The organism is Pseudomonas sichuanensis (genome assembly GCF_003231305.1).
Taxonomy (GTDB): Bacteria; Pseudomonadota; Gammaproteobacteria; order Pseudomonadales; family Pseudomonadaceae; genus Aquipseudomonas; species Aquipseudomonas sichuanensis.
Window position 1 is genome coordinate 1 of record NZ_QKVM01000002.1, and the last position, 57,671, is coordinate 57,671.

48 protein-coding genes and 1 other RNA gene (1 of these 49 running past the window's edge) are annotated in these 57,671 nt (G+C 62.7%); 22 read left to right on the top strand and 27 right to left on the bottom strand.

Annotated features, from left to right (window positions below):
* Positions 1-121: 121 nt before the first annotated feature.
* The 3 genes from hemN to DM373_RS01110 all read left to right on the top strand — a co-directional run bounded on the left by hemN (position 122) and on the right by DM373_RS01110 (position 3,029).
* Complete coding sequence (hemN, locus tag DM373_RS01100; RefSeq protein ID WP_110991793.1) at positions 122-1,504, top strand: oxygen-independent coproporphyrinogen III oxidase; 1,383 nt, start codon at positions 122-124, stop codon at positions 1,502-1,504.
* Between the two features lie 187 nt (positions 1,505-1,691).
* On the top strand, positions 1,692-2,426 hold the full coding sequence (gene fnrA, locus DM373_RS01105) for a Crp/Fnr family transcriptional regulator FnrA (protein WP_110991794.1): 735 nt from the start codon (positions 1,692-1,694) through the stop codon (positions 2,424-2,426).
* 54 nt (positions 2,427-2,480) lie between these two features.
* On the top strand, positions 2,481-3,029 hold the full coding sequence (locus DM373_RS01110; RefSeq protein ID WP_028692867.1) for an adenine phosphoribosyltransferase: 549 nt from the start codon (positions 2,481-2,483) through the stop codon (positions 3,027-3,029).
* Between the two features lie 85 nt (positions 3,030-3,114).
* On the opposite strand, the gene recR is transcribed toward DM373_RS01110, so the two are convergent.
* The 3 genes from recR to dnaX form a co-directional block, all read right to left on the bottom strand.
* Entirely contained in the window at positions 3,115-3,717 is a 603-nt protein-coding gene (recR, locus tag DM373_RS01115; protein ID WP_110991795.1) for a recombination mediator RecR, read from the bottom strand.
* Between the two features lie 88 nt (positions 3,718-3,805).
* Positions 3,806-4,141, bottom strand: a complete 336-nt coding sequence (locus DM373_RS01120) for a YbaB/EbfC family nucleoid-associated protein (RefSeq protein WP_110991796.1) — start codon at positions 4,139-4,141, stop codon at positions 3,806-3,808.
* 64 nt (positions 4,142-4,205) lie between these two features.
* Positions 4,206-6,269 (bottom strand): DNA polymerase III subunit gamma/tau, encoded by a 2,064-nt coding sequence (dnaX, locus tag DM373_RS01125; RefSeq protein ID WP_110991797.1) that lies wholly within the window; start codon positions 6,267-6,269, stop codon positions 4,206-4,208.
* Between the two features lie 132 nt (positions 6,270-6,401).
* On the opposite strand from dnaX, the gene DM373_RS01130 reads away from it, so the two are divergent.
* Positions 6,402-7,169, top strand: a complete 768-nt coding sequence (locus DM373_RS01130) for a substrate-binding periplasmic protein (RefSeq protein ID WP_110991798.1) — start codon at positions 6,402-6,404, stop codon at positions 7,167-7,169.
* Here DM373_RS01130 and DM373_RS01135 read toward each other — a convergent pair.
* Positions 7,166-7,660, bottom strand: a complete 495-nt coding sequence (locus tag DM373_RS01135) for a DUF2938 family protein (protein ID WP_110991799.1) — start codon at positions 7,658-7,660, stop codon at positions 7,166-7,168. The genes DM373_RS01130 and DM373_RS01135 overlap by 4 nt on opposite strands.
* 85 nt (positions 7,661-7,745) lie before the next feature.
* On the opposite strand from DM373_RS01135, the gene DM373_RS01140 reads away from it, so the two are divergent.
* Positions 7,746-8,147, top strand: a complete 402-nt coding sequence (locus tag DM373_RS01140) for a helix-turn-helix domain-containing protein (protein WP_110991800.1) — start codon at positions 7,746-7,748, stop codon at positions 8,145-8,147.
* Between the two features lie 4 nt (positions 8,148-8,151).
* Here DM373_RS01140 and DM373_RS01145 read toward each other — a convergent pair whose 3' ends face one another.
* Together DM373_RS01145 and DM373_RS01150 are read right to left on the bottom strand one after the other, a co-directional pair.
* Entirely contained in the window at positions 8,152-10,101 is a 1,950-nt protein-coding gene (locus tag DM373_RS01145) for a hypothetical protein (protein ID WP_110991801.1), read from the bottom strand.
* 29 nt (positions 10,102-10,130) lie between these two features.
* Positions 10,131-10,526: a hypothetical protein gene (locus DM373_RS01150; protein WP_110991802.1), complete on the bottom strand. Its 396-nt coding sequence runs from the start codon at positions 10,524-10,526 to the stop codon at positions 10,131-10,133.
* 418 nt (positions 10,527-10,944) lie between these two features.
* Between DM373_RS01150 and DM373_RS01155 the strand changes: the two genes are divergently transcribed.
* Positions 10,945-12,237: a site-specific integrase gene (locus DM373_RS01155; RefSeq protein WP_110991803.1), complete on the top strand. Its 1,293-nt coding sequence runs from the start codon at positions 10,945-10,947 to the stop codon at positions 12,235-12,237.
* 378 nt (positions 12,238-12,615) lie between these two features.
* Positions 12,616-13,341, top strand: coding sequence for a replication/maintenance protein RepL (locus tag DM373_RS01160; RefSeq protein WP_244215021.1), 726 nt, complete (start codon positions 12,616-12,618; stop codon positions 13,339-13,341).
* Between the two features lie 527 nt (positions 13,342-13,868).
* Here DM373_RS01160 and DM373_RS01165 read toward each other — a convergent pair.
* A complete protein-coding gene (locus tag DM373_RS01165; RefSeq protein WP_110991804.1) occupies positions 13,869-14,177 on the bottom strand; it encodes a hypothetical protein in 309 nt (102 codons plus the stop codon).
* 140 nt (positions 14,178-14,317) lie between these two features.
* On the opposite strand from DM373_RS01165, the gene DM373_RS01170 reads away from it, so the two are divergent.
* The 3 genes from DM373_RS01170 (at position 14,318) to DM373_RS01180 (ending at position 15,616) form a co-directional block, all read left to right on the top strand.
* Positions 14,318-14,539, top strand: coding sequence for a helix-turn-helix domain-containing protein (locus DM373_RS01170; RefSeq protein ID WP_110991805.1), 222 nt, complete (start codon positions 14,318-14,320; stop codon positions 14,537-14,539).
* A 49-nt stretch (positions 14,540-14,588) separates the two neighbouring features.
* Positions 14,589-14,798, top strand: a complete 210-nt coding sequence (locus tag DM373_RS01175; protein WP_110991806.1) for a hypothetical protein — start codon at positions 14,589-14,591, stop codon at positions 14,796-14,798.
* Between the two features lie 107 nt (positions 14,799-14,905).
* On the top strand, positions 14,906-15,616 hold the full coding sequence (locus DM373_RS01180) for a recombinase family protein (protein ID WP_110991807.1): 711 nt from the start codon (positions 14,906-14,908) through the stop codon (positions 15,614-15,616).
* A 315-nt stretch (positions 15,617-15,931) separates the two neighbouring features.
* Here DM373_RS01180 and DM373_RS01185 read toward each other — a convergent pair whose 3' ends face one another.
* The 7 genes from DM373_RS01185 to DM373_RS01215 form a co-directional block, all read right to left on the bottom strand.
* Positions 15,932-17,665, bottom strand: a complete 1,734-nt coding sequence (locus tag DM373_RS01185) for a DNA-processing protein DprA (RefSeq protein ID WP_244215022.1) — start codon at positions 17,663-17,665, stop codon at positions 15,932-15,934.
* Positions 17,662-18,918 carry an HAD family hydrolase gene (locus DM373_RS01190; RefSeq protein WP_110991808.1) on the bottom strand — a complete coding sequence of 419 codons (1,257 nt, stop codon included), beginning with the start codon at positions 18,916-18,918 and terminating at the stop codon, positions 17,662-17,664. Before DM373_RS01190 ends, DM373_RS01185 begins: the two co-directional genes overlap by 4 nt.
* 248 nt (positions 18,919-19,166) lie before the next feature.
* Positions 19,167-19,263: signal recognition particle sRNA small type (gene ffs / locus DM373_RS01195), an RNA gene on the bottom strand.
* Positions 19,264-19,407: 144 nt separating this feature from the next.
* Positions 19,408-21,762 carry an NAD-dependent DNA ligase LigA gene (gene ligA, locus DM373_RS01200; RefSeq protein ID WP_110991809.1) on the bottom strand — a complete coding sequence of 785 codons (2,355 nt, stop codon included), beginning with the start codon at positions 21,760-21,762 and terminating at the stop codon, positions 19,408-19,410.
* Between the two features lie 102 nt (positions 21,763-21,864).
* A complete protein-coding gene (gene zipA / locus DM373_RS01205; protein ID WP_110991810.1) occupies positions 21,865-22,758 on the bottom strand; it encodes a cell division protein ZipA in 894 nt (297 codons plus the stop codon).
* 204 nt (positions 22,759-22,962) lie between these two features.
* Complete coding sequence (gene smc, locus DM373_RS01210) at positions 22,963-26,451, bottom strand: chromosome segregation protein SMC (RefSeq protein WP_110991811.1); 3,489 nt, start codon at positions 26,449-26,451, stop codon at positions 22,963-22,965.
* A gap of 3 nt (positions 26,452-26,454) precedes the next feature.
* A complete protein-coding gene (locus tag DM373_RS01215; RefSeq protein ID WP_110991812.1) occupies positions 26,455-27,114 on the bottom strand; it encodes a GntR family transcriptional regulator in 660 nt (219 codons plus the stop codon).
* 270 nt (positions 27,115-27,384) lie between these two features.
* Between DM373_RS01215 and xdhA the strand changes: the two genes are divergently transcribed.
* From xdhA to guaD, 4 genes are all read left to right on the top strand, one after another.
* A complete protein-coding gene (gene xdhA, locus DM373_RS01220) occupies positions 27,385-28,839 on the top strand; it encodes a xanthine dehydrogenase small subunit (protein WP_110991813.1) in 1,455 nt (484 codons plus the stop codon).
* Entirely contained in the window at positions 28,832-31,231 is a 2,400-nt protein-coding gene (gene xdhB / locus DM373_RS01225; RefSeq protein WP_110991814.1) for a xanthine dehydrogenase molybdopterin binding subunit, read from the top strand. The genes xdhA and xdhB overlap by 8 nt, the downstream gene beginning before the upstream one ends.
* Before the next feature lie 135 nt (positions 31,232-31,366).
* Positions 31,367-32,212 carry a xanthine dehydrogenase accessory protein XdhC gene (xdhC, locus tag DM373_RS01230; RefSeq protein WP_110991815.1) on the top strand — a complete coding sequence of 282 codons (846 nt, stop codon included), beginning with the start codon at positions 31,367-31,369 and terminating at the stop codon, positions 32,210-32,212.
* 11 nt (positions 32,213-32,223) lie between these two features.
* A complete protein-coding gene (guaD, locus tag DM373_RS01235) occupies positions 32,224-33,528 on the top strand; it encodes a guanine deaminase (RefSeq protein ID WP_110991816.1) in 1,305 nt (434 codons plus the stop codon).
* Positions 33,529-33,612: 84 nt separating this feature from the next.
* Here guaD and aqpZ read toward each other — a convergent pair whose 3' ends face one another.
* Both aqpZ and DM373_RS01245 read right to left on the bottom strand, forming a co-directional pair.
* Positions 33,613-34,311 (bottom strand): aquaporin Z, encoded by a 699-nt coding sequence (gene aqpZ / locus DM373_RS01240; RefSeq protein ID WP_110991817.1) that lies wholly within the window; start codon positions 34,309-34,311, stop codon positions 33,613-33,615.
* Between the two features lie 250 nt (positions 34,312-34,561).
* Positions 34,562-35,317: a GntR family transcriptional regulator gene (locus DM373_RS01245; RefSeq protein ID WP_110991818.1), complete on the bottom strand. Its 756-nt coding sequence runs from the start codon at positions 35,315-35,317 to the stop codon at positions 34,562-34,564.
* A gap of 355 nt (positions 35,318-35,672) precedes the next feature.
* Here DM373_RS01245 and DM373_RS01250 point away from each other — a divergent pair, with 355 nt between their 5' ends.
* Positions 35,673-37,022, top strand: a complete 1,350-nt coding sequence (locus DM373_RS01250; protein ID WP_110991819.1) for an NCS2 family permease — start codon at positions 35,673-35,675, stop codon at positions 37,020-37,022.
* A 161-nt stretch (positions 37,023-37,183) separates the two neighbouring features.
* The gene (locus DM373_RS01255; protein ID WP_244215023.1) at positions 37,184-38,047 is read left to right on the top strand and encodes an RHS repeat-associated core domain-containing protein; all 864 of its coding nucleotides are present in this window, start codon (positions 37,184-37,186) and stop codon (positions 38,045-38,047) included.
* Between the two features lie 106 nt (positions 38,048-38,153).
* On the opposite strand, the gene DM373_RS01260 is transcribed toward DM373_RS01255, so the two are convergent.
* Together DM373_RS01260 and rlmKL are read right to left on the bottom strand one after the other, a co-directional pair.
* Positions 38,154-40,550 carry a sensor domain-containing diguanylate cyclase gene (locus DM373_RS01260; protein ID WP_110991821.1) on the bottom strand — a complete coding sequence of 799 codons (2,397 nt, stop codon included), beginning with the start codon at positions 40,548-40,550 and terminating at the stop codon, positions 38,154-38,156.
* 95 nt (positions 40,551-40,645) lie between these two features.
* On the bottom strand, positions 40,646-42,838 hold the full coding sequence (gene rlmKL, locus DM373_RS01265) for a bifunctional 23S rRNA (guanine(2069)-N(7))-methyltransferase RlmK/23S rRNA (guanine(2445)-N(2))-methyltransferase RlmL (protein ID WP_110991822.1): 2,193 nt from the start codon (positions 42,836-42,838) through the stop codon (positions 40,646-40,648).
* 550 nt (positions 42,839-43,388) lie between these two features.
* On the opposite strand from rlmKL, the gene rmf reads away from it, so the two are divergent.
* Positions 43,389-43,604, top strand: coding sequence for a ribosome modulation factor (rmf, locus tag DM373_RS01270; protein WP_023533691.1), 216 nt, complete (start codon positions 43,389-43,391; stop codon positions 43,602-43,604).
* Between the two features lie 95 nt (positions 43,605-43,699).
* Here rmf and DM373_RS01275 read toward each other — a convergent pair whose 3' ends face one another.
* Positions 43,700-44,725, bottom strand: a complete 1,026-nt coding sequence (locus DM373_RS01275; RefSeq protein ID WP_110991823.1) for a quinone-dependent dihydroorotate dehydrogenase — start codon at positions 44,723-44,725, stop codon at positions 43,700-43,702.
* A 127-nt stretch (positions 44,726-44,852) separates the two neighbouring features.
* Here DM373_RS01275 and DM373_RS01280 point away from each other — a divergent pair, with 127 nt between their 5' ends.
* The 5 genes from DM373_RS01280 (at position 44,853) to cobA (ending at position 50,658) form a co-directional block, all read left to right on the top strand.
* Complete coding sequence (locus tag DM373_RS01280; protein WP_110991824.1) at positions 44,853-46,067, top strand: CmpA/NrtA family ABC transporter substrate-binding protein; 1,215 nt, start codon at positions 44,853-44,855, stop codon at positions 46,065-46,067.
* 10 nt (positions 46,068-46,077) lie between these two features.
* Entirely contained in the window at positions 46,078-46,653 is a 576-nt protein-coding gene (locus DM373_RS01285; RefSeq protein WP_110991825.1) for an ANTAR domain-containing response regulator, read from the top strand.
* A gap of 339 nt (positions 46,654-46,992) precedes the next feature.
* The gene (locus DM373_RS01295; protein WP_110991827.1) at positions 46,993-48,204 is read left to right on the top strand and encodes a nitrate/nitrite transporter; all 1,212 of its coding nucleotides are present in this window, start codon (positions 46,993-46,995) and stop codon (positions 48,202-48,204) included.
* Positions 48,205-48,213: 9 nt separating this feature from the next.
* Positions 48,214-49,884, top strand: coding sequence for a bifunctional protein-serine/threonine kinase/phosphatase (locus DM373_RS01300; protein ID WP_110991828.1), 1,671 nt, complete (start codon positions 48,214-48,216; stop codon positions 49,882-49,884).
* Between the two features lie 27 nt (positions 49,885-49,911).
* A complete protein-coding gene (gene cobA, locus DM373_RS01305; protein WP_110991829.1) occupies positions 49,912-50,658 on the top strand; it encodes a uroporphyrinogen-III C-methyltransferase in 747 nt (248 codons plus the stop codon).
* A 69-nt stretch (positions 50,659-50,727) separates the two neighbouring features.
* On the opposite strand, the gene DM373_RS01310 is transcribed toward cobA, so the two are convergent.
* The 8 genes from DM373_RS01310 to ppsA form a co-directional block, all read right to left on the bottom strand.
* On the bottom strand, positions 50,728-51,762 hold the full coding sequence (locus tag DM373_RS01310; RefSeq protein WP_110991830.1) for an OmpA family protein: 1,035 nt from the start codon (positions 51,760-51,762) through the stop codon (positions 50,728-50,730).
* 110 nt (positions 51,763-51,872) lie between these two features.
* The gene (gene sigX / locus DM373_RS01315) at positions 51,873-52,439 is read right to left on the bottom strand and encodes an RNA polymerase sigma factor SigX (protein ID WP_110991831.1); all 567 of its coding nucleotides are present in this window, start codon (positions 52,437-52,439) and stop codon (positions 51,873-51,875) included.
* A 113-nt stretch (positions 52,440-52,552) separates the two neighbouring features.
* On the bottom strand, positions 52,553-53,377 hold the full coding sequence (locus DM373_RS01320; RefSeq protein ID WP_110991832.1) for a mechanosensitive ion channel family protein: 825 nt from the start codon (positions 53,375-53,377) through the stop codon (positions 52,553-52,555).
* A 2-nt stretch (positions 53,378-53,379) separates the two neighbouring features.
* Positions 53,380-53,643, bottom strand: a complete 264-nt coding sequence (locus DM373_RS01325) for a CrfX protein (protein WP_110991833.1) — start codon at positions 53,641-53,643, stop codon at positions 53,380-53,382.
* Positions 53,644-53,749: 106 nt separating this feature from the next.
* Positions 53,750-54,745, bottom strand: coding sequence for a zinc transporter ZntB (locus DM373_RS01330; RefSeq protein ID WP_110991834.1), 996 nt, complete (start codon positions 54,743-54,745; stop codon positions 53,750-53,752).
* A gap of 27 nt (positions 54,746-54,772) precedes the next feature.
* Positions 54,773-55,264, bottom strand: a complete 492-nt coding sequence (gene rraA / locus DM373_RS01335) for a ribonuclease E activity regulator RraA (RefSeq protein WP_110991835.1) — start codon at positions 55,262-55,264, stop codon at positions 54,773-54,775.
* Positions 55,265-55,458: 194 nt separating this feature from the next.
* Positions 55,459-56,451 (bottom strand): alpha/beta fold hydrolase, encoded by a 993-nt coding sequence (locus DM373_RS01340; RefSeq protein ID WP_110991836.1) that lies wholly within the window; start codon positions 56,449-56,451, stop codon positions 55,459-55,461.
* A gap of 156 nt (positions 56,452-56,607) precedes the next feature.
* Positions 56,608-57,671, bottom strand: partial view of a phosphoenolpyruvate synthase gene (ppsA, locus tag DM373_RS01345; protein ID WP_110991837.1) — the final stretch only. 1,312 nt of this gene lie beyond the right edge of the window; the window shows 1,064 of its 2,376 coding nt (coding positions 1,313-2,376); its start codon lies beyond the right edge, outside the window; the stop codon is at positions 56,608-56,610.

Consider the following 57,671-nt stretch of genomic DNA (forward strand, 5'->3'; position numbering starts at 1 on the left):
GCGAAAGGGCCGCGCAGCGGCCCCATGCGGTGACCGCAAGATCTGCTGATACAAATCAACACGACTTCTTGCTCACGTCCCTAGACTCCGGACACTGCTGCTCTATCCGGGGACTGCCCACATGCTCGACGACCTACGCTGGGACGCCGACCTGATCCGTCGTTACGATCTGGCCGGGCCACGCTACACCTCCTACCCTACCGCCGTGCAACTGCATGGCGAAGTGGGCTCGTTCGACCTGCTCCACGCCCTGCGCGAGAGCCGTCGGGCCACGCGCCCGCTGTCGCTGTACGTGCACGTACCGTTCTGCGCCAACATCTGCTACTACTGCGCCTGCAACAAGGTCATCACCAAGGACCGCGGCCGCGCCGCGCCCTACCTGCAGCGCCTGGAACAGGAAATCCAGCTGGTCGCCTGCCACCTGGACCCCAAGCAGCGCGTCGAGCAGCTGCACTTCGGCGGCGGCACCCCGACCTTCCTCAGCCACGTGGAACTGCGCCAGCTGATGGCGACCCTGCGCCAGCACTTCAACCTGCTGGACGATGACTCCGGTGATTACGGCATCGAGATCGATCCGCGCGAGGCCGACTGGTCGACCATGGGGCTGCTGCGCGAGCTGGGCTTCAACCGCGTCAGCCTCGGCGTGCAGGACCTCGACCCGGCGGTGCAGCGCGCGGTCAACCGCCTGCAGAGCCTGGAACAGACCCGCACCCTGATCGAAGCGGCGCGCACCCTGCAGTTCCGCTCGATCAACCTCGACCTGATCTACGGCCTGCCCAAGCAGACCCCGGAAGGTTTCGCCCGCACTGTCGAGGAAGTGATCCGCCTGCAACCCGATCGCCTGTCGGTGTTCAACTACGCCCACCTGCCCGAACGCTTCATGCCGCAGCGGCGCATCGACAGCAACGACCTGCCGGCCCCCGCGGCCAAACTGGAGATGCTGCACGCCACCATCGACCAGCTGACCGCCGCCGGCTATCGCTACATCGGCATGGACCATTTCGCCCTGCCCGACGACGAACTGGCCATCGCCCAGGAAGAAGGCACCCTGCAGCGCAACTTCCAGGGGTACACCACCCATGGCCATTGCGACCTGATCGGCCTGGGGGTCTCGGCCATCAGCCAGATCGGCGACCTGTACTGCCAGAACAGCAGCGACCTCAACACCTACCAGGACACCCTGTCCACCGCGCAACTGGCCACCCAGCGCGGCCTGCTGTGCAACCAGGACGACCGTCTGCGGCGGGCAGTGATCCAGCAACTGATCTGCCATTTCGAGCTGGACTTCGAGCAGATCGAACAGCAATTCACCATCGACTTTCGCGGCTACTTCAACGACATCTGGCCGCAATTGCACGCCATGCAGCGCGACGGCCTGATCAGCCTCGACAGCAAAGGCATCCGCATCCTGCCAGCCGGCCGCCTGCTGGCGCGCTCGGTGTGCATGGTCTTCGACGCTTACCTCGCGCAACAGAATCGTCAGCGCTTCTCGCGGGTGATCTGAGGCGATTGAGGCGTTTCACCGCATGGACAGCCCGCCTTCAGGGGCACACTATGGACAGTCGAAAGGTACCGGAAACATCCACTCCGGGCCGCCGCCAGCATGCACCAAACAAGTGCATGCTGGCCTCCAGCCTATGCCGTGGGTTACCCTTACGGCTTATGTGTGCTTTCCCACAAGGATCGAAGAAATGTCCGAGCCAGTAAAACTGCGCCCACACAACCAGGCCCACTGCAAGGATTGCAGCCTGGCCCCCCTGTGCCTGCCCCTGTCCCTCAACCTCGAGGACATGGATGCACTGGATGAAATCGTCAAACGCGGCCGCCCATTGAAAAAAGGCGAATTCCTGTTCCGCCAAGGTGACAATTTCGGCTCGGTTTACGCAGTCCGCTCCGGCGCCCTCAAGACCTTCAGCTTAAGCGACGCCGGCGAGGAACAGATCACCGGCTTCCACCTGCCCAGCGAGCTGGTCGGCCTGTCCGGCATGGACACCGAGGCCTATCCGGTGTCGGCCCAGGCTCAGGAAACCACCTCGGTGTGCGAGATCCCCTTCGAACGCCTGGATGAGCTTTCGGTACAACTGCCGCAATTGCGCCGCCAACTGATGCGGGTGATGAGCCGCGAGATCCGCGACGACCAGCAGATGATGCTGCTGCTGTCGAAGAAAACCGCCGACGAGCGCATCGCCACCTTCCTGGTCAACCTGTCCGCGCGCTTCCGCGCCCGTGGTTATTCGGCCAACCAGTTCCGCCTGAGCATGTCGCGCAACGAGATCGGCAACTACCTGGGCCTGGCCGTGGAAACCGTCTCGCGGGTGTTCACCCGCTTCCAGCAGAACGGCCTGCTCAAGGCCGAGGGCAAGGAAGTGCATATCCTCGACCCGATCCAGCTGTGCGCGCTGGCCGGTGGTGCAATGGAGGCCTGACAAAGGCCGGATGCGGGTATACTGGCGCCTTGGTTTTTCCAGGATACCCGCACCATGCACAGCGACACTTTCGACCTCAAAGCCCTGATTCGCCCGGTAGTGGACTTCCCCAAACCGGGGGTCATCTTCCGCGATATCACCCCGTTGTTCCAATCGCCGCGTGGGCTGCGCTACGTCGCTGACCAGTTCATCGAGCGCTATGTCGAGGCCGAGTTCAGCCATATCGGTGCCATGGATGCGCGGGGCTTCCTGATCGGCTCGATCATCGCCCACCAGTTGAACAAGCCGCTGATCCTGTTCCGCAAGCAAGGCAAGCTGCCGGCCGACGTGCTGTCGGAGGGCTACCAGACCGAGTACGGCGAAGCCTTCCTCGAAGTGCATGCCGACAGCCTGTGCGAAGGGGATTCGGTGCTGATCTTCGATGACCTGATCGCCACCGGCGGCACCCTGCTGGCGGCAGCCAACCTGGTGCGCCGCACCGGGGCACAGGTGTTCGAGGCCGCAGCGATCATCGATCTGCCGGAGCTGGAAGGCTCGCGCCGGCTGCAGGCGGCCGGGGTGCCGACCTTCTGCCTGACCGAGTTCTCGCTAAGCGAATACTGAGTCAAGGTTCAGAACGATCGCGGGGCAAGCCGGCTCTCACGTATACCCGTGGGAGCGGGCTTGCCCCGCGATGCTTTGCAAAGACTTACAGCGAAATCGGCCTGCGCCCGGCAAACGCATGGGCCAAGGTCCCGCCATCCACCAGCTCCAGCTCCCCACCCAACGGCACACCATGGGCGATGCGCGTGGCGCTCAAGCCCTTCTCGGCCAGCAGCTGGGCGATGTAGTGGGCCGTCGCCTCACCCTCCACCGTGGGGTTGGTCGCCAGGATCACTTCACTGAAGGTGCCCTGCTCTTCGATCCGCGCCATGAGCTGCGGAATACCGATCGCATCCGGCCCCAGGCCATCGAGCGGCGACAGGTGCCCCTTGAGCACGAAGTAACGGCCACGATAGCCGGCCTGCTCCACTGCAAACATGTCCATCGGCCCTTCGACCACGCACAGCTGGCTGTCATCACGGCGCGGGTCGGCGCACTGCGGGCACAGCTCCTGCTCGGTCAGGGTCCGGCACTGGCGGCAATGGCCAACGCCGTCCATGGCCTGGCTCAGGGCCTGGGCCAGGCGCGTGCCGCCACTGCGGTCGCGTTCGAGCAGTTGCAGGGCCATGCGCTGGGCGGTTTTCTGGCCGACGCCGGGCAGAATGCGCAGGGCGTCGATCAGTTGGCGGATCAGGGGGCTGAAGCTCATGTATGCGGGCCTGCCAGTTCAGGAAACAGAATGAACAAGGGAGCAACGACCGCCTGGCCGTTGCTCCCCCGGGGTAACGCGACGCCGATCAGAACGGCATCTTGAAGCCAGGCGGCAGCTGCATGCCGGCAGTCATGCCGCCCATCTTCTCCTGGCTACTCTGCTCGATCTTGCGCACGGCATCGTTGAGCGCGGCGGCGATCAGGTCTTCGAGCACTTCCTTGTCGTCGGCGTCAGCCGACATCAGGCTGTCATCGATGCTGACGCGCTTGACGTCGTGGCGACCGGTCATCACCACGCTGACCAGGCCACCGCCGGACTGGCCGGTGACTTCGGCGTTAGCCAGCTCTTCCTGCATCTTCTGCATCTTTTCCTGCATCTGCTGGGCCTGCTTCATCAGGCCGGCCATGCCACCTTTCATCATGGGGGTATACCTCGATTGGTTCATGTAATGCGGCCGCGCACAGGGCCGGCCGCATGGTTATCCGTTATTGGCCCTGGCTGGCCAGGGCATCCACAGGCTCAATAGTATCCTGGCGCACCGTTGCGCCGAACTGCTGGATCATCTGCTGGATCAATGGATCCTGCTCGATCGACAGCACCGCGTCATGCTGGCGTTCGGCGCGCTTGCGGGACGCGGCCTGGGCCGGGGTTTCCTGCTCCGGGCGAATCAGTTCGATCTTGAGCCGGATGTCGCGCCCCAGCTGCTGGTTGAGCGCATCGTTGAGGCGGCGCTGTTGCGTGCTGTTGAACAACGCGCCTTGGCCCGGGTCCAGGTGCAGCAGCCAGTCGTCGCCATCGGCGGCGATCAAGGTACAGTTCGCGGCGATGTTGCCTGTCATACCCGAGACAGGCAACTGTGGGAATAATTCCAGCCATTGCAGGGCCAGGCCCGTGGCGGGCCGAGCGGCCGGCAGAGGTTCGGGCGCCTTGGCGGGCTGGTCTTCCTGCACATGCTCGGCCAGCTCATCGAGGTAACTGAAGCCCGCCGGGTCGCTGTCCGCGACATAGTAGTCTTCGTCCGCCGGTGGCTCATCGTCGCGGTCCATGCCCGCCGGGTTGTACGCAGACGGATCGAAGGGCGGCTCGTCGTAGCCCGGCTGGCTGCTGGCGGGCTCGACAACGGCAGCCTCGACCACCACGGGCTCGGGCTGTGGCACGGCGGCGACTGGCACAGGCGGTGCAGAGGGCTCTTCCCAGGGCAGGTCTATCACTGCCTCGACGACAGGTTCAGGCTCAGGCATGGGCGCCGGGGCTGGCTCTGGCTCTGGCTGCGCGACAGGCGCTTCAGCCACGGCCTCGGCGACGACAGGCGCCTCCACCGGGGCCTGAACGGCGACTGGCGCGACAACAGGCTCAACGGGCGCTGCGACGGCAACTGCCGCAGCTGCCACCGGTGGGGCCGGATCAGCTGTGGCCTGGCTGATCCCCACCGGCTTTAGTACCGGCTTCGGTGCATCGTCGCTGTCGGCCGGGCGGAACGCCAGCATGCGCAGCAGGACCATTTCGAAGCCGCCACGCGGGTCGGGGGCCAACGGCAGGTCGCGACGGCCGATCAGGCCCATCTGGTAGTAGAACTGTACGTCCTCGGCGGGCAGTGCCTGGGCCAGCGCCAGCACCCGATCACGGTCGCCCTGGCCGTTGTCGACCGCCTCGGGCAGCGCCTGGGCGATGGCCACACGGTGCAGCACGTTGAGCATTTCCGAGAGCACGCCGTTCCAGTCCGGCCCCTGCTCGGCGAGGTGGCGCACCGCTTCCAGCAATGCCCGGGCATCGCCGTCGAGCAGTGCCTGCAGCACACCGTATACCTGGCCATGGTCGAGCGTGCCGAGCATGGCCCGCACATCAGCCGCCAGCACCTTGCCTTCGCCAAAGGCGATGGCCTGGTCGGTCAGGCTCATGGCGTCGCGCATCGAGCCGTCGGCGGCGCGGCCCAGCAACCACAGGGCGTCGTCTTCGAACGGCACGTTCTCGGCGCCCAGCACATGGCTGAGGTGCTCGACCACCCGCTCCGGGCTCATGTTCTTCAGCGAGAACTGCAGGCATCGCGACAGGATGGTTGCCGGCAGCTTCTGCGGGTCGGTGGTGGCGAGGATGAACTTGACGTAGGGCGGCGGCTCTTCCAGCGTCTTCAACAAGGCGTTGAAGGAGTGGGTCGAGAGCATGTGCACTTCGTCGATCAGGTAGACCTTGAAGCGCCCGCGGCTGGGGGCGTACTGCACGTTGTCGAGCAGCTCGCGGGTATCTTCGACCTTGGTGCGGCTGGCGGCGTCGATCTCGATCAGGTCGACGAAACGGCCTTCGTCGATCTCCCGGCACACCGAGCAGGTACCGCAGGGCGTGGAGGTGATACCGGTTTCGCAGTTCAGGCACTTGGCGATGATCCGCGCGATGGTGGTCTTGCCCACCCCACGGGTGCCGGTGAACAGGTACGCATGGTGCAGGCGCTGGTTGTCCAGGGCGTTGATCAAAGCCTTGAGCACATGGGTCTGGCCGACCATTTCGCGGAACGAGCGCGGACGCCATTTACGTGCAAGAACCTGATAACTCATCAAAAAACCATCGTGACCGGAGCGGGCGGAAAGAGCGCTAATGCTAGCGGAGCGAGGGGGAAATTGCACCCTGCGGATCTCGTCTAAGCTCAGCAGCAGGCATAGCTACGGGCTGATCAGGGAGGATGAGACGTGCGGCGAGCCTTGGCCCTCCTGTGGTTATGCAGTGCATATAGCCTGGCCGAGCCGCCAGTGTTGCGCTTTTCCGTGGCCGAGAGCTGGAGCATGCCGCTGATGCGCATCGAGCAGGGGCAGCCGGTGGAGGGCATTCTGTTCGAGCTGATGCAGGCTGCGGCCCGCGAAGCGGGGGTACGGGCGCAGTACCATGTGATGGCCCGGCTGCGATTGCAGGAGGCCATGGAGAACGGCGACATCGACGTGCGCTGTTACGTCTCCACCCAATGGCTGACCAGCCGCCCCGGCGATTACCTGTGGAGCATCCCGCTCATCGAGCAGCGCGACCTGCTGGTCGGCCGCCCCGGCGACAGCGCCACTAGCGCCGACGCCCTCCCCCCACAGGCGCTGGGCACCGTGCTGGGCTACAGCTACCCCACCCTCGCCCCACTGTTCGCCCGCGGCCAGCTGCAGCGCGAAGACAGCCGCAATCAGGAGCTGGCCCTGCAAAAGCTGCTGGCCGGGCGCTATCGGCATGCCGTGAGCAACCAGCTGTCGCTGCAATGGTTCAACCGTGGGCTGCCGGCGGCAAAACAACTGCGTGGGCTGGCGGTGCTGGAAGAACAGGCGCTGAGCTGCATGGTGCGCAACGATCCGGCGCTACCGACACAGGCGGTGCTCAGGGCGTTTGTGAGGCTCAAGCAATCCGGGGAAGTCGAACGGATCATCGCTCGTTACACCCAAGCGCTTGCCGCGCCACCGTTCGCCGACAGCAAAGACCCCTAGCCTGCGAGCCACAGCGCCCCGAGTGCGGCCAGGTACAGACCACAGCCGAACACGCAATGCGTTGCCAGGCTGCGCAAGCAGCTCTTAACCGGCGCCGGCGTATTGGCGGCAAAGTACCCCGCGCCCAATGCCGGCTGTATCACGCACAACGGCACCAGCACCGAGACGACCCCGAACGACAACGCCGGAAGCAGCGCAGGCTGACGCAGCCACGCCTGCCCGGCCAACGCGATCAGCAGGCCGGCAAACAGCAGCCCGGTGGCATAGTGCAGCAGCCAACCCCACGCCCGCTCACCGCGAATTGGCTCGGCCTTGCCGATCGCTGCGTGCCGCCAGCGCCCTTCCAGCAAATGCCCCGCCCAGCGGCCGACCATGGCGTAGTTCAGGGTCGTAACACCCAGGCGCCTGAGCAGCAGCGTCCACAGGTCCATCAGCAGCGTGGCGCCGATACCGATGAACAGGATGGAGTAGATCAATGAGGAGACGGTCATGGCGAATGCCCTGGGCAGATTGACGGAAATGGTCTTTGCCGAGCAGCATGCAAGTTGAAGTCAACTTCAAGTCAAGGGGCCCCAGATGGATATTGCCGATGTCGCCAGGCGCAGTGGCGTGCCGGCTTCGACCTTGCGCTACTACGCCAACAAGGGCCTGCTCACGGCATTGTCCGGCCGGGGTCAGCGCCGTCAGTTCCCGGCCGACACGCCCGAACGCCTGGCGCTGATCGCCCTGGGCCAGGCAGCCGGGTTTTCGCTGGATGAGGTGGCGGCGATGCTGGCCGAGCAGCAGGTCGACCGGCAATTGCTGCTGGCCAAGGCCGACGAGATCGACCAGCGGATCAGGCGCCTGCAGGCGATGAGCAAGGGGTTGCGCCATGCGGCGGTGTGCCCCGAGGAGCATCACCTGCAGTGCCCGACCTTCCAGCGCTTGATGAAGGTGTCCGCCAGCCAGGGCAGGCCCGCCCGAGCGCCGCGCAAGTGAGCCTTCAGTAACCGTGCAGTTCGCGGAACGGCTGGCCCTTGTGGTAAGTGATCCACTCCTGCACGTCATAGGGCAGGTAAAGCTGGCGCCGCGCCCGCGACAACGCGATGTACACGGCGCAGATGCGCGCATCGAAAGCGTAGGCATCCTTGAAGCGGTTGGTGGTCATCAGCTCGGGCGTGAGCAGTACATGGTCGAACTCAAGGCCCCCCGCCTCCTCGGCCATCATCAGCAAGAGGCTGGCACGCTGCTCGGCGACCCGTGCCGCCAGGGTGGTCAGGTCGGCGAGCTTGTAACCGTCCTGCAACCGCGCCTCGACCCACAGGAACGACTCATCGAAGCGCTCGGCATCGCGCACCTGCTGCCAGTCGAGCATGTGCGCAAAGTGCGGGTGCGGCCCTTCGGCATCCTGCATCGGGCCATGCAATGCCGCCCGGAACAGGCCGACCGCAGTGGCCATGAAGCGCCGCATATCGGGCCAGTCGGGGAATTTCAGCAGGCAACCGGTCTCGGCCAGTTCCATGGCCCAGCGCATGCTGTCCCAGCGCGAGGCAGTCAGCACCACGCAGCCTTCGGGTGGAATGAAGCCCTGGGGGAACAGCTCGATACCGACATCCACGTTGCGCGCCGCCTCGAAGGCCACTTTCGACTTCTGTGAATGCACGTCGATCAACGGGTTGATCAGGCGCTCGACCTTTGGCCCGGAGCGAACGGCGAAGGCGATATCCTTCTGGCGCACCTGACGCTCACGCCGCACCACGGCACCGGAGGCCTTCTGGTATTCGTCACCCAGGGTGATCAGCACCTGCCGCCCGCGCTCGATGACCTGCAACAGCGAGCCCGGCACGTCCTGGCTCTCATCGATGATCACGTGGCTGAAGCGAGTGGGCACACTGCAGCCGCCCAGGCTCGCGCGCTTGATCAGCAGCAGCGCTTCGAAGCCGGTCTGCGCCCCCCAGGCCGGGTGCGACTCCAGGTAGCGCCACAGCCGGCTGGCGTACTCGAGCAGAACCTGGGCATCGACGCCCGACAGCGCCTGCCGGAAGAAGGGCAAGTGGCGATTCGACAGGCTGTAGTCACGCGACTCGCAATAGCTGTGCAGCACTTCGAGGCAGATATCCAGGGCATGCTCGGCGTCGTACTGGCGCAGCCCGACGATGCCAAGCTCCTGCGCCAGCTTGAGCTTGCCCGGGCCTCGCGCTGCGGCCCTGGCGTTGGCCGGCTGCGCATCCTTGAGCAGGGCCTTGGCGAACTGGCCGAAGGTCATGCCGACCTTGGCCTGCGGGTCCAGCCCCATGCGCTGGCGCAAGGTGCCGAGCTTGGCCGGTGTGCGTGCCAGGGCCAGCACCCGGCCGCGCGGCAGGCAATCCATCAGCGCGCCAAGCAGGTAGCTCTTGCCGATGCCGGCGTAGCCCTGGACATGGATGTCTTCGTCCAGGTTGGCGCGGATGACCTTGAGCAGCTTGTCCTGCTCGACGGTCAGCCAGCGCTCGTTGTCGAAACCGGTCACCACCTGCTGGCTGAAGGGGTTGTCGGCTTGCTGCCGGCGGAGCCTGAAGGCGAAATCCCACTTGCCGTCGGCCAGCAGGTAATCGCCCCCCTGCACCTCTTCGTCGGTGAGCAGGCGCAACTTCGACGCCTTGATCACCTCGAGGCCGAAATACAGCTTGCGCGCATCGAACAGCCGGCGCGCCTCCGACAACAGGCTCACGTCCGCCGAATGGGGGCCATCGACTGACCAGGCCAGCAACTTGCCCAGCACCTTCTCCGCCGCCGGCGCATCGAGCTTGCCCTGGGCCTGGGCAAGGTTCTGGATCACCAGCAAGGCCGCCAGCTCAGGGTCGCTCAGCGCGTCCAGCACAGGCGCGCCTTCGGCCTGCAGCAACCCCTGGCAGCGCTCCAGGGTGATGGGCAGGAAGACAGGGCAGGAGAAATTGAAATGTTCAGGCTGCATGTGCGCTCAATGTCCAGGCAAAGGCCGATTCAGGGCGTGTTGGCATCCGGCGCCTGGCCAACCAGCAGTTCGAACTGGTAAGCACCCAGTGAACCGGCCATGCCGCCAGGATGGCGGGCACCCGGCTGAGGCTCATCGAGCACGCCATCGAGTTCGTGCAGTGCCAGCTCCAGCAACTTGCGCAGGTCACGCACGCTGCCTGCCGATAGGTTCAAATGCAGTTCGAGCAGGGCCTGGGCCGCGGCAACAGGCGCTGGCGGCGTTGCCTCGGCGAGTATGCGCTCGTGCTCCTCTTCCATCTGGTCGAGCACCTGCGACAGCTCCAGCACCCGCTCGGGGCTGGCGGCCATCTGGTCCTTGATTTCCAGGCGGCGCAGTTGCCATTCCCGGATCTTGTGACGGGTGAGGTCGTCGACATGTTCCACGGTCGCTATCTCCTGGCCGAACGGACTGACACGCTGGGTGCATGATAAGGCGCCACGCACGATTGTGCAGGGGTAAAGGCTTGCGTGGGTGTAAAGAGAGGGTACAGGCGGGGTACGAAAGGTACGCGAAGCGAAAATGCCTGCGCCCAAAATGGAGGCGGCCCCACCAGCCACACCCCGGCACTCGATGTTCCCGCTATGGCTGCTCCCTTCCGGGCCATGCCGAGGCAGTATGCAAGCATGCCTTGCAGCTCGCTGAAAGCCTTGCTGCATCTGGTTTGGTGAAAAATTGATGGGGCTATACCGACAATCGTTTCAGGCATCAGAGTGTACCTGAAGCAACGCTCAAAATCTGGGGTGTGATCAGAATTGTTCCACTCAATTGGTCCACTTTACTGGTCCACTCTGGTGTTTATTCATGGCCTACATTGTCCGCCGTCAGTCCATTTACTACCTCAACCTTCGACTTCCAAAGCATCTATTTCCCAGCCGCCATACCCTTCGGATATCCCTGCGAGTGCGAGAGCGGCAGGCAGCCTTGTACCTTGCCAGCTCGTTAGCTCAGCAAGTGCTTTGCCACCTAACTGAACACCCTCTGACAGCCCCTCAGACGCTGCGTGCACTATGTACGCAGTGGCGAGACTCTACCCCTAAGCCAATCACGATGGCTGCACCACGAAGAGCTATAGCGGCCATAGCGAAGCCACAAAGCGATGGCCCTACCCTCGCAACCCTGTCCAAACTCTATACAGAAGAAGGCAAACGCGGCGGCACATGGCGACAGGGCAGCACCGAGGAAGTCGAGCGAGCTTTAGCTGACCTTTTCGAGCTGCTAGGCGATATGCCCGCCAAAGCCTTCGATGCACAACAAGCACGCCTGCTAAAGGAACGGCTCAGCCTATGCCCGCAATACTTCGGCTTACGACCTGAGTTCAAGGGTAAGACGCTGAAGCAGGTAATTGAGTCAGGTAGCACCTACAAGACCATTACCGCTGTCACTGTGAACAATCGGCTACGCAAGCTCACCGCGTTTCTGAACTGGTGCAAAGCGAACGGGTACGTAGCAGACAACCCACTGACGGGCATGAAAGTCATGACAGGATCAGCGAAGGAAGCTCGGCTGTCATTTGAACGACACGACCTAGATGCCCTGCTGAACCGTGAGGCACTGCGAAGGGAAGCCCGTAAGCACCCTTGGCGTTACTGGCTGCCGCTCCTTGGGCGAACCACTGGGGCACGATTGGAAGAGCTGTGCCAACTGCGTGTCGATGACTTCATTGAGCAACAGGGCATCCAGTGCATCCGGATTGATGACAGCCGTGAAGGCCAGAACCTGAAAAACGCAAGCAGCCGCCGCGTGCTTCCTTTGCACCCTTCTCTGATCGATCTGTGCCTACTTCAGCATGTTGAGTCGATGAGGGTTGCTGGTGCAAATCGAGTATTCCCTGAGCTGGAAGCAGTACGTGGGAAGCTCGGGCATGCAGCCTCAAAATGGTTTGGCCGCTATAAGGCGAAACTGGGTATCACCGACCCACGCAAAACTTTCCACAGCTTCCGCCACACCTTCATCGATGACCTGCGTGATGCTGGCGTTCAAGACTCACTGATCAAGCGGATGGTGGGTCATGAAGACAGCTCCGTAACCTTCGGCGTCTACGGCAGCAGGACGCCACTCAAGGCTATGGTTGAGGCCATGAGGCACATCAAATAACTTCGAATAACCCAGCAAAAACTCTGGTTAAACCCTGCCACCTGATTGACGTTCACCTACCGTCTTTCATGCACACCCGAGTGTTTACGGGGCTTAGGGAGCGTTCAAACTAAGCAAAGTGCGTTCCCCGCAGAGCAAAGCGGTTTTTTGAAAACACGGCCGCCAAAAAAGTCAATACCTAGAGATTGCTTTTTTTCGGGAGTCGTGTAAAATTGACGGCCTGCTTCAGAGAGCAGACATACAGACTAGAAGCCTCCACCGCGACCACCAAATTGGTGTTTTGCATGGGGGCTTAAATTTGCCTGCGATTTACCAAAACTGACCGGCACAACCTGAGAGGAATGCCTATGCGATTAACTTGAAAAGGAGACCAATACCATGATGTACCCGCTCGCCTCGAATTCCCCAAGCAATACCGAATCCCCCGCCACCACTGTCCTCCCAGCCATCCTTCTTTCCCAAGGGGAATTGGAAGCACCGACTGCACGCAAGGAGAAGGCTTACGTTGCCCCCTTCCTTAACGTCAACGGACTGTTGATCAGTCCAACAACCGGCGAAATCTTTGGCTACGATGACAAGCCTTCTGCTTTCAGCGAACGCCCTGACTACCGACCAGAACTCAACAAGTGCCGGAGTGCTGACGATCTGAACGCGGTCCTGTCACACGTTGATCGGCGTAAGCTGCCACCGCATACGCTGCACTCACTGATCGACTCACAGGATTACGCACATGGCGTATGGCGCCGGACAGGCGTGGACTGTCGTATCACTGTCCCGATGATGAACATTCTGAGCAAACTGCACGAACTGGTTCTTTATCGGAACATGATCATCATGACTCAAGCCGATCTGGCGAAGGCACTGGCCACTTCAGAGTCAAACCTGATGAAAAAGCTGAGCACGTTGATCAGCAGCAACATGGTCAGAATCAGCACCTCAAGACATGGCGGCATTCGCACAGGAGAGATCAAGCTGACGATCAATCCTCGCCTCATCTTCCGGGGCGACGACTGTACACGGGAGGTGTACGTGAAGGATTGGTATCTGAACCCAGCAAGCGAAAGACGGGCGCCTGCCAAAGCCACACCGAAATTCGCGGCTTAGCTTACATCAGTTCCTTCAAAAAATTACGCAAGAAATGCCGTGCAGGCCACGGAAATCAGGGGGCTTGAAGAATTCTTATTATAGATAGAGCTTTTCGGGTGAAAACACCCTTCCCTATTGCGCAAGCAATGAGCTGTACACCGGGACAACAAACAACAAAGTTGTCCCAAATGGAAACAGCTATTATTGTTAGCTAACGCTAACGTCCAAGCGTACTAGTCCAACCAACCAATAACATGGTTGGACAACAAGAATGCGAGCAGCTACTAGAGCTACGCTCTGATCGTGCAAAACTCAATCCTGCGGATCGGATATTGTGCACAGGAACAGCGTCAGCTGTGGATAGTACGAATTAGTAGGTTTTGGGGGGCTGGTTGTTCCTCCCCCTCTACACCGTTAGGTGTCCACGATCCTGACCTACGGTCATACACCGTGCAATCAGCTGAAAGCTTGCCGCTTTCGGTGCAAACGCCCAGCGGAGCTGATCAAGGAATTTGCTTTGACGCTCCACTGAAGGTGCGCAGCCTCTACCGTAGGTAAAAGTACAGAAACACTACCACCAACAAAACGAAAATCACCCTTCCTTGAAGTACATCAGCATTCAGCTTGTCTGTCTTCATCTGCTGGTGCGTGGCAGCATCGCTCAAGCCCTGAGACTTGTAGTGCATGATCTGGTCGATTTCCCTATCGATCTTCTTGTTTTGGCCATCGTTGCTGCGCATTGTGATGCCCCACACGATCAACCAAAACCCTCCTGTCAGAACGGTCAGGATCAGGTGCAGGACGTGGTTTGTCTTCTTCTTGCGACTGGTCAGCACGAACAGTTTTTCGTTCATTTCGTTGGTCTCTCAGAGCTAGGCGTTCGCTTCCCCGGCGTAAGGGGGCCTGAGACAATTGTATCAGTTAGTGTGTCACTATTTGGAGTGTCATCACTTAGTGTGTTCACGATCAGGGTGCATCCAACCATCATGAGGGGATGCAGACAAACCAACACCTACGAAAGGCCTTTGGCCAACGAATCCGCTACCTACGCAGCAGCCAAGGCTTCAGCCAAGAAGCATTCGCAGACAAATGCGGCTTTGTCCGCACCTACATGTCTCGCATTGAGATGGGCACAGCAAACCCTAGCCTTGAAGCGGCCAAGGTGCTTGCTGACGGCCTGAGCATGTCTCTGTCTGAGCTGCTTGAGGGTCTGTAACCTCAGATCGACGCTACACTCAGGCTCGCCCACTCGCAGGACTACATACATGGACGAACGCCCCCCAATCACTGCTGACACACTTGAGCTGCTGCACCTCAACCAGATCGCCATACGTGCAGCTTTGGAAGAGGTGAGCTTGTGGATCAGTCAACGCGGATCAACCAACGTGCATGACAACATCCTGAGCATCCTGCACACCCTAGACACCAATGCCGAGGCCATCGCATCAGGCATCGAATCCCTAAGATCAATGTAGGATTCGTACTTTGTCACTTGCTTAGACGAACGTCTGTCCAATTGACAATTTGTAGTCAGGGCCTACAAAATGCCCTCACACACATTGAACGTAGTGAGTGCACCACCATGACTAATGTCGTCGCTTACATCCGAGTTTCTACCAAGGGCCAAGGTGATTCTGGCCTAGGCTTGGATGCACAGCGTGACTACATCCAACGTGCAGCAGACACGAACGGCTGGAACGTCATTGGTGAGTATGTGGATGTAGTGAGCGGCAAGCTTGCCCTTGAAGATCGACCAGAAGGTGCAAAAGCTCTGGCAGCGTGCAAACTGCACAAGGCTCAATTGTTGGTGGCCAAGCTGGATCGGCTTTCCCGCTCCGTGCTGCACATTGCTCAGCTGATGGAGCAAGTTGATTTCAAAGTGGCCACGATGCCACAGGCCAACACCTTCCAACTTCATCTATTCGCTGCCCTTGCCCAGCAGGAACGAGAGTTCATTGCAACCCGTACCAAGGAAGCTCTGACATCCCTCCAGAGGCGTGCAGACGCTGGTGATGCAATAGCCCAGCAGAAGGTGGCCAATCGTGCAGAGGCTCAAGCCAAAGGCCGTGCAGTAGCTGATATCACAGCGGCCAACACCGTTCGTATGAGCAAGATCAGCAGCTATCAAGACGGCCTCCGTCCGCATCTGGAATCCTGCCTGTACAACAAGGTGAGCACTCTGCAATCGGTCGCTGACTGCTTGAACAAGAAAGGGCTTCGCACCCCGCGTGGTAGCGAGTTCAACGCTACGGCAGTACGCCGCCTGATGCTTTCTCTCAATGTATCGTTCTAACAAAAAAAATATTGTTATAGCCAGAGTTATTTCAGATTTACTCAGCTTTTCAGAAGCCAGCTTTCCAAACGGGTTTAGCCGATTTGCTGGTTCGCTAGACGTACTACATTACTTTCGGCCAGCACACACCCTTTCATTAAGAGAGCGCATCTTTTTTCTGGCGGGGAAATTGGGTTTCCGTGCAGAATCGCATTGTCTTTTGGCGGGGACTTGGGACCGAAGCAAAACACTTCCCACCGCCCTTCCCTTTCACAACACTTAGGCAAGGAGTGAGCTGACGAAAGCATGGATAGCAGTCCTCGCAATCAATGCGAATCAATCACCCACAAGAGGCGCAGGGTCTTCAATCAATGAAGCACTGTACTCACCATAGGTCAATGTTTGATGAAGTTCGATTCCAGCAGTTGCGAGCCAGTCCTTCCAAATCTGGTCGATATCGTCGGAACATTGCCGCATAAAGTCGATGGTTAAATATTTTTCCCAGTCACCCCGAAGATCGAAGTCGTCATGATCACTCTCGGACTGATACCCCACTACCTCATCAATCTCGATAGCAACCGGTTTACCGTGTGCAATGGTGTCACGAAAGCTCTTCAACTGCTTAATGGAAGAGTACGGGCGAACCGAAAAGTCAGGCTCAACCCCCAACACCGACAACACATCCTCAAGCTTTTTGTCGAACCACCGCCGCTCCTTAAAGCCTGAAATTTTCTGCTCACCAATAAAATTAAGACGAGATTCAAAGGTGAAGGCCATCATTACGAGGCAGGCAGTAATATCAAGAGCGATGCCGTGCCGATTCCCGGCCACTGTCATTTCTTCAATACGAGTTCTTAGATGATTAACCGTATTAGACAAATCATTGTGAATGTGAATTTTTTTCTTCGCAATTTTTCGCACCCTAAGCTTTGAATCATCACGACCTTGACTCCGAGATTCCACCTGCAAAAGGCTGCTCTGCTGGGTTAATGGCTCAGAACTAAAACTATCGTCACTTTTGCGAACAAAGCCTTCAAATCCAACGGAACCATTTTCAAGATTAAAAGCGCCCTGAGCCTCTACCTGCAGCACCTCATCATTTACCGTATTACGCAATGAAGCATCAGACAGCAAACCAGAGAGCATGCTTGGATAATCATCTTTCGTTTTAAGCACTATTATGTTATCGAGCCTTTCTCGCTTACACTTAAGCAAATTTGCTTTATCAACCCAGTCACCTTCAGCGATTAGCAAGTTCGCCATCACCTTCGGCTCTTTGTTACTTCTATCCACTGAAGTTGGCAACGGAACCGCAAGCCACCGATTATAGTCAAGAGCAGCACGCGAAGCATGTAGGCTCCCACCCTTTATATCCGACTGGATCATCACTACACCCTGAGCCATACCAGCCTGTGTACGATCCCGCTTAACGAATTGCTGAGGAAAAACCTTTTGGCCGAACGGATACTCTGAAATCAATGCACCTCCATTCTCAAGAATGTTGTGGGCAAGTTTCTTATGCTGGCTTGGAGCAATCATCTGAAGACCATGCGCCAATACCGCAACAGTGTGTCCTCCCAAGTCGAGTGCTGCCTTATGCGCCAAACCATCACACCCAAGCGCCAATCCACTTACAATGCTCCATTGATTCTCAACGAAGTACTCCGTTACGCGGCGAGTAATAACTTCGCCATGCGGGGTAGGCTCCCTAGTACCAATGATGGCAACAGATCTCAGAGCGCAATTATGAAGCTCCCCACAGACATAAAGAATAAACGGATCATCCTTCGTAGCAGCAAGCAAATCTGGATAACCAGCATCTAAAGGACTGATAATTCTGGCCTCATGCTTTTCAGCAGAGTTTACTTGAAACTCCGCTTGCTCTGACGCCAAAGACCAAGCATCAGGAACAGAAAGTGCCTTATGCAAAGAGCTGTTTATCCTACCTAAAGCCTCAACATCTAAATCAACGAAACCTTGTACGCTCGCAACCTTTTTCAACGTCGCCGGCCCAACACCGGGGAGCATGGATAGAGTCAAAAGCTTTTTCGTTTCGCGAGAAACCTTCATCTGATACCTACATTTTTTGTCAACCCGAGCAATGTTACACCAGAAGCACCTGCTGCTCGAAGGTACGTCTCAGCATAGATCAGAGAGGCTCCAGAGGTAACCACATCGTCAATGACTACAACGTGCTTCCCGGTAAAGTCAGAGCCGGGATTTGCCCTAAGATGATCACGGGCATTCACAAAACGCTGCTCTCTATTCAGCCCGCCATTGCCGTGATGCGAAAGGGCTCCCGGCAAATATTCCAATGCGTTAGGAATGAATTCAATATTGCCGCGACTGATTGCAAGCTCAGCATGCGATGCAGCTACCTGAGCTAACATCGCCTCCAGACGCTGCACACGGCCCGGTTTCGCTGGAATAACAGTAACGACCAATCCCCCCACCCCGAAAGCGATCATTGGATTACGACTCAAGACAACACTTCGAATGAATTTACGGATTGCGTCAACCCAGTATTCTGGTGCCGTCAGCAGATCTTTCATCCGGTGAATGTCATTAGTCACGGCATGCCAATCAACTCTTCTTTGAGCATCCCGAGAAAAATGTCGACCGAGCGAGTGAATCTGAATTGGCCTTGCTCCTTGCACCAGCGGGTTGAAATATCCTGCTTTTTCGAACCGAAATGGCCTATCCCCAGCCGCTGCTCCGGCGAGCACTTGTAACCGCTCAGCCGATGGTAAAAACTCAGTTGGATTTTCAAGCACCCCGGGCAAGTCCTCCGGGGATTGGATAATTGCATCAGGCATACGCTCCAATGCCTTCCAGTCATCACTGCGACGGGTGTTAGGCCAAGTGGTTTGATCCAGAACACACCAAGAACCCGCGTCGTAAGCTGCCTGCACGTCAGATTTTCCATCACCGACCAACCAGACACTTTGAGGGGATGCCACTTCTGCCACACGCATCGCAAGCAAAACGCCCTCTCCGCTTGGTTTCGTGTGCGTCACATCCTCAAAAGCTACCAATGTCGCCCAGTCGATACGGGGGTATGCGAGATCCAAAAGAATCTCCGCATAATGCCTAGGCGATCTAGTAAAAACTCCGAGTCGCACGCCCTCGTGCTGGCGCTGCAACGCCATAAGCTGAGCCTCAGTGTAAACGACTCGACCCGGCAACATCCCAAATTGGGCTGTGAGCCTTTGAACGTACTCCCGAGGTTGAGTATTCAGAAAATCACGCCCTCGGAAACCCTCAAGGTCACTGGTGCGGAGAAGGGTATCGTCAAGATCAAACAGAATCAGTTCGACTGGCATCACTCGTCCTTGGTGGAATGCAAAACTTGAGTACCGAAGCTAGCAAAAAGCCATCGGTATCAGCAAGCCTCAGCGAGGAGGGCATCGGTTTGCACTCCAATCCGGTCAAGCCAGCTTGGACATTGATGAATCTTCGATTAGGATCACAGCTCAGTGCACACCACTTTGGTGCACCTAAACGCTGTCACACTTCGAGATTTTTGAGAGAGAAATCCCTGAGAATTCAAGGATTTGCGTAATGGAGGCGGCCCCACCAGCCACACCCCGGCACTCGATGTTCCCGCTATGGCTGCTCCCTTCCGGGCCTGACCAGGTTAACGGGTAATCAATGCGGGGGGACCGATGGGGCCACCACGACGGCTCGCCAAGTGACGAGCCGCGCCATTGTACCGTTCTGCGCCGAAGTTACAACCTTTGCTTGAGAAAAAACCATCATTTCTCAAGGACTTGTGATGGCTTCATCGCGGGGCGGCCCGCTCCCACCGGCGGCTAGAGATCAATACCCTGCCCGGCCATGAAGGCCACGAACTGTTCCTCGTCCAGCACCTTGACCCCCAGCTCACCCGCCTTGGCCAGTTTCGAGCCGGCACCGGGGCCGGCGACCACGCAGTGGGTCTTGCCAGAGACCGAGCCCGACACTTTCGCCCCCAGGCTTTCCAGCTTCTCCTTGGCGACATCCCGGCTCATGCGCTCCAGCGTACCGGTGAGCACCCAGGTCTGGCCGGCCAGGGGCAGGCCCTCGGCGGTTTTCTTCTCGCAGGACCAGTGCATGCCGAATTCGAGCAACTGGGCTTCGATGGCCCGCGCCAGCTGCTGGTTGGCTGCCACCTTGAAGAACTCGCGCACGCCCTCGGCCTGCTTGGTATTCAACGCCTGACGCAAGTCGATGCCATCGGCGGCGATGATCTTGTCCAGCGTGCCCAGCTTGTCCACCAGCTTCTCGGCGCCGGTCGGGCCGACCGAAGGGATGTCGAGCTTGGCCAGCATCCCGGCCAGGGTGGTGCAGGCGGCGAACTCGGCGGCCAGCTCACCTTCGTCCTGCAACTGCATGCCACTGGCCAGCAATTGCTCGATCACTTCGCGGTTGTGCTCGGCCTCGAAGAAGTTGTGGATCTCGTAGGCCACTTCCAGGCCAATGTCCGGCAGGTAGGTGAGCACCTGGGGCAGCGCCACCTGCACCCGCGCCAGGCTGCCCAGCGAGCGGGCCAACACCTTGGCGGTCTCCTCGCCGACATCGGGGATGCCCAGGGCAAAGATGAAGCGTGCCAGGGGCGGACGCTTGCTGGCCTCGATGGCTTCGAGCAATTTGCGGCTGGACACCTCGGCGAAGCCTTCCAGCGCGACCACTTGCTCGAACTCAAGCTTGTAAAGGTCGGCCGGCGAGCGGATCAGGCCTTCGTCGACCAGTTGCTCGACGCTCTTCTCGCCCAGGCCGTCGATGTCCATGGCCCGGCGCGACACATAGTGGATGATCGCCTGCTTGAGCTGGGCTGCGCAGCTCAAGCGGCCGACACAGCGGTACACCGCACCTTCGCTGGTGGTCGCCTTGCCCTTGCTGCGCTTGACCAGCTGCGTGCGCTCGACCGGCGAGCCGCACACCGGGCAGGCGCTAGGCACCTGCACCGGCCGGGCATCGGCCGGGCGACGCTCGGTCACCACTTGCATCACCTGCGGGATCACGTCGCCGGCACGGCGAATGATGACCGTATCGCCGATGCACAAGCCAAGACGGGCGACTTCGTCCATGTTGTGCAGGGTGGCATTGGACACGGTGACCCCGGCCACCTTGACCGGTTTCAGCCGCGCCACGGGCGTTACCGCGCCGGTACGGCCGACCTGGAACTCGACGTCGAGCACCTCGGTCAGCTCTTCCATGGCCGGGAACTTGTGGGCGATCGCCCAGCGCGGTTCACGGGCGCGGAAACCCAGCTCGCGCTGCGAGGCCAGGCTGTTGACCTTGAAGACCACCCCGTCGATCTCGTAGGGCAGGTCATTGCGCCGTGCGCCGATATCGCGGTAGTAAGCCAGGCACTCCTCGATGCCAGCCGCGTGCCGCAGCTCGCGGCTGATGGGCAGGCCCCAGCCCCTGAGCTTCTCGAGAATGCCGATATGGCTGTCACCGAAAGGTTCCGACACCTGGCCGACGCCATAGCAGCAGAACTCCAGCGGGCGGCTGGCGGTGATCTTCGAGTCCAGCTGGCGCAGGCTGCCGGCGGCAGCATTGCGCGGGTTGGCGAAGGTCTTGCCACCGGCTTCGGCCTGGGCGGCGTTGAGCCGGTCGAAACCGGCCTTGCTCATGTACACCTCGCCACGCACCTCCAGCACTGCCGGCCAGCCCTCGCCCTGCAGCTTGAGCGGAATGTTGCGCACGGTACGCACGTTGGCGCTGATGTCTTCGCCGGTGGTGCCGTCGCCGCGGGTGGCACCCTGCACCAGCTGCCCGTCGCGGTACAGCAGGCTGACCGCCAGGCCGTCGAGCTTGGGTTCGCAGCTGTAATCGACAGCGGCGCGGGCAGCGAACAGATCGCCGCCGGGCAGGTCGAGGCCCTCGACCACGCGACGGTCGAAATCACGCAGGTCGTCTTCTTCGAAGGCGTTGCCCAGGCTGAGCATGGGCACTTCGTGGCGCACCTGGCTGAACGCCGCCAGCGCCGCACCGCCCACCCGCTGAGTGGGCGAGTCGGGGGTCACCAGGTGCGGGTGCTCGGCCTCCAGCGCCTTGAGCTCATTGAACAGCCGGTCGTATTCGGCGTCCGGCACACTGGGCTCGTCGAGCACGTAGTAGCGGTGGTTGTGCTGGTCGAGCTCGGCGCGCAGTTCATGGATTCGGGTTTCGGCGTTCATTTTTTCGTCTTCTCGTGCAAAGCAAAAGAGCAGCCCCAGGCTGCTCTTTTGCTTGAATCATCGCGGTGCGGACCGAGGCAAGGGCCGCCCCGCTGGTGTGTGTCAGCGTTTCTGCGTCAGCGCCCGGCGCTCGAACTCGACGATTCGCTGGCGGTAATGCTCGATGGTCTGGGCGGTGAGCACGCTGCGCTGGTCGTCCTTGAGCTCACCGTTGAGCTCGTGGGACAGCTTGCGCGCGGCGGCGACCATCACGTCGAAGGCCTGCTTGGGGTGGCGCGGGCCAGGCAAGCCAAGGAAGAAGCTCACGGCACGGGTGCTGAAGTGGTCGATGTCGTCCAGGTCGAACACGCCGGGCTTGACCGCGTTGGCCATGGAGAACAGCACCTCGCCGTGGCCAGCCATGCTTTCGTGGCGATGGAAGATGTCCATCTCGCCGAAGCGCAGGCCGCTTTCCAGGATGTTCTGCAACAGGGCCGGGCCCTTGAAGCCGCCTTCATCGCGGGAAATGACGCTGATCACCAGCACTTCTTCCATCGGCGGCAGTTCCCTGGCCGGGGCACTGGCGCTGCTGGCTGCGCCGCTGTTGCGGCTGCTGTTGTCGACAACCACGTCATCGTCGCTTTCGGCGAACAGGTCGGGCTCGCGCTCGGCGGCGAGATTGAGGTCGCCCTGCTGTGGCTCGCTGTTGTTGCGCTTGCCGCGCTTGGGCTGCTTGGCCGGTTTGGCTTCGCGCTCGCGTTCGCGTTCACGCGCCGGCGCACTCAGCGACGGCAGGTCGGTCTCGTCCAGCTCGGGCTCTTTGTGCGTATCCAGCACACGTGAAGGGCCGAGCACCTCGGCACTGCCCTCATCGTCCTGGGCATTGGCGTAGCTACGGTCCAGGCGGAATTTCAACTTGCCCTTGCCGCCGCGCATGCGACGCCAGCCGTCGAAAAGAATCCCGGCAATGACAATGACGCCGATGAGGATCAGCCACTCGCGCAGACCGATTTCCATGTAATCCCGTGCCTCTATAAAAAATATGCTTGAAAACAAAGGCTTCAAAGGCCTTTAACACGTGGCGCCAACTCTATGTTCTGACAGGCGTTTTACCCACGCAAAAACAAGTGACGTAAAGCTAGCACGACCAAAGGCAACTTTACACCGTCTGTCGCACCTGCTGCGGATTTTACCTGCTTGATCGCATCCAATCTTCCTTCGTCATGCATCGACCATGGCCAAGGCCTCCTCGACATCCACCGCCACAAGGCGTGAACAGCCCGGCTCGTGCATGGTCACCCCCATCAATTGATCGGCCATTTCCATGGCAATCTTGTTGTGGGTGATATAGATGAACTGCACGCTCTCGCTCATTTCCTTCACCAGGCGCGCATAGCGCCCGACGTTGGCGTCGTCCAGCGGTGCATCGACTTCGTCGAGCATGCAGAACGGCGCCGGGTTCAGCTTGAAGATGGCGAACACCAGCGCGAGGGCGGTCAACGCCTTCTCGCCACCGGACAGCAAATGGATCGTGCTGTTTTTCTTGCCCGGCGGGCGCGCCATGATCGTCACCCCTGTATCGAGTAGATCTTCGCCCGTCAGTTCCAGATAAGCGCTGCCGCCACCGAAAACTTTTGGGAAAAGTGCCTGTAATCCGGCATTTATCTGATCAAAGGTATCCTTGAAGCGGTTGCGGGTTTCCTTGTCGATCTTGCGGATGACGTTTTCCAGGGTCTCCAGCGCTTCAACCAGGTCGGCATTCTGGGCGTCCAGGTAACGCTTGCGCTCGGACTGCTGCTCGTACTCCTCGATGGCCGCCAGGTTGATCGCGCCCAGGCGCTGGATACGCCCATCGAGCTGCTCCAGTTCCTGTTCGGTGCCCTGTTCGCTGGCGTGTTCATCGAGTGTGGCGAGCACGCCCGGAAGATCGTAGCCGTCGGCCAGCAATTGTTCCTGCAAGGTCTTGCGCCGTACATCCAGGCCCTGGGACTCCAGGCGCTGCTGCTCCAGCTGGCCTCGCAACAGCTGCGATTGCTGTTCGGCCTGGGTGCGACGGCGCTCGGCATCGCGCAGCTCGCGGTCGGCTTCATCCATGTGCAGGCGGGCCTGGCGCATCTCTTCGTCGACGCTCATGCGCCGCTCGAGCAGCTCTTCGAGCTTGAGGCGCAGTTCTTCCTGGGGCGCCTCGCCCTCCTCCAGGTTCAGGCTCAGCTGTTCCTGACGTTCGCCCAGGCGCGCGGCCTGTTGCTCCAGCCGTTCGAGGGCCTGGCGGGTGGAATCGTGCTGGGCGCGCAGCGAGCCCAGGCGCACGGCCAGTTGATGAGCATGGTCCTTGTGCTGGCGGGCTTCCTGGCGGATCCGGTCGAGGCCTTCGCGCAGGCTGTCGCGCCGGGCCATCAGCTGTTCGCGCTGCTCGGTGTCCTGGGCCATCAGGTCGAGGGCGTCCTGCAGCAGCAGGCGTGACTCGCCCAACTGCTCGTGTTCCAGGGCGCGCTGCTCCTCAAGCTCGGCCAGTTCTTCGTGCAGGCGCCTACGGCGCAGTTCGAGCTGCTCGGCACGGGCGCGGCCGGCGGACAGGCGCGCCTTGAGTTCGCCATGCTGGCGACTCTCATCCTGGCTGCGGCGGCGCAGCTGTTCGCGCTGCTCTTCCAGGTCGAGCTGCTGCTCACGCACACGCTGCAACTGCTCGTCCAACTGTTCCAGTTGCGCCTGTTGCTCCAGTTGCTCCTGGCCCAGACGCTCGATTTCCTGGCCACGGGCCAGCACACCACCCTGGGACTCACCGCCACGGCTGATGCGCAGGAAGTGCTGGCCAACCCAGTAGCCGTCGCGGCTGACCAGGCTGTGGCCTTCGGCCAAGGTCGGGCGCAGGGCCAGCGCCTGCTCCAGGCTTTCCACCGGCTTGACCAGGCCAAGCCAGGGCGACAGATCGGTGCGCCCCTCGACCTTGTCGAGCAGGCTGCCGGGAACACTTGCTCCCTTGCCCGCGCTCAACAGCAGACGCAGCTCGCCCTGCTCCAGCGCGGCGAATTCGAGGTTGTCGAACCCTTCCAACAACACGGCCTGCAGATCGGCACCCAGCACCGTCTCCACCGCCAGTTCCCAGCCGGGCTCGACCTTCAGGCCTTCGGCCAGGCGCGGACGCTGCTGCAAGCCCTGCCCGCGCAACCAGTCGCCAGCGCCAGCGCCCGGCTCCAGCGCAGCTTGCTGCAAGGCCTCCAGGGACGCCAGGCGGCCACCGAGACGCTGCAGGTCGCCTTGCTGTTGCTGCTGCGCCTGGCTGGACTGCTGCAACTGCTCACGCAGCGCCTCGAGCTGCTCGACCACCTGCTGCTCCTGCAGTTGCAGCTCTTCGAGCAACAGTTCGCTGCCGAGCACCTGCTCAGCCAGGTCGAGCATTTCGGCGTCTTGCGGGTCGGCGACCAGTTGCTCGTCTTCTTCGCCCAGCTTGCGCTGACGTTCGCCCAGGCGCTCCAGGCTGGTTTCAAGCTGGGCCAGGCGCGCCTGCTGCACTTCTGCCTGGCGACGCGGCTCGGCGGAGCGGGCGTTGAAGCTGTCCCACTGCTCCTGCCAGCCGTGCATGCCCAGCTCGGCCTCCTCCAGCGCCGCAGCGGCTTCTTCGGCAGCGGCCAGGGTAAGTTCCTGTTCGGGCTCGAGCATCTGCAACTCTTCACCGAGGGTGGCCAGCAAGGTGCGGTCATGGCCCAGGTGCGATTCGGTTTCCAGGCGGGTGCGCTCGGCCTCTTTCAGGTCGTCCTGCAACTGGCGCAGGCGCTGCTGGCCGTGCTGGATGCTCTGCTCGACCCGGGCGATATCGCCGGCCACCGAATAGAAGCGGCCCTGTACCTGGTTGAAGCGTTCGGACAATTCGTGATGGCCATCACGCAAGCGCTCGATGCTGGCATCGGCATTGCGCTGCTCGGCCACCAGCGCCTCGAAGGCGATTTCCTGGTCACCGATGACGTTTTCGCGCTGGCGCACGCGATCATCCAGGTCGCGCCAGCGCAGGGCCGCCAGGCGCGCCTTGAGCTGGCGTTCCTGGGCCTTGTATTCACGGTATTTTTCGGCGGCCTGGGCCTGGCGGTGCAGGCGTTCGAGCTGGCGCTCCAGCTCTTCGCGCAGGTCGGTCAGGCGGGCCAGGTTTTCCTGGGTGCGGCGAATACGGTTCTCGGTTTCGCGGCGGCGCTCCTTGTACTTGGAGATGCCGGCCGCTTCTTCGATGAAGTTGCGCAGCTCTTCAGGCTTGGCTTCGATCAGCTTGGAGATCATGCCCTGCTCGATGATCGAGTAACTGCGCGGGCCCAGGCCGGTACCGAGGAAAATGTCGGTGATGTCGCGGCGGCGGCACTTGGTACCGTTCAGGTAGTAAGTGTTCTGCGCGTCGCGGGTGACCTTGCGCCGGATCGAGATCTCGGCGTACGCGGCGTACTCGCCCACCAGGGTGTTGTCGCTGTTGTCGAACACCAGCTCGATGCTGGCCTGGCTGACCGGCTTGCGGCTGGTGGAGCCGTTGAAGATGACGTCGATCATCGACTCGCCGCGCAGGTTCTTCGCCGAGCTCTCGCCCATCACCCAGCGCACCGCGTCGATGATGTTGGACTTGCCGCAGCCGTTGGGGCCTACCACGGCCGCCATGTTGCTGGGGAAGTTGACCGTGGTCGGGTCGACGAACGACTTGAAACCGGCCAGGCGAATGCACTTCAGGCGCATCGGTCAGATCCGCGCCAAGGCCGCCAGCACCAGCTCGCAGCTGCGCTGGCAATAGGCGGTGAGCACCTCGCGGATGCGTTGCTGGTCACGGGCGACCACCGCTTCGAGCAGGCGCGCGAACAGGTTGAGGTAATCGACCATGTTGGCCTGGCGCTGGTCGAGCGCCAGGTAGTAGGCACGGCTCATGGCCGGCTGCAGGTTCTCGACGGTTTCCTGCAGATAGGGGTTGTTGGCGAACGGGTAAGCGGCGCGCATCACCGCGAAACTGTCGGCGACGAAGGCTTTGATGTCCTGCTTGGCGTGAGCCTGGGCCAGGCGCTGCTGGATTTCCAGGAACGGGCGCAGGTCGGCCTCGGTGCGCCAATGCAGGGCAACGGCATTGCCCAGCAGGATGTAGAACTCGCCCATCAGCGCGCACAGGCTGCGCACGCTGTTTTCGTCGAGCTCCGTCACATGGGCGCCGCGCCGCGGCAGGATCGCCACCAGGTGGCGGCGCTCGAGGATCAGCAGTGCCTCGCGCACCGAACCACGGCTGACGTTGAGGGCCTGGGTGACCTTCTGCTCCTGGATGCGCTCGCCGGGCGCGAGTTCGCCGCGGATGATCCGCTCGGCCAGGTAGTGGGCAATTTGCTCGGAGAGGCTGTCCGGCGCCTTGAACGTCATGGTTTTCCTTCGAAATCGGGTCGCTGTGCACAAGCGCGCGATTGTAGCGCACTTGCCCGGCGCTCGCGCAGGGGGGATCACGTGCTTTGTGCGACTGCCCGGTCAACCCTGTTGCCCGGCGCGAACTATGCTTGGGAAAGGCTCCTTGAGGCGGTTCGGGCGTGACGCAGGCAATTTCTTGACCTTTGAGTCAGAAAATTATTGACCAAGAGGTCAGCCCTTGCTTAGAGTCCGCCCGAACAACAATAAAACCATTGCGAGGCCCTCCCCGTGATCCAGTTTCTCGTCAACCAGGAGCTGCGCAACGAGCATGCCCTGGACCCGAACATGACGGTGCTGCAGTACCTGCGTGAGCACCTGGGCAAACCCGGTACCAAGGAAGGCTGCGCCAGCGGCGACTGCGGCGCCTGCACCGTGGTCGTCGGCGAACTCGTCGCCGACGAACTGGGCAGTGACAGCATCCGCTACCGCAGCCTCAACTCGTGCCTCACGTTTGTCTCTTCCCTTCACGGTAAACAGCTGATCAGCGTCGAGGGCCTCAAACACCAGGGCGAACTGCACAGCGTGCAGAAGGCCATGGCCGACTGCCACGGCTCGCAGTGCGGTTTCTGCACCCCCGGTTTCGTCATGTCGCTGTTCGCCCTGCAGAAGAACAGCGAGGGCCACGACCTGCACCAGGCCCAGGAAGCCCTGGCCGGCAACCTCTGCCGCTGCACCGGCTACCGGCCGATCCTCGACGCTGCCGAGCAGAGCTGCGCCCGCCCCTGCCGCGACCAGTTCGACGCGCAGCAGGCGCAGACCATCGCCCGCCTCAAGGCCATCGCCCCGCAGCAGACCGGTGAACTCAACAGCGGCGACAAGCGCTGCCTGGTCCCGCTCACCGTGGCCGACCTGGCCGACCTCTACAGCTCGCACCCCGAGGCGCGCCTGCTGGCCGGCGGTACCGACCTGGCACTGGAAGTCACCCAGTTCCACCGCACTCTGCCGGTGATGATCTATGTCGGCCATGTCGCCGAACTCAAGCGTATCGAAAAGACCGCCACCCACCTGGAAATCGGCGCCGCCACCCCGTTGACCGACTGCTACACCGCCTTGAACGAGGAGTACTCCGACTTCGGCGACCTGCTGCACCGCTTCGCGTCGCTGCAGATCCGCAACCAGGGCACCCTGGGCGGCAACATCGGCAACGCCTCGCCGATCGGCGACTCGCCACCCCTGCTGATCGCCCTGGATGCGCAGATCGTGCTGCGCCAGGGCGAGCGCCAGCGCACCCTGGCGCTGGAGGACTACTTCATCGACTACCGCATCACCGCACGCCAGGACAGCGAGTTCATCGAGAAGATCATCGTCCCCCGCGCCACCAGCGACTGGGCGTTCCGCGCCTACAAGGTGTCCAAGCGCCTGGATGACGATATCTCGGCAGTGTGCGCCGCGTTCAACCTGAGCATCGAGAACGGCGTGGTCAGTGGCGTACGCGTGGCCTTCGGCGGCATGGCCGCCATCCCCAAGCGCGCCCGTGCCTGCGAAGCTGCCCTGCGCGGCAAGCCCTGGAACCAGGCCACCGTCGAGCGTGCCTGCCAGGCCCTGGCCGAAGACTTCACCCCGCTCAGCGACTTCCGCGCCAGCCGCGAGTATCGCCTGCTGACCGCGCAGAACCTGCTGCGCAAGTACTTCATCGAACTGCAATCGCCGCACATCGAAACCCGGGTGACCGACTATGTCTAACCATCACGCCGTCAAGAGCCAGGCCGAGATGGCCGCACTGTTCAGCCAGGACCTGACCACCGGGGTCGGCCGCAGCCTCAAGCACGACAGCGCCGACAAGCATGTGGCGGGCGAAGCGGTGTATATCGACGACCGCCTGGAATTCCCCAACCAGCTGCACGTCTATGCGCGCACCGCTGACCGTGCCCACGCGCGGATCCTGAGCATCGATACCGCGCCGTGCTACCAGTTCGAAGGCGTGCGCATCGCCATCACCCATGAAGACATTCCGGGCTTGAAGGACATCGGCCCGGTGGTGGCCGGCGACCCGCTGCTGGCCATCGACAAGGTCGAGTTCTTCGGCCAGCCGGTGCTCGCCGTCGCTGCCCGCGACCTGGAAACCGCACGCCGCGCGGCCATGGCCGCGATCATCGAATACGAGGACCTGGAACCGGTACTCGACGTGGTCGAGGCCCTGCGCAAGAAGCACTTCGTGCTCGACAGCCACACCCACCAGCGCGGCGACTCGGCCAGCGCCCTGGCCAGCGCCCCGCACCGTATCCAGGGCACCCTGCACATCGGTGGCCAGGAACACTTCTACCTGGAAACCCAGATCAGCTCGGTGATGCCCGCTGAAGACGGCGGCATGATCGTGTTCTGCTCCACCCAGAACCCCACCGAGGTGCAGAAGCTGGTGGCCGAAGTGCTCGACGTGCCGATGCACAAGATCGTCGTCGACATGCGCCGCATGGGTGGCGGCTTCGGCGGCAAGGAAACCCAGGCCGCCAGCCCCGCGTGCCTGTGCGCGGTGATCGCGCGCCTGACCGGCCAGCCGACCAAGATGCGCCTGCCACGGGTCGAAGACATGACCATGACCGGCAAGCGTCACCCGTTCTACGTCGAGTACGACGTGGGCTTCGACGACAGCGGCCGCCTGCACGGCATCAACTTCGACCTGGCCGGCAACTGCGGCTACTCGCCGGACCTGTCCGGTTCGATCGTCGACCGCGCCATGTTCCACTCCGACAACGCCTACTACTTGGGCGATGCCACGGTGCATGGCCACCGCTGCAAGACCAACACCGCCTCCAACACCGCCTACCGCGGCTTCGGCGGCCCACAGGGAATGGTCGCCATCGAGCAGGTGATGGACCATATCGCCCGCCACCTGGCGCTCGACCCGCTGGCGGTGCGCAAGGCCAACTACTACGGCAAGACCGATCGCAACGTCACCCACTACTACCAGACCGTCGAGCACAACATGCTCGAGGAGATGACCGCAGAGCTCGAGGCCAGCAGCGACTACCATGAGCGCCGCGAGTCGATCCGCCGTTTCAACGCCAACAGCCCGGTGCTGAAAAAAGGCCTGGCGCTGACCCCGGTGAAGTTCGGCATTTCGTTCACCGCCACCTTCCTCAACCAGGCCGGCGCGCTGATCCACATTTACACCGACGGCAGTATCCACCTGAACCACGGCGGTACCGAAATGGGCCAGGGCCTGAACACCAAGGTTGCCCAGGTGGTGGCAGAAGTGTTCCAGGTGGATTTCAACCGCATCCAGATCACCGCCACCAACACCGACAAAGTGCCCAACACCTCGCCGACCGCCGCGTCCAGCGGCGCCGACCTGAACGGCAAGGCCGCGCAGAACGCCGCCGAGATACTCAAGAAGCGCCTGACCGAGTTCGCCGCGCGGCATTACAACGTCACCGAGGAAGACATCGAGTTCCGCAACGGCCATGTGCGCGCCCGCGACCAGATCGTCAGCTTCGAGCAACTGGTACAGCAGGCTTACTTCGCCCAGGTTTCGCTGTCGACCACCGGCTTCTACCGCACGCCGAAGATTTTCTACGACCGCAGCCAGGCACGCGGCCGGCCGTTCTACTACTTCGCCTTCGGCGCCGCCTGCGTCGAGGTGGTGGTGGACACCCTGACCGGTGAATACAAGATGCTGCGCGCCGACATCCTGCATGACGTGGGCGACTCGCTGAACCCGGCCATCGATATCGGCCAGGTCGAGGGCGGCTTCGTCCAGGGCATGGGCTGGCTGACCACCGAGGAACTGGTGTGGAACGCCAAGGGCAAGCTGATGACCAATGGCCCGGCCAGCTACAAGATCCCGGCGGTTGCCGATATGCCGATCGACATGCGCGTGAAGCTGGTGGAAAACCGCAAGAACCCCGAGGACACGGTGTTCCATTCCAAGGCCGTGGGCGAGCCGCCGTTCATGCTCGGCATCGCTGCCTGGTGCGCGATCAAGGACGCGGTGGCGAGCATCGCCGACTACCGCGTGCAGCCGAACATCGACGCGCCGTCGACGCCGGAGCGGGTGCTGTGGGGCTGCGAGCAGATGCGCAAGGCGGTGGCTGCCGAACAGCCCGCAGAGCCTGCACTGGAAACCGTCATCCACTGACAACAAGGCCCCATGTGGGAGCGGGTTTACCCGCGAAGCAGGCACTGCGGTGCATGGCACCGGCTTAGCCGGTGTTCGCGGCGGTTCGACGGCTCGATGAACCCGCTCCCACAGGAACTACCGAGGATTCGGATCATGCACCAATGGATCAACGCCCTCGCCGATCACCAAGCCCGCGGCGAACCCTGCGTGCTGGTGACCATCATCGAAGAGCGCGGCTCCACCCCGCGCAACGCAGGCTCCAAGATGGTGGTCAGCGCCAGCGCACTGTACGACACCATCGGCGGTGGCCACCTGGAATTCAAGGCGCTGCACATCGCCCGGCAGATGCTCGAGGAGCACCGCTACACGCCACACCTGGAGCGCTTCAGCCTGGGCGCCAGCCTCGGCCAGTGCTGCGGCGGTGCCACGGTGCTGTTGTTCGAACCGATGAGCGGCGTGCAGGCACAGATCGCCGTGTTCGGCGCAGGCCATGTCGGCCGGGCTCTGGTACCCTTGCTCGCCGCGCTGCCCTGCCGGGTGCGCTGGATCGATTCGCGCGAACAGGAATTCCCCGAGCACATCCCCAACGGGGTGAGCAAGATCGTCAGCGAGGAGCCGGTCGACGAAGTCGCGGACCTGCCGCCAGGCAGCTACTGCATCGTCATGACCCACAACCACCAGCTGGATCTGGAGCTGACCGCCGCCATTCTCAAACGCAATGATTTCACCTGGTTCGGCCTGATCGGCTCGAAGACCAAACGGGCCAAGTTCGAGCACCGCCTGCGCGAACGCGGCTACGAAGACGCACTGATGGCGCGGATGCGCTGCCCGATGGGCCTTGCCGAAGTGAAGGGCAAGCTGCCGATCGAGATCGCCGTGTCCATCGCCGCCGAAATCATCGCCACCTACAACGCCTGCTTCGGCCAGCACGACAGTGCCGCCAACGCAGGCCAGATCACCCAGTTGCTGCCGCCTTCCCGGCGCAGCCAGACCCTTTGACGAGCGTATTCATGACCGCAACCCGCAAAGCCTACCGAGCCGCCATCCTGCACAGCATCGCCGACCCCGCCGAGGTCGGCCTGGAAGCCTCCCAGGAATACTACGAGGATGGCCTGCTGATAATCGAAAACGGCCGCATCAAGGCCCTCGGCCACGCCAGCGAGCTGCTGCCGACGCTTGAGGCCGACATCGAAGTGGTGCACTACCAGGATGCCCTGATCACCCCGGGCTTCATCGACACCCATATCCACTTCCCGCAGACCGGCATGATCGGCTCCTACGGCGAACAGCTGCTGGACTGGCTGAACACCTACACCTTCCCCTGCGAGAAGCAGTTCGCCGACAAGGCCCATGCCGACAAGGTGGCGAAGATCTTCCTCCAGGAGCTGCTGCGCAACGGCACCACCACCGCCCTGGTGTTCGGCAGCGTGCACCCCGAGTCGGTCAACGCCCTGTTCGAAGAGGCCGAGCGCCTGGACCTGCGCCTGATCGCCGGCAAGGTGATGATGGACCGCAACGCCCCCGACTACCTGACCGACACCGCCGAATCCGGCTACACCGAAAGCAAGGCGCTGATCGAGCGCTGGCACGGCAAGGGGCGCCTGCACTACGCGGTCACACCGCGCTTCGCCCCCACCAGCACCCCCGAACAACTGGCCCTGGCCGGCCAGTTGCTCAAGGAACACCCGGGCGTGTACATGCACACCCACCTGTCCGAGAACCTCAAGGAAATCGAGTGGGTGAAGGCGCTGTTCCCCGAGCAGAACGGCTACCTGGATGTCTACGACCACTTCGAGCTGCTCGGCGAGCGCTCGGTATTCGCCCACGGCGTGCACCTGTGCGACGACGAATGCAAGCGCCTGGCCGAAACCGGCTCGGCCATCGCCTTCTGCCCGACCTCCAACCTATTCCTGGGCAGCGGCCTGTTCAACCTGCCCCAGGCCGAGCGTTTCAAGGTCAATGTGGGCCTGGGCACCGACGTGGGCGCCGGCACCAGCTTCTCGCTGCTCAACACCCTCAACGAGGCGTACAAGGTGATGCAGCTGCAGGGCGCGCGCCTGCACCCGTTCAAGTCGCTGTACCTGGCTACCCTCGGCGGCGCCCGGGCACTGCGCCTGGACGACCGGATCGGCAGCCTGCGCCCGGGCAACGACGCCGACTTCGTGGTGCTCGACTACAAGGCCACGCCGCTGCTGGACTACCGCATCCAGCAGTCCAACAGCATCGAGGAAACCCTGTTCGTGCTGACCACCCTGGGCGACGACCGCACCGTGCGCGAAACCTACGCCGCCGGGCGTTGCGTACACCAGCGCTAAGGCAAGCGGCCTGCCATCGCAGGGCAAGCCCCCAGTCCCACTGCGTGGGAGCGGGCTTGCCCCGCGATGAATCCTTGCCTGGCGCTAAGGTTGTTTTGCCAGCCCCCGGTAAAGCGCGCCGCCGATCGCAGCCCCAATCAGCGGTGCCAGCCAGAACAGCCACAGCTGCTGCAGCGCCCAGCCGCCGACGAACAGGGCCGGCCCGGTGCTGCGCGCCGGGTTGACCGAAGTATTGGTGACAGGAATCGAGATCAGGTGGATCAGGGTCAGCGCCAGGCCAATGGCAATCGGTGCAAAGCCGGCCGGTGCCCGCGCATCGGTGGCACCCATGATGATCACCAGGAACATCGCGGTCATGACCACCTCACTGGTGAAGCCTGCCGCCAGCGTGTAGCCGCCCGGCGAGTGCTCGCCATAGCCGTTCGAGGCCAGGCCGCTGGCCAGTTCGAAGCCGGCCTTGCCACTGGCGATGAGATAGATCACCGCTGCGGCCAGGATGGCGCCGATCACCTGGGCGATCACATAGGGCAGCAGTTCTTTTGCCGGGAACCGCCCGCCCACCACCAACCCGAACGACACCGCCGGGTTGAGGTGACAACCAGAGATATGGCCAATGGCGAACGCCATGGTCAGGACAGTCAGGCCAAACGCGAAGGCGACACCGAGGACACCGATGCCGACGGGAGAGCTGGCAGCCAGCACGGCACTGCCGCACCCGCCAAGCACCAGCCAGAAAGTGCCGACCAGCTCGGCCCCCATGCGCACACCCAAAGACGAACTCATGGACCCTTCCTCAAGTAATTTGGACGCAACGACTGCGCAAGCCCAACTGCTTGATGAAGGTTTGCTGGTTTGAAATCTAGCAGAGCTTTGGCCAAGGGCCAGTAAAGCAAGGGGGACCGCTTCGCGCCCCTTTCGCCGGCAAGCCGGCTCCCACTGGTACAGCGCAAGTCTGGAGAATGGCGCGGTCAGGGTGGGAGCCGGCTTGCCGGCGAAAGGGCTACGAAGCAGCCCCGTTCAGGCAGGCAAACGATCAACCCTTGGCGGTGGCCTTGGGCTTTTTCAGCAGATGCGAGAACACTGCATGCAGGTCGTCCGACGCGCTTTCCTCGTCGAGGTTGAGCTTGCTGTCGATGTGATCCATGTGATGCATCATCAGGCTTACCGCCTGCTGGGCGTCACGGGCCTCGATGGCGTCGATCAGTTGCATGTGCTCGTCGTACGAGCAGTGCGAGCGGTTGCCGCTTTCATACTGGGCAATGATCAGCGAGGTCTGCGACACCAGGCTGCGCTGGAAGCTCACCAACGGCGCATTGCCTGCGGCTTCGGCCAGCTTGAGGTGGAATTCGCCGGAAAGACGGATGCCGGCGCCACGGTCGCCACGGGAGAAGCTGTCACGCTCCTCGCGCACCATCTGGCGCAGTTCGTTGAGCTGCTCGAGGGTGGCGTGCTGCACGGCCAGCTCGGTGATGGCACGTTCGACCATGCGCCGCGAGAAGAACACCTGGCGGGCTTCTTCCACCGTGGGGCTGGCCACTACCGCGCCGCGGTTGGGGCGCAGCAGCACCACGCTTTCATGGGCCAGGCGCGACAGCGCACGGCGGATGATGGTACGGCTGACGCCGAAGATCTCGCCCAGTGCCTCCTCGCTCAACTTGGTGCCCGGCGCCAGGCGCTGCTCGAGGATCGCCTCGAAGATGTGCGCGTAGACGATGTCGTCCTGGGTACCGCTGCGGCCGGCCTTGCCAGTGCGCACAGGTTTTTTCAGAGGTTGCAGCTGTTCGTTCATGGGCTCTCGAGCACAAAGGATCTGCCAGTCGGACCGTGACTGTACTACCTGTCAGCGGGTGGAGGGCAAGTCCTGGAAGTAGGTGGTGGACCAAGGTATGGCGCCATTGTACACAGGCTGACCCGTTTCTGCAGGGGGCCTTTAACCTATATAGCCGTTGTACGGCAGTTTGTGCGCACAAAACATAAAACATTATTTGCATTCTTTGTACACAAAAGCATAATCCTGCGAGCAACTTCCTGACCCGTAAGTCAACAAAATGGTCGGACGTCTGCCACACCCCCTCGCGAAGCCCCCAAGTGCATTGCTCAGGACCAGGCTTCGAACAACAAGAAAGACTTGAGGAGTACTCGCTGTGGAAAGCCGCAAATCCGAAGCCCCTACGCTGGATATCGCTGCGCCGCCCGAAACGGGTTGGCTGGAGCGGATTTTCAAACTCAAGCGACATGGCACAACCGTCCGAACCGAACTGATAGCCGGGGTGACCACCTTCATCACCATGGCCTACATCATCTTCGTCAACCCCAACATCATGGCTGACGCCGGCATCGATCACGGGGCGGCCTTCGTCGCCACCTGCATCGCCGCAGCGCTGGGCTGCCTGCTGATGGGCCTGTACGCCAACTGGCCGGTGGGCCTGGCGCCCGGCATGGGCCTCAACGCCTTCTTCACCTACACCGTGGTCGGCACCATGGGCTACACCTGGCAGGCCGCGCTGGGTGCGGTGTTCATCTCGGGCGTGCTGTTCATGTTCCTCACCCTGTCACGGGTGCGCGAGTGGCTGCTCAACAGCATCCCGGTGAGCCTGCGCCATGCCATGGGGGCCGGTGTCGGATTGTTCCTCGGGCTGATCGGCCTGAAAACCGCAGGCATCGTCGTCGACAGCCCGGCCACCCTGATCAAGCTCGGCTCGCTGCATGAGCCCGGCCCGCTGCTGGCGGCCGTGTGCTTCCTGATGATCGCGATCCTCAGCTACAAACGGGTGTTCGGTGCGATCCTCATCAGCATCATCAGCGTCACCCTGGCCGGCTGGGGCCTGGGGCTGGTCAAGTTCGGCGGAGTGATGTCGATGCCACCGAGCCTGGCGCCGACCTGGATGGCGATGGATGTGGCAGGCGTGTTCAACGTCAGCATGATCAGCGTGGTCTTCGCCTTCCTGTTCGTGCACATGTTCGACACCGCCGGCACCCTGATGGGCGTCGCCCAGCGTGCCGGCCTGGTAGCGGCCGACGGGCGCATCGAGAACCTGTCGCGGGCGCTGAAGGCCGACAGCGCCTCCAGCGTGTTCGGTGCCGCGGTGGGCGTGCCACCGGTCACCAGCTACGTCGAGAGCGCCGCAGGCGTCGCCGCCGGTGGCCGCACCGGCCTGACGGCCGTGGTGGTCGGCCTGCTGTTCGTCGCCGCGATGTTCTTCGCGCCGCTGGCGGGCATGATCCCGGCCTATGCCACCGCCGGTGCGCTGATCTATGTGGCGATGCTGATGATGGGCAGCATGGCGCATATCGAATGGGACGAAGCCACCGACAGCATCCCGGCGATCGTCACGGTGATCATGATGCCGCTGACCTTCTCGGTCGCTGACGGCATCGCCCTGGGCTTCATCAGCTATGTGGCGCTGAAGGCGGGCACCGGCAAACTGAAGGAGGTTTCGCCGAGCCTGTGGGTGCTCAGCGTGATCTTCATCGCCAAGTTCGTGTTCCTGTAGCGCATCAGGTGCATGGCCTGGCGACAGCGCCAGGTCATGGCACGACCGCCGGCCTGCACCCGCCCCGACTTGAGCGCGACCACCTGTCAATTTTGCCAGTTGCTGGCTCAGCCGGGCCCGCCCAACATAAACAGGTCGCCGCCCAGTCATTGGAAATGATCATGCCAACCAATCGCACCGATCGCACACCACTTGCAACTTTACCGGTGATCCATCTTCTGGCAATCGACGAGCTGCACTCGCCGCTCATGGCCGTCAGCGCATCGGGTAAACAAACAAAGGCTTATTTGCCCTACGGTTTCTCGCCTGCCCTGCAAGCAACCGGAGGTCGGATGGGCTTTAACGGCCAATACGCAGAACCCATGACCGGACACTATCTGCTGGGTAACGGCCACAGAGCTTATAACCCGTCATTGATGTGTTTTCTCAGCTCGGACAGATTCAGCCCGTTCGACGGCGGAGGGTTGAATACCTACAGCTATTGTCAGCGGGACCCGATCAACCATAGCGATCCAAGCGGACGCATGCGTAAGAGCAAACCCCCACCCCTGGATATTTCTACCGCGCAACAGCCTCAAGGTTTTTTTGCCGGGATGGGTGAAGTTGTCATGCAGATGTTCCGCCCAGGCGACACACCTATGAGCGAGTCTTCAGCTCCAAGGCAGAGAATTGAGAACGAGGTGGTACCTAATTCGATGTTCAATCGGGGATTGAAAGCCGTGAACAGATCTTTGGCAACCCACGATAACAAAGCTTTATCCCCAGGCAAGGCGAGCAAGTACATCGTTCTTGCCGGGTCTGACCAAAGCAATTCGTCGAAGTTCTTGATCGCCTTTTCTGACTGGAGCGACAGAGCGAAAGAACAACTCACGCCCAACAGAGTGACAGGGGCTGTCTTCAACTTTGTCGGTGCGTTCCTTGGCGGGGCAGAAGACCATAGGGCGCGGGCAACCGGTAGAGAGATTCAAGGGGCCCAAGCGTTTGCGCAATCTGAGACTCAAGCCAGTGTACGCCGAGAGAACTGAAATGCCACGATGCTTGAGCGAACAGCAGCTCAAACGGTGGTACGCAATCACGGACACCTGATCGACATCGTCTTCGATCGACTTTTGCCCTGCCGAACAACAACCGTCATGGCAACTCCGCCTCCACCCTGTCCCGTCCCCCTTGCTTGGCGGCGTAGACGCCCGCATCCGCTCGCAACAGCAGTGCGTCGGCGCCCTCGCCATCGCGCCATCCGGCCACGCCAAAGCTCGCCGTCACTCGCCCGACGCCTTCGATCGGCACATTGCGCACGCCCTGCCACAACTCCAGCGCCAGCAAGCGTGCCTGCTCGGCATTGCTGCCCGGGCACAGCACCATGAACTCCTCGCCGCCCAACCGGCAGAACACATCGGTGCGGCGCAAACGCTGGCTGATCCGCCGGCACAGGCTGCGCAGCACCAGGTCGCCCACCGCATGGCCGAACTGGTCGTTGATCCGTTTGAAATGGTCGATATCGAGCATGATCACTGCCAGATCCAGCCCGTCCCGCTGGGCACGGTCGAGTTCATTGCGCAGGCGATCCTGGAAATAGCGGCGGTTGTGGATACCGGTGAGGGCATCGGTGATCGACAGCGCGCGCAGTTCCTCCTCCACCCGCTTAAGGTCGGAGATATCGGTCAGGTAGCCATGCCAGAGGGTGCAACCGTGGTCGCCGATTTCCGGCGTGGCCTCGCCGCGCACCCAGCGCAGGCCGGCCCGCGGCAGGCACACCCGGTACTCCTCGCGCCAGGGTGTCAGGTGCTCGGCGGAATAGCGCACCGAACGCCGCACCCGCTCCAGATCGTCAGGATGGATGCGCTCGAACACCACCGTGGCGTCCTGCTGCAGCAGCGCCAGGTCGACTTCGTAGATGTCGTGCAGGCCCTGGCTGGCATAGGGGAAACACGAGCGCCCGTCGGCATCCAGGCGGTACTGGTAGATGCCGCCGGGCACCTCGGCACTGAGCTTTTCCAGTAATCGATCGCGCGCTGCCAGCGCCTCGTGCACTCGCCGCCGCTCGGTGACGTCGATGCAGATCGCCAGGTAGCCCACCCAGAGCCCCTGCTCATCGAGCACTGCGGTCACCAGCATGTTGGCCAGCAGGTGACTGCCATCCTTGCGCACCAGGGTCCATTCGCCGGGCTCCGCGCCGCCTTCCTGCACGGTCTCGGCAAACATCGCCTGGCCCGCGCCGACCTCGCGCCCATAACGCAGGCTCAGGGCATGGGCGCGACGATGCAGCTCTTCGGGCTGCACCAGGTCCTCGAGGGTGAGCACGCCCAGCGCTTCCTCGGCCGAATAGCCAAGCAGGCGTTCGGCACCGGCATTGAAAGTACCGATCACACCCTTGAGGCTGGTGGCGATGATAGCCACCTGAGTCGCGGCGTCGAGCACACTGCGCAGCTGGTTGTGGGTTTCACGCAACGACTGCTCGCTGATGCGCAGCTCGGTGGTACGCCGGGCCACCAGGTCAAGGGCACGCTGGCGCTGGCTGAACAGGCTGTAAAGCAAGATCGCCAGCAACAGGCTGAGCAAACCGCCAAGCAGCCCGACCACCAGCACCGCCGCCGACCGGTTGGCGGCCATGAAACCCACGCTGGGGCGGATATCGAGCTGGTAGTGGTGATCGGCCAGGTGCAGCAGGTGAGTGCTGGCCAGGGCCATGCGCGCCACCTGGTTGCCAGAATCGAACAGTACCTCGTGGCCAGCGTCGGTGGACAGATCGAGGATCCGTACCACCAGGTTGTCGTCCGCCACCGTCGGCAAGCTCTCAACGATCAACTGACGCAGGCTGAGCAGCGCCATAACATAGCCGCTGGGCGGGCCACCGGCCGGCACCGATTCGGCGAACACCGGCGCCACCATCAGCAGGCCACGGCTGTAGGCCGGATCGACGCTGAGCATGTCCAGCGGCTCGGACACCGCCATGCTGCCGGGGGCCATGGCCCTGGCCAGGGTCGCCGCGCGTTTCGGCTGGCCGAGCAGGTCCAGGCCATAGGGCTGCCCTTGCTGGCTGGAGGCCTGGTTGTACAGCACCGGGTAGTAGTGGTCGCGCGCGGGGGCCGCCTGCCAGCCGCCTTGCGCACCCTGGTCACGGATCTGGTAGCGCTGCGCAAGCAAACCGCTGGCGCGCTGCTCGAAGGCTTCACGCTGCCCTGCTTCCACCCGCGGCGCCCAGGAATACGCCTGGGTGCGGTGCAGCAACGGGCGGGCATAGCCGTCGAACTCGCGAGGGGTGATTTCGTTGGAGAAGTCGAAGAACCGGCGCAGGCCATCCAGGCGCTGCTCCTGTTCCTGGAAACGCTCGGCGATACGGCTGTAGCGCTCGCCGGCCAGCAGTTCGAAGCGTTGGCGCAACTGCTGCTTGTAGAAACTCTGGGTGGCAATGGCCAATGCAGCCGTGAGCAGGCCGCCGGCGACCAGCGCCGCCAGGGCCACGCCCCAGGCCGACAGCTCGTCACCGAACAGGCCAAACCACTTCGCAGGTACACCCGCATTCGCCATAAAGGACTCTCTACAACATCAGCGTCCTGCGAATGTATTAACCCTTAAGTGCTTTATAGCCACTGGCCAGCAGTCACGCAATGTACCTCGTCGTCTCAGCGCAGGCGCAGTTGCCAGGCGCGGTGGATGCGGTTGTTGCGGGCGAAATCCGGGTCCAGGGTCTGGGCGCTGATTTCCTCCACCGCGTAACGCGTCGCCAGGTGCTCGTCGAGCTGGAACTTGCGGAAGTTGTTGGAGAAATACAGCACGCCGCCCGGCGCCAGGCGAGCCATGGCCAGGTCCAGCAGCTCGACATGGTCACGCTGCACGTCGAACACGCCTTCCATGCGCTTGGAGTTGGAGAAGGTCGGCGGGTCGATGAAAATCAAATCGTAGCTGTCCGTCGCGCCCTGCAGCCAGGCCATGACATCGCCCTGCTCCAGGCGGTTGCGCTCGGAGAAGCCGTTCAGCGACAGGTTGCGCCGCGCCCAGTCCAGGTAGGTTTTCGACAGGTCGACGCTGGTGGTGCTGCGCGCGCCGCCCTTGGCCGCGTGCACGGTGGCCGTGGCGGTGTAGCAGAACAGGTTGAGGAAGCGCTTGCCTTCGGCCTCGCGCTGGATGCGCATGCGCATCGGGCGGTGATCGAGGAACAGGCCGGTGTCCAGGTAGTCGGTGAGGTTGACCAGCAGCTTGACGCCGCCTTCGCTGACTTCCTGGAAGCGCCCTTCGGTGGCTTGGCGCTCGTACTGGCGCGTGCCGCTCTGGCGCTCGCGGCGCTTGAGCACCACGCGCTGCTGGTCGACACCCAGCGCCTGGGGAATGGCCGCCAGGGCATCGAGCAGACGCGCCTGGGCCTTGTCCGGGTCGATGGAGCGCGGCGCGGCGTATTCCTGCACATGCACCCAGTCGTGGTACAGGTCGACCGCCACGGCGTACTCGGGCATGTCGGCATCGTAGACGCGGTAGCAGTCGACTTTTTCACGGCGGGCCCATTTGCCCAGCTGCTTGAAGTTCTTCTGCAGGCGATTGGCGAACATCTGCGCGCCTTCGGACAGGCGCGCCGGCTCGCTGGCCTGCGGCGCCGGGCGACGCTCCTGGCCCTCTTCAACCTGGGCCTGGCGACGCTCGCCGGTGACGAACTGGTCGGGCTGCAACTTGAACAGCAACAGTTTGCAAGGCAATGCGCCGTTCCAGAACGCGTACTGCTTGTGGCTACGGATACCCATGCGCTTGCCCAGCTCCGGCGCGCCGGTGAACACCGCCGCTTCCCAGCCCATGCAGGCCTGGCGCAGGCGCTCGCCAAGGTTCTGGTAGAGATACAGCAGGCTGGCTTCATCACCCAGCCGCTCGCCATAGGGCGGGTTGCTGATCACCAGGCCTTTCTGGTTCTGGTCCGGGCGCGGCTCGAAACTGGCCACCTCGCCCTGGTAGATCTTCACCCAGTCACCCAGGCCTGCGCGTTCGACGTTGTTGCGCCCTGGCTGGATCAGCCGCGGGTCGGCCTCGTAGCCGCGAATCCACAGCGGCGGCCTGGCCAGGCCGGCCTGGGCACGGGCCTGGGCTTCGTCGTGCAGCTTGCGCCACAGCGCCGGCACATGGCCGAGCCAGGCGCTGAAACCCCAGCGCTCGCGCTTGAGGTTGGGGGCCATGTCGGCGGCGATCATGGCCGCCTCGACCAGGAAGGTGCCCACACCGCACATCGGGTCGGCCAGGGCGCCGCCCTGGGCGGCAATGCGCGGCCAGCCGGCGCGGATCAACACCGCCGCCGCCAGGTTTTCCTTGAGCGGCGCCGCGCCTTGCTGCAGGCGGTAGCCGCGCTGGTGCAGGCTGTGGCCGGACAGGTCCAGGGAGAGGATCGCCTCGCCACGGTCCAGGCGCAGGTGCACGCGCACATCCGGGTCGATCTTTTCCACCGACGGGCGCAGGCCTTCACGGTTGCGCAGCTTGTCGACGATCGCATCCTTGACCTTCAGCGCGCCGAAGTGGGTGTTGTCGATGCCCGAGCCATGGCCGCTGAACTCCACCGCCAAGGTGCCATCGGCTGCCAGGTGGTCGGCCCAATCCACTGCGTTGACCCCGTCATAGAGATCATCGGCGTTCTTCATCGGGAAGCGCTTGAGCACCAGCAGCACGCGGTTGGCCAGGCGCGACCAGAGGCACAGGCGGTAGGCGGTTTCCATGTCGGCCTCGCCGCGGATGGCCGAGGTGTGCTCACGCACCTCGGTCAGGCCCAGCTCCCGGGCCTCTTCGACGAGCAGGCCTTCGAGGCCCTTGGGGCAGGTGAGATAAAGTTCGATACGGTCCGACATGGTTAATCCAGAGCCTTTGGCTAAGTAGATGGCAGCCGACGCATCGGCCTGCCGAGGTTTTCCCGCACGCCCTTTCAGCAGGCGCCCGGGTGGCCCGCGAGCGGTCTCGCCAGGCCTGGCCGCCCGACGCAACCTGCCCTCGCCGGGTGGCGAAAAAGGCTTTGATCGTCGAGCAGTATGAAAATTCGCGCACTGCGGGCCCAGATGTGACCCTTCGTCGCATTACCAATTATTACAAGCCATCGACCAGCCACGCTGGCCAATTGACGTCAAAGCTGACTAAACCCTGATCATAGCGGGCCCAACGGCAAACAAGGTTGAGTCGCATTTATTTACTTATCCTTTCACCCTCGGAAAGGTTACGTCCTTATGACAAAACGATCATTCACACTGTGACTCGCATTCGTTAGAACTGATCTCAGGTCGCCTCGCAACGGGGCGACACCTTCAGCCCGCCACGCCGGCAGCGGGCGCACACCGGCAGAACGATTCTGCCCGGCCTCGTAGAGGCCGACGGGACATTACAGTCAACAAGTGAGGGCAACACCCTATGAGAAGACTTAAGCGTGATCCGTTGGAAAGAGCATTTTCACGTGGCTACCAGTATGGGGTCACCGGCAAATCCCGCGAACTTTGCCCATTTACTCTACCTTCCGTACGCCAAGCCTGGATCAACGGCTGGCGCGAAGGACGCGGCGATAACTGGGACGGCATGACCGGCACCGCTGGCATCCATAGACTCAACGAAAATCACGCCGTTGGCTGATCGAGGACACTGAATTCGAGTTACCATGCGCGCCCCATCCGGGCGGCGGGCTACGGCCCAGGGGGCCCCATGCGGGGCCCCTTTTTTATGGCCGCTTATTGCCGAGGCATGGCCGCGATGGCATCCACCGCCTCGCGGATCAGCGCCGGGCCCTTATAGATGAAGCCCGAGTAGATCTGCACCAGGCTTGCACCGGCAGCGATCTTCTCAGCCGCGTGACGGCCTTCGGTGATGCCGCCGGCGGCAATGATTGGCAGCTTGCCACCCAGCTCACCCGCCAGCACTTTCACTGTATGGGTGCTTTTTTCCAGCACCGGCGCGCCCGACAGGCCGCCCGCCTCGCCACCGAACGGCAGCCCTTCGACACCCTCGCGGCCCAGGGTGGTGTTGGTGGCGATCACCGCGTCCATCCCCGACTCCATCAGCGCAGCAGCCACCAGCGCGGTTTCTTCATCGCTCATGTCCGGGGCGATCTTGATCGCCAGTGGCACGCGCTTGCCGTTGCTCACCGCCAACTGCTCACGGCGCTCGGCCAGGGCATCGAGCAACTGCTTGAGCGAATCACCGAACTGCAGCGAACGCAGGCCCGGGGTATTCGGCGAGCTGACGTTGACGGTGATGTAGCTGGCGTCGTTGTAGACCTTTTCCAGGCAGATCAGGTAATCGTCCTGGGCCCGCTCGACCGGGGTGTCGAAATTCTTGCCGATGTTGATGCCCAGCACGCCGGTGTAGCGTGCGGCCCGCACCCGCGCCAGCAGGTGGTCGACGCCCATGTTGTTGAAGCCCATGCGGTTGATGATCGCAGTGGCTTCCGGCAGGCGGAACAGGCGTGGCTTGGGGTTGCCCGGCTGCGGGCGCGGGGTGATGGTGCCGATTTCGACGAAACCGAAGCCCAGCTGGGCGAAACCGTCGATGGCCGCGCCGTTCTTGTCCAGGCCAGCGGCCAGGCCCACCGGGTTGGCGAAGTTCAAGCCCATGACGCTCACCGGCAACGCCGCCGGCTGCTTGCACAGCAGGCCGTTGAGGCCAAGGCGGCCACCGGCACCGATCAGGTCCAGCGACAGGTCGTGGGAGGTTTCCGGGGAGAGCTTGAACAGCAGCTGGCGGGCCAGGGTATACATGGGCGGGCGGACTCGCGGTGTGTGAGGGGTGCGATTATAGCCAGCGCATCGCCGGGGCGACAGGGCCATGGCACATGGGTTGCTTCAACAACCCCATGCAGCCCCCGCAGAACGCCCGAGGATCCACGTGAATACAGCTCCCCCGACATCGCCACAGGCCTGGGTCAACGGCAGCGACGCACCGGAAAAGCCCAGCCTGAACATCGGATTCATGGCCCTGAGTGATTGTGCTTCGGTGGTGGTCGCTGCCACCCAGGGCTTCGCCCAGCAACAGGGCCTTACCCTCAACCTGCAGCGCCAAGCCTCCTGGGCCGGGCTGCGCGACAGGCTGGTCAGTGGCGAACTGGACGCCGCGCACTGCCTGTACGGCCTGGTCTACGCCGTGCAGTTGGGCGTGGGCGGCGGGCCGGCCAGCGACATGGCGGTGCTCATGGGGCTGAACCAGAACGCCCAGGCCATCAACCTGTCCGCGGCCTTGCAGCGCAAGGGCGTGACCAACCCCGAGGCACTGGCGCGGCTGGCGCACCAGGGCGGTGCGCGCCTGACCTTCGCCCAGACCTTCCCCACCGGCACCCACGCCATGTGGCTGTATTACTGGCTGGCCAGCCAGGGCATCCACCCCTTGCATGACGTCAACAGCGTGGTGGTGCCGCCGGCACAGATGGTCGCCCACCTGCAGGCCGGGCGCATCGATGGCTTTTGTGTCGGCGAGCCGTGGTCGGCCGAGGCCATCGCCCAGGGCCAGGGCTTCACCCTCGCCACCAGCCAGTCGATCTGGCCGGACCACCCGGAAAAGGTCCTGGCCTGCGCGCGCAGTTTCGCCGAGCAATACCCCAACAGCGCACGCGCCCTGATCAAGGCGATCCTCGCCGCCAGCCGCTTCATCGAAAGCAGCGCCGAGAACCGTCGTGGCGCCGCTCAGCTGCTCAGTGGCAGCGCCTACCTGGACACCCCGGCCAGCAGCATCGAGCCACGCCTGCTGGGCGATTACCAGGACGGCCTGGGCAACCGCTGGCAAGACCGCCATGCCCTGCGCCTGTTCGACCAGGGGCGGGCCAACCTGCCCTACCTGTCCGACGGCATGTGGTTCATGACCCAGTTCCGCCGCTGGGGCATCCTGCGCGACGACCCGGACTACCTCGCCGTGGCGCGTCAGGTCCAGCAACTGGCGCTGTACCGTGAGGCCGCCGATGCACTGGGCGTGCCCTGCGCCGACCTGCCGATGCGCAGCAGCCAGCTGATCGACGGCAGCCGCTGGGACGGCAGCGATCCATACGGCTACGCGCGCAGCTTCAACCTGCACGCCCTGGACGCGGCGCCCGACGCCCGCGTTGGCCTGTGAGGAGCCGAGCATGCTGCGCATCCTGCTGATCGACGATACCGAAAAGAAAGTCGGCCGCCTCAAGGCCGCATTGGTCGAGGCCGGTTTCGAGGTGATCGAAGCCCCTGGCCTGACCATCGACCTGCCGGCCTGCGTCGAAACGGTGCACCCCGACGTGGTGCTGATCGATACCGAGTCACCGGGCCGCGATGTGATGGAGCAAGTGGTGCTGGTCAGCCGCGACCGGCCCCGCCCTATCGTGCTGTTTACCGACGAACACGACCCTGGGGTGATGCGCCAGGCGATCCAGGCCGGGGTCAGCGCCTACATCGTCGAAGGCATCCATGCCGCGCGCCTGCAGCCGATCCTCGACGTGGCAATCGCCCGCTTCGAAAGCGACCAGGCGCTCAAGGCCCAGTTGCTGGCCCGCGACCTGCAGTTGGCCGAGCGCAAGCGCATCGAGCAGGCCAAGGGCTTGCTGATGAAGATGAAAGACTGCAACGAAGAGCAGGCCTACACCCTGATGCGACGCCAGGCCATGAGCCGCCAGCAGAAGCTGATCCAGGTGGCCGAACAGATCATCGCCATGTCGGAGATGCTGGGCTGAGGACCAGCCCTGCCTGTGGGAGCGGGTTTACCCGCGAAGATGACACCTCGGTGCTTGGCACGGGCTATGCCCGTGTTCGCGGGTGAATCGCAGCGGCGAACCGCCGCTCCCACAGGGATCGCCCAGTTATTTGAATGGCGAGCAAGACAGTTGCTCCCACGCCCCCTGTAAAAACCGGCAGGCAACATTGGCCCGCCTCTTGCTCAGTCAAACCCAGGTAGCCAACGGCGGTTGCCCCCATACCCCGACAAAGACGTCGCTCCCCCTCCACGCCAGTGGACCGGGCAGCGGCGTCTTTTTCGTTTCCGCCCCTGTGTTGCACGCCGAACGAGGTGTTCGATGAATACGAGCTTCTGGAAATCCGGGCATGTGCCCACCCTGTTCGCTGCCTTTCTGTATTTCGACCTGAGCTTCATGGTCTGGTACCTGCTCGGCCCCATGGCGGTGCAGATCGCCACCGACCTGCAACTGAGCGCCCAGCAACGCGGCCTGATGGTCGCCACGCCAATCCTTGCCGGTGCGCTGCTGCGCTTTGCCATGGGCCTGTTGGTCGATCGCCTGTCGCCCAAGACCGCCGGCCTGATCGGCCAGGTGGTGGTGATCGTCGCCCTGGCCTGCGCCTGGCACCTGGGCGTGCACAGCTTCGAGCAGGTGCTGCTGCTGGGCGTGTTCCTCGGCGTTGCCGGCGCCTCGTTCGCCGTTTCGCTGCCCCTGGCGTCGCAGTGGTACCCACCCCAGCACCAGGGCAAGGCCATGGGCATCGCCGGCGCCGGCAACTCCGGCACCGTGTTCGCCGCGCTGCTGGCGCCGGTGCTGGCGGCGGCCTACGGCTGGAACAACGTGTTCGGTTTCGCCCTGCTGCCACTGTTGCTGACCCTGGTGCTGTTCGCCCTGCTGGCCCGCAACGCACCCGAACGGCCGAAGCCCAAGGCCATGGCCGATTACCTCAAAGCGCTGGGTGACCGCGACAGCTGGTGGTTCATGTTCTTCTACAGCGTCACCTTCGGCGGCTTCATCGGCCTGGCCAGCACCCTGCCCGGCTACTTCAGCGACCAGTACGGCCTGAGCCCGGTGACCGCCGGCTACTACACCGCGGCCTGCGTGTTCGCCGGCAGCCTGATGCGCCCGCTGGGCGGTGCACTGGCCGACCGCTTCGGCGGCATCCGCACCCTGCTGGGCATGTACAGCGTGGCAGCGGTGTGTATTGGCGCAGTCGGCTTCAACCTGCCCAGCGCCGCAGCGGCACTGGCCCTGTTCGTCAGCGCCATGCTCGGTCTGGGCGCCGGCAATGGCGCGGTGTTCCAACTGGTGCCGCAGCGCTTTCGCCAGGAGATCGGGGTGATGACCGGGCTGATCGGCATGGCCGGCGGCATCGGTGGTTTCCTGCTGGCTGCTGGCCTGGGCACCGTCAAGCAACACACCGGCGACTACCAGATGGGCCTGTGGCTGTTCGCCAGCCTGGGCCTGCTCGCCTGGTTCGGCCTGCACGGCGTCAAGCAGCGCTGGCGCACCACCTGGGGCTCGGCGGCAGTCACTGCGGCGCGGGTCTGAGTGGCCGCCATGAGCCTGCAACTGAGCTTCGCCCAGGCCTCTGCCACCGGGCCCCGCGCCGAGAACCAGGACGCCCTGCGCCTGGTCACACCGGCAGCGGAGCTGGCCGCCAGCAAAGGCTATCTGTTCGCCCTCGCCGACGGTGTCAGCCAGTGCGCCGATGGCGGCCTGGCGGCACGCGCCAGCCTGCAGGCCCTGGCCCTGGACTACTACGCCACGCCCGCCACCTGGGGCGTGGCCCAGGCCCTGGATCGGCTGTTGCTGGCCCAGAACCGCTGGCTGCGCGCCCAGGGCAACGGCCAGCCACTGCTGACCACCCTCAGTGCCCTGGTACTGCGCGGGCGGCGCTTCACCCTCGCCCACGTCGGCGACTGCCGCGTCTACCGCTGGTACGAGGGCCAGTTGCACTGCCTGAGCGAGGACCATGTCTGGGACCAGCCCGGCATGCAGCACGTGCTCAAGCGCGCATTGGGGCTGGACCAGCACCTGCTGGTCGACTACCTGGACGGCGAACTGCACCACGGCGAACGCTTCCTGCTGCTCAGCGACGGTGTCTGGGCCAGCCTGGGCGACCAGCGAATCCAGGCCATCCTGCGCGAACACCCCGACCTGCAGGACGCCGTCGACACCCTGGTGGCCACCGCCCACCACAGCGGCAGCCAGGACAACGCCAGCGCACTGCTGGTCAGTGTCGACGCACTGGGCCCCGCCAACCTCGGCGACACCCTGGCCCAATTGCAGCAGTGGCCCTTGCCCGGCCCGTTGCGTGGCGGGCAGATGATCGATGGCTGGCGGGTCGAGGGGGTGCTGGCGCAGAGTCGGCAGTCATTGCTGTACCGGGTACAGGACACACACGGCCAGGCCTGGTTGCTCAAGACCCTGCCGCAAGCCCGTGATCATGAAGCGGGGGCCGCCCAGGCCCTGCTGCTGGAGGAATGGTTCCTGCGCCGGGTTGCCGGCCGCCACTTCCCCGAGGTGCACCCGGCAGGCCAGCGCCAGCATCTGTATTACCTGATGCGCGAATACCCCGGCACGACACTGGCCGCAGTGCTCGCGCAGCACGGCCCGCTGCCCCTGCCCCAGTGGCTGGAGATGGCGCGCCAGTTACTGCAGGCCGTCGGTGTACTGCATCGGCGCAACCTGCTGCACCGCGATATCAAGCCTGAGAACCTACACCTGGGCAGCGACGGTCAACTGCGCCTGCTGGACTTTGGCCTGGCGTACTGCCCGGGCCTTTGCGAAGACCAGCCGCACAGCCTGCCCGGCACACCGTCCTACATCGCCCCAGAGGCGTTCGATGGCCAACCGCCGAGCCCGCGCCAGGACCTCTACGCCGTGGGCGTGACGCTCTATTACCTGCTGACGGGCCACTACCCCTACGGCGAAGTCGAGGCGTTCCAGCGCCCGCGCTTCAGCGTACCGGTCAACCCCGGCCGCTACCGCCCCGACCTGCCCGATTGGTTGCAACGCAACCTGGAGCAAGGGCTGGCCGCTGACCCTGCGCAACGCTTCGAGACCGCCGAGCAGTGGTTGTTGTTGCTCGAACGCGGCGACCGCCAGGTGCTGCCCGACCGCCCGCGCCCGCTGTTGGAGCGTGAGCCGCTGAAGGTCTGGCGCAGCCTGGCGCTGCTGGCCTTGCTGTTCAACCTGATCCTGCTGTTCGCCCTGCTCAAGGGTTGAATGGCCCCTGTCGACGAGGAACACCCGATGAATGCGAAAGTCTGGTTGGTTGGCGCCGGCCCTGGCGACCCCGAACTGCTCACCCTCAAGGCTGTCCGCGCGCTGGGCCAGGCCCAGGTGGTGATGATCGACGACCTGGTCAACCCGGCCATCCTGGCGCACTGCCCACAGGCACGGGTGATTGCCGTGGGCAAGCGCGGCGGTTGCCGCTCCACGCCCCAGGCCTTCATCCAGCGTCTAATGCTGCGCCATGCCCGCCAGGGGCGCTGCGTGGTGCGGCTCAAGGGCGGCGACCCGTGCATCTTCGGCCGCGCCGGCGAAGAGGCGCTGTGGCTGCGCGGCCACGGCATCGAGGTAGAGGTGGTCAACGGCATCACCGCCGGGCTGGCCGGGGCCACCCAGTGCGACATACCGCTGACGCTGCGCGGTGTCAGCCGTGGCGTGACGCTGTTGACCGCGCACACCCAGGATGACAGCGAACTGAACTGGCAAGCGCTGGCCCAGGGCGGCACGACCCTGGTGCTGTACATGGGCGTGGCGCGGCTGGAGCAGATTCGCCGTGGCCTGCTGCAAGGCGGGATGGCGCCCGGCACGCCGGTGGCGATGATCGAGAATGCGTCATTGGCGCAGCAGCGCGAGTGCCGCAGCCACCTGGCGGCGCTGGAGGAGGACGCATTGGCCTTTGGCTTGCGCAGCCCGGCAATTCTGGTAATCGGTGAGGTGGTGGGGGCAGTGCAGGCGGGTATCGAGCGTTTTCGTGCCTTGGCGGGCTGACACGCCGCAAAAATCCCAGGCAAAGAAAAACCCGGCCAAGGCCGGGTTTTTCGTGAAGCTTCAAACCAATTACTTGGCCTGGGCTTCTACCTGAGCTTCTACGCGACGGTTAACGGCGCGGCCAGCTTCGGTGGCGTTGTCGGCGACCGGACGGGTCTCACCGTAGCCAACCGAGTCAACACGGCTGGATTCGATGCCGTACTGCTGGGTCAGGACCTGCTTGACAGCGCCAGCACGACGCTCGGACAGCTTCTGGTTGTAAGCGTCTGGGCCGACGGAGTCAGTGTGACCTTCCACGGTGGTGGTGGTCTGTGGGTACTGCTTCATGAAGTCAGCCAGGTTCTTGATGTCGCCGTAGCTGTTAGGCTTGACGACCGACTTGTCGAAGTCGAACTTGACGTCCAGCTCAACGCGAACGACTTCGGCAACAGCCGGGCAGCCATCAGCGTCAACGGTAACGTTGGCTGGGGTGTCAGGGCACTTGTCGACGTTGTCGCAAACGCCGTCGTTGTCGCTGTCGGAGCAGACTTCAGCAACTGGAGCTGGAGCGGCTTCGGCGTGCTTCGGGCTACCGCCGAAGTTCAGGCCGATACCAACGCTCGGGGCCCACTCGGTGTCGCCCTGGTCGATGTTGTACTGAGCTTCAACGCCGGCACGGGCGTAGAACATGTCAGTGATGTACCACTTGGCGCCAGCGCCAACGTTGGCGAAGGTGGACTGGTTACGACCACCACGGCCGGTCTGGCCGAGCGACTGGTGGGAGAAACCGGCCGAAACGTATGGACGGATGGCGTCGTACGGGTTGTTGAAGTGGTACAGAGCGTCCAGGGCGGTGTTCGAGCCCTTGATGTTCTTGCCGTCTTCGCCACGGGCGTTGTGGACTTCGTCGTAGCCCAGACGCAGTTCAACGTCGTCGGTCAGGAAGTAACCAACCGAACCGCCGAACAGGTTGCCGTCGTTCTTGAAGTCGCGCTGGCTGTCGAAGAATTCTTTCTTGTAGAAGCCTTCAACCTCAACGGCGCCTTGACCTTGTGCCAGAGCGCCAAACGAAGTGGCGGCTACAAGCGAACCAATGGCCAAGCCCAAGGTGTTTTTCAATTTCATCCGTTAAATCCCCATCTGGTGATAGTTAAGCAGTCCCACCAACATCCGGGGGACAACTCGACGGCAAGTCTAGCAGAACTTGCCGGTTGGTTAGAGATATTTGAACGCCACTAAGTTTCAGTGAGCCCAGCAAATTTCTCTCTAAGCTTGTCTAACGCGCGTTTGTAGCGCATTTTCGTGGCGCTCAGGCCCATGTGCATGATGTCGGCGATCTCCTGGAATTCCAGCTCTGCGACAAATCGCAGCACCAGGATTTCCCGGTCGATCGGGTTCACATGCACCAGCCATTTATCCAGCCCGCCTTTCTCTTCCGGTTTCGGAGCCTTGTCCTCGGACGCCTCTTCGACAGGGTCCAGGCTCAAGGCATCCATCAACCTGCGCTTGCGACGCTCCTTGCGGTACTGGGTGATGCATTCGTTGTAGGTGATGCTGTAGAGCCAGGTCTTGAACTTGGATTTACCCTCGAAGTTCTTCAGCCCGTACAACACCTTGAGCATCACCTCCTGACAGACATCGTCAGCATCCCGGTCGTTCCCCAGATACCGCGCACACACATTGAACAGCGTGCGCTGGTAGCGCCTCATGAGCTCCTCATAGGCGCGGGTAACGTGAAACAGCTCCTCATGCGAACGCGCCACCAACTCCTCGTCGGTGAGCTCCCGGGGGTCATAGCGCATGGGCGGCAAATGAACTTTATTCAATGCGGATCTGGCCGACAGTCGGGTCAATGTCGCCGCTCAGCCCCAAGGGCCGATTTTCGCGGCGGCATACATTAACAGCTTTTGTGCGGTTAGCGGCTATTTACGCGCTGCTCGAGCAGCTCGCGATTCGACAGCGACACCAGTTCGCCATCATCGGTCAGCAGCGTGGTCTTGACCGTGCCGATTTCTTCGATATGCCCTTCGACCTCTCCAATCCGCACCTGCTGGCCGACCTGATAGAGTTCGCGCACGTAGATTCCAGCAAGAATCTGCCCGGCGATTTCACGGCTGCCGAGGCCCATTGCCAAGGCAATTGCCAGACCAACGGTTATCAAACCGATGACGATCACATGGTTCAGCAGGTCGGTCTTGACCTCCAACTGGCTGATCGCCACCGAGATGCTGATGATGATCACCAGGCCCTGGGCAATCCGCCCGACACCAGCGGCGTACTCCAGGCCAATGCCTTCGGCAGCGCCGCGCACCAGGCCGTTGACCAGCTGTGCCAGCAGCACGCCGGCCAGCAGCACCAACGCCGCGCCGAACACCTTCGGCAGGTACAGGGCAAGCATGTCGAGCGTTGCCGACACCCGCTCCAGGCCCAGGGATTCCGCGGCAGAGACCAGGAAGATCAACAGCACGAACCAGTAGACGATCTTGCCGACCAGCGTCGAAATCGGCACCTGGATCCCCGCCCGGGCAAGGATCTTGGTCAGCCCGGTACCGCTCATCAAGCGATCCAGGCCAAGTTTGGCCAGCAGCTTGGACAGCAGCGTGTCGAGCAGCTTCGCCACGACGAAACCAAGCAGCACCACCACCAGCGCCCCGAACAGGTTGGGGATGAAGTTCGCCACCTTGGTCCAAAGGGCAGTCATGGCGGTGACCAGACTCTGGGTCCAGAGATCGAGTTCCATATTCAATCGGCCTTATCTACGTTTCTGCCGGAGGCAGGGTTGCGGGTGGCATTGCGACGCACTGGCGCGACATGCGCCGAGCCATTGTTGACAGCGATCATCAGTGCCTGGCTCCAGCGGCCCAGCAGGCTGAACAGATCGCCCACGCCGACCTGGCGGTTGGCGGTCTTGAGCACGCGACCCAGGCAGGCGGCGTCGTCGCGCTCCTGGCCGGAGGGTGACGCCTTGAGCAGGTCACGCAGGGATTCTTCAAACGGATCGTGCATGGGCACCTCGCGCAGTGTCAGTCAAAGACGAGAGCTGCGAGCGATGGGTCACACAGGGATGTGGGACGAATGTTTCAGGATGAGAACAGAACAGGCCGCACGCCATCTAGACCCACCGCAGCTTGCGAAACAGCAGCCACTGCCCCACCGCCAGGCCAAGCACGATCAGGCTGGCGAACAGGAAACCATAAGGGCTGTTCGAGCCCGGTATGCCGCCGACATTGATGCCCAGCAAACCGGTGATGAAGCTCATGGGCAGGAAGATGCAGGTAATGATGCCGAAGCGGTACATGGTCCGGTTCATCCGCTCGCTGCGGCGCCGATCCTCGCTTTCCAGCACCAGGGCAGCGCGCTCGCGGGCCAGCTCCAGCTCTTCGAGATAACGGATCAGGCTGTTGTTGAGCTCGTTCCAGTAGTCGCTGTCGGGGTCGGCGAACCAACTGCATTTGTTACGCGACAACTGCGCGTAGATATCCCGCTGCGGTGCAAGGAAACGGCGCAGGCCGGCGGCACGTCGACGGATCTGCTGCAGGCTGCCTTGCTCAGGCGCATACCGTTCGTCGGCTTCCACCTTCTCTTCTTCGAGATCGACCGCCTCGGACAGGTCGCTGACCAGCGCCTGGACCTTCTCGGTGAGCAACTCGCCCATCAGCAGCAACAGCTCGGACGCCGATTTCGGCCCCCTGCCCTCGTCCAACTGCTGAAGCACCTCGTCGCTGGCACGCAGCGGCCGCAGACGCAGCGAGATGACCCGCCGCGCTTCGGCGAAAATGCGCACCGAAACCATGTCCTCGGGCTCGGCACCCGGGTTGAGGTTGACCCCGCGCAGGAACAGCAGCATCTGCTCGTTGGCCAACTGCAGCAGGCGCGGGCGGGTGTTCTCTTCCAGCAGCAGGTCGCAGGCGAACTCGCTCAGGCCACTGTCGTGCAGCAGCCAGGTGCGGGTTTGCGGATGGCTACGATCCCAATGCAGCCACAGGCTCTCCAGCGGCTGCAGCTGCAAATCGTCCAGCTCGGTACGGGCTATCGAACGCGCGCCGCCTTTGCCATCGAGCACCAGGGCATGCACCAGCCCCCACTGCGCGTTGTCTTCCTCGAACATCAAAGCTCCATCAGCGCGCGCCGCGCGTCACTCGGGCATCTTCAGCGGGCTTGGCGAGACGATTATGCCATTGTTGTCGGCGTACACATACTCGCCCGGGCGGAAGGTGACTCCGGCAAAGGTCACCGCGACGTTGAGGTCGCCAATACCGCGTTTGTCGGTTTTCATGGGATGGCTGGCCAGGGCCTGCACACCCACATCGGTCTGCACCAGCACGTCGACGTCGCGCACGCAGCCGTAGATCACCAGGCCTTCCCAGCCGCTCTTCGCCGCCTTTTCGGCGAGCATGTCGCCCAGCAGCGCACGGCGCAGCGAACCACCGCCATCGACCACCAGCACCTTGCCTTTGCCATCGAGTTCGACCTGCTCCTTGACCAGCGAGTTGTCCTCGAAGCACTTGATGGTGACGATCTGGCCGCCGAACGAGTCGCGGCCACCGAAGTTGCTGAACATGGGTTCGAGCACCTGGACGAGGTCTGGGTAGGCGTCGCACAGGTCGGGCGTTACGTAATGCTGCATGGGAAACTCCTGTCAGTCACAACGAAAGCGAAGGTGGGACCAAGGCTACACCTTGCAAGGCATGGCAGTCATCCGGGACCGAGCAGTCAATTTACTTTTGCCTGCTGCGGCCTCTTCGCGGGTAAACCCGCTCCCACAGGAGAGGTGTGAAGTCCTGTGGGAGCGGGTTTACCCGCGAAGAGCCCAACGCAGAATCAACTGGCAGGCACCGGCTCCATCACCACCGTCGAGGCATGCACCGGCACCTGTGGATCCCTCAGCCAGCGCTCCACCAATGGCCACACCTGGGCCTGCGCGGCCTTGCTGACCAGCATGTCGACGTGCCCGAAGGCATCGAAGCCCTGCTCCTGCCCCAGGCGCAGGAACTGCTTGCTGTCACCGCCCAACTGATCGAACAGCTTGCGGCAAGCCCACACCGGGTCCTGGAAATCCCCTGCCCCGGCCACGGCCAATACCGGCACATCGACCTCGGCCAGCCCCGCCCACCAGTCGCGGTCCTTGTCGCCGAAGCGGCCGAACAGGCCATTCCAGCGCAGGCTTTCAAGCGCCAGGCCAATCGGCTCGTCTTCCGGGCCACGCTTGAGCCGCGAACCGCTGATCTGGGCAAAACGCTTGAGCAGCAGCTTCGCCCCCCACGCCACCGGCGGCACCTTGAGCGGCCAGTACACGCGGCTGACCTGGGCGCCGAAGAAGGCCGCGCTGGCCACCTGCGCACTGGCCAGGTAGCCACCGCCCAGCGCAGCGGCCAGGGTGGTGCCGCCCAGGGAATGGCCCAGCCAGTGCGGCGCCTGCCCAGCTTGCTCCTGGACAAAGGCGCCAATCACCGGCAGGTCATAGCGGGCATAGTCGGCCACACGATTCTGCTGCCAGTCGCGGTTGCGTGGCGACAGGCCATGGCCGCGCATTTCCGGGATCCATACATCGAAACCGGCACGGGCGAGGTAGGCACCCAGGCCGATGCCCTTGGGTGAGTACCAGAAGCGTCGATTGGAAAAACTGCCGTGCAGGAGAATGATCGGCACGCCTTGGGCACGATCCTGGTCGGCAAGGCCCAGACGAGTGACGGCCAGCTCGACGCTCGAATCGGGGCTGTTGCCGGCCTTGATCCGGTAGACGTCTTCGCTGAGGTCGCCGCGGCGCTCGGCACTGAGCAACGCGACGGGGAATTGGGTGCTGCTGCTTTGCATGGCTTCACGAACAGATAAAAGACGACAACGTGGGAGCGGGCTTGCCCCGCGATGGCGTCGGGACAGGCTACTAGAGGTGTCCTGGCTGACGCCATCGCGGGGCAAGCCCGCTCCCACGCATAAACACGAGGGCGCCATGCGCCCTCGCCAATCACATCAGGCTGCGCCCTGGCCTTCGGCCAGGAAGAACCAGGTCTCGAGCACCGAGTCCGGGTTCAGCGACACGCTCTCGATGCCCTGCTCCATCAGCCACTTGGCCAGGTCCGGGTGGTCCGATGGGCCCTGGCCGCAGATGCCTATGTACTTGCCAGCCTTGTTGCACGCGGCGATGGCGTTGGCCAGCAGTTTCTTGACCGCAGGGTTACGCTCGTCGAACAGGTGGGCGATGATCCCCGAGTCGCGGTCCAGGCCCAGGGTGAGCTGGGTCAGGTCGTTGGAGCCGATCGAGAAACCGTCGAAGTACTCGAGGAACTCTTCGGCCAGGATGGCGTTGGACGGCAGCTCGCACATCATGATCACGCGCAGGCCGTTGTCGCCACGGGCCAGGCCGTTTTCGGCGAGCAGGTCGACGACCTGGCTGGCTTCGCCCAGAGTGCGCACGAACGGCACCATGATCTCGACGTTGGTCAGGCCCATCTCGTTGCGCACGCGCTTGAGGGCGCGGCATTCGAGCTCGAAGCAGTCACGGAACGACTCGCTGATGTAGCGCGAGGCGCCGCGGAAGCCCAGCATCGGGTTTTCTTCTTCCGGCTCGTACAGCTTGCCACCGATCAGGTTGGCGTATTCGTTGGACTTGAAGTCCGACAGGCGCACGATGACCTTTTTCGGGTAGAAGGCTGCGGCCAGGGTGCTGATACCCTCGACCAGCTTCTCGACATAGAAGCCGACCGGGTCGCTGTAGCCGGCGATGCGCTTGTCGACGCTCTCTTTGAGCTCCGGCGGCAGGCCCGCGTAGTTCAGCAGCGCCTTGGGGTGCACGCCGATCATGCGGTTGATGATGAACTCCAGGCGCGCCAGGCCCACACCTTCGTTGGGCAACTGGGCGAAGTCGAACGCGCGGTCCGGGTTGCCCACGTTCATCATGATCTTGAACGGCAGCTCCGGCATGGCATCCACCGAGTTCTGCTTGACGTCGAAGCCCAGCTCGCCTTCGAAGATGAAGCCGGTGTCGCCTTCGGCGCAGGACACCGTCACGCCCTGGCCGTCTTTGAGCACCTGGG

Coding starts and splice junctions, on each gene's coding strand:
- rraA (WP_110991835.1), bottom strand. CDS start 55,264: ATGCAGCATTACGTAACGCCCGACCTGTGCGACGCCTACCCAGACCTC.
- DM373_RS01185 (WP_244215022.1), bottom strand. CDS start 17,665: ATGAAGGTTTCTCGCGAAACGAAAAAGCTTTTGACTCTATCCATGCTC.
- DM373_RS01140 (WP_110991800.1), top strand. CDS start 7,746: ATGGATATTGCCGATGTCGCCAGGCGCAGTGGCGTGCCGGCTTCGACC.
- DM373_RS01245 (WP_110991818.1), bottom strand. CDS start 35,317: ATGAACGAACAGCTGCAACCTCTGAAAAAACCTGTGCGCACTGGCAAG.
- aqpZ (WP_110991817.1), bottom strand. CDS start 34,311: ATGAGTTCGTCTTTGGGTGTGCGCATGGGGGCCGAGCTGGTCGGCACT.
- DM373_RS01325 (WP_110991833.1), bottom strand. CDS start 53,643: ATGCACGATCCGTTTGAAGAATCCCTGCGTGACCTGCTCAAGGCGTCA.
- DM373_RS01180 (WP_110991807.1), top strand. CDS start 14,906: ATGACTAATGTCGTCGCTTACATCCGAGTTTCTACCAAGGGCCAAGGT.
- DM373_RS01175 (WP_110991806.1), top strand. CDS start 14,589: ATGGACGAACGCCCCCCAATCACTGCTGACACACTTGAGCTGCTGCAC.
- recR (WP_110991795.1), bottom strand. CDS start 3,717: ATGAGCTTCAGCCCCCTGATCCGCCAACTGATCGACGCCCTGCGCATT.
- DM373_RS01165 (WP_110991804.1), bottom strand. CDS start 14,177: ATGAACGAAAAACTGTTCGTGCTGACCAGTCGCAAGAAGAAGACAAAC.
- cobA (WP_110991829.1), top strand. CDS start 49,912: ATGAATGCGAAAGTCTGGTTGGTTGGCGCCGGCCCTGGCGACCCCGAA.
- DM373_RS01110 (WP_028692867.1), top strand. CDS start 2,481: ATGCACAGCGACACTTTCGACCTCAAAGCCCTGATTCGCCCGGTAGTG.
- rlmKL (WP_110991822.1), bottom strand. CDS start 42,838: ATGTCGGACCGTATCGAACTTTATCTCACCTGCCCCAAGGGCCTCGAA.
- DM373_RS01285 (WP_110991825.1), top strand. CDS start 46,078: ATGCTGCGCATCCTGCTGATCGACGATACCGAAAAGAAAGTCGGCCGC.
- DM373_RS01295 (WP_110991827.1), top strand. CDS start 46,993: ATGAATACGAGCTTCTGGAAATCCGGGCATGTGCCCACCCTGTTCGCT.
- guaD (WP_110991816.1), top strand. CDS start 32,224: ATGACCGCAACCCGCAAAGCCTACCGAGCCGCCATCCTGCACAGCATC.
- DM373_RS01190 (WP_110991808.1), bottom strand. CDS start 18,918: ATGCCAGTCGAACTGATTCTGTTTGATCTTGACGATACCCTTCTCCGC.
- DM373_RS01170 (WP_110991805.1), top strand. CDS start 14,318: ATGCAGACAAACCAACACCTACGAAAGGCCTTTGGCCAACGAATCCGC.
- DM373_RS01260 (WP_110991821.1), bottom strand. CDS start 40,550: ATGGCGAATGCGGGTGTACCTGCGAAGTGGTTTGGCCTGTTCGGTGAC.
- DM373_RS01145 (WP_110991801.1), bottom strand. CDS start 10,101: ATGCAGCCTGAACATTTCAATTTCTCCTGCCCTGTCTTCCTGCCCATC.
- DM373_RS01330 (WP_110991834.1), bottom strand. CDS start 54,745: ATGTTCGAGGAAGACAACGCGCAGTGGGGGCTGGTGCATGCCCTGGTG.
- zipA (WP_110991810.1), bottom strand. CDS start 22,758: ATGGAAATCGGTCTGCGCGAGTGGCTGATCCTCATCGGCGTCATTGTC.
- DM373_RS01135 (WP_110991799.1), bottom strand. CDS start 7,660: ATGACCGTCTCCTCATTGATCTACTCCATCCTGTTCATCGGTATCGGC.
- DM373_RS01155 (WP_110991803.1), top strand. CDS start 10,945: ATGGCCTACATTGTCCGCCGTCAGTCCATTTACTACCTCAACCTTCGA.
- xdhB (WP_110991814.1), top strand. CDS start 28,832: ATGTCTAACCATCACGCCGTCAAGAGCCAGGCCGAGATGGCCGCACTG.
- smc (WP_110991811.1), bottom strand. CDS start 26,451: ATGCGCCTGAAGTGCATTCGCCTGGCCGGTTTCAAGTCGTTCGTCGAC.
- ligA (WP_110991809.1), bottom strand. CDS start 21,762: ATGAACGCCGAAACCCGAATCCATGAACTGCGCGCCGAGCTCGACCAG.
- DM373_RS01340 (WP_110991836.1), bottom strand. CDS start 56,451: ATGCAAAGCAGCAGCACCCAATTCCCCGTCGCGTTGCTCAGTGCCGAG.
- dnaX (WP_110991797.1), bottom strand. CDS start 6,269: ATGAGTTATCAGGTTCTTGCACGTAAATGGCGTCCGCGCTCGTTCCGC.
- hemN (WP_110991793.1), top strand. CDS start 122: ATGCTCGACGACCTACGCTGGGACGCCGACCTGATCCGTCGTTACGAT.
- DM373_RS01255 (WP_244215023.1), top strand. CDS start 37,184: ATGCCAACCAATCGCACCGATCGCACACCACTTGCAACTTTACCGGTG.
- DM373_RS01300 (WP_110991828.1), top strand. CDS start 48,214: ATGAGCCTGCAACTGAGCTTCGCCCAGGCCTCTGCCACCGGGCCCCGC.
- DM373_RS01160 (WP_244215021.1), top strand. CDS start 12,616: ATGATGTACCCGCTCGCCTCGAATTCCCCAAGCAATACCGAATCCCCC.
- DM373_RS01275 (WP_110991823.1), bottom strand. CDS start 44,725: ATGTATACCCTGGCCCGCCAGCTGCTGTTCAAGCTCTCCCCGGAAACC.
- sigX (WP_110991831.1), bottom strand. CDS start 52,439: ATGCGCTATGACCCCCGGGAGCTCACCGACGAGGAGTTGGTGGCGCGT.
- fnrA (WP_110991794.1), top strand. CDS start 1,692: ATGTCCGAGCCAGTAAAACTGCGCCCACACAACCAGGCCCACTGCAAG.
- DM373_RS01320 (WP_110991832.1), bottom strand. CDS start 53,377: ATGGAACTCGATCTCTGGACCCAGAGTCTGGTCACCGCCATGACTGCC.
- DM373_RS01310 (WP_110991830.1), bottom strand. CDS start 51,762: ATGAAATTGAAAAACACCTTGGGCTTGGCCATTGGTTCGCTTGTAGCC.
- DM373_RS01215 (WP_110991812.1), bottom strand. CDS start 27,114: ATGACGTTCAAGGCGCCGGACAGCCTCTCCGAGCAAATTGCCCACTAC.
- rmf (WP_023533691.1), top strand. CDS start 43,389: ATGAGAAGACTTAAGCGTGATCCGTTGGAAAGAGCATTTTCACGTGGC.
- xdhC (WP_110991815.1), top strand. CDS start 31,367: ATGCACCAATGGATCAACGCCCTCGCCGATCACCAAGCCCGCGGCGAA.
- DM373_RS01120 (WP_110991796.1), bottom strand. CDS start 4,141: ATGATGAAAGGTGGCATGGCCGGCCTGATGAAGCAGGCCCAGCAGATG.